Genomic DNA, 57,671 nt, shown 5'->3' with positions numbered 1-57,671 from the left:
AGGAACGTTGTGCCCGGCCGGCGGGGCGGCGAGGCTGGCACACCGGGCGACCACCGGAACGGGGGTCGGTGCGCCCTACCCCCACTCCTGGCTTCCGGAGGCGCCGGTGAACGGTCAGCTGCAGGTCACCCCGGGGACCGTCGTCAAACTGCAGGAGAACGACTGGCGGTACGGCGGGCATCCGCTGTCGCTGCGTGTCGAGCAGTTGCGGCACGACCTCTCCCGGTACTACGAGAACCGCTGGATCTGGGTGATCGGCCAGTCGCTCGATCGGGATGGCGCGCCGGTACGGCGGGTCAAGGTTCTGGTCCGGGTCGACGCGCTGACCCAACCGGGCTGACCGGCGGCGGGTACGACGCTCCAGGTCTCCGGCGAGGCGGTTAAGCGGGGGCCCTTGCTATACAAAAAGCGATAACAAGGTGCCCTTCCTTTCAGCGCAGGGCGCCGGGGTTGGCACGGTCCGGTTGTGGACAGGCCGTACGGCCGGCCGCGCTCCGACACTGGAGGCGGGCCGGCAGGTTGCCGTGGCCCCGACGCCCGCTCTCCCGGACGCCGCTTCCGCACCGGAGGTGGCCGATGCCGCATCCCATCCCGTTCCGCCCCGCCACCGGCGGGCCGACCTCGCCTGGTCGGCCGATCCACCGCGACCGCCCTGGGCGCACTGGGCGCCCCGATCGGCCGGTCCGGTCCGCCGGCCTGGCCGTCCTGTTGATCCTGCTCGCCGTGCTGGTCCGGCCGGCCCCGGCCGCCGCGGCGGCCGACCCGGCCCAGCGGCTCGCGACGCTCGCCAGCTTCACCCAGACCGACGCGGCCAGCTACCTCGCCTGGGACACCGCTCGACGCAGCCCCGAGGACTGGCAGGAGTACGACTTCGACTGGTCCACCGACTACTGCTCGGCGAGCCCGGACCGCCCGCTCGGCTTCGACTTCTCGCTCGGTTGTTACCGCCACGACTTCGGGTACCGCAACTACAAGGCCGCCGGCCTCTTCCCGGTCACCAAGCACCGGCTGGACGACGCCTTCTACGCCGATCTGCGGCGGGTCTGCGCGACGTACAGCCGGTGGGTCCGGCCGGCCTGTTACGCGCTGGCCTGGACCTACTACCAGGCCGTCCGGGATTTCGGCCGGGTCGTCGTCCGGGGCCGGGACATCGACGCGGTTCGCGAGGAGCGATCCGGCGCCCTGACCGGTGGCCGGCCGAGCGTCGGACCGGCCCATCGGGAGTGATCAGGCGGGTCAGCCCAGCGCGGTCCACATCCGGCCCAGCGGCGCGGGCGGGTCAGCGGCGCGGGCGGGTCAGCCCGGCGTGGTCCGGGTCCGGCCCAGCGGCGCGGGCGCGGATGACAGGTGGGTGGTGAACCAGTCGGCCGCCTGCCGGGCAACCTCCGCCAGCGTGCCCGGCTCCTCGAACAGGTGGCTGGCCCCGGGCACGACCCGCAACTCGACCACGCCGGACAATGCCCGGGCCGCCTGCTCGTTGAGCCCGAGCACCTCCTCGTCCAGCTCACCGACCAGCAGCAGCGTCGCCGCGCGTACCCGGTCGAGGTCCGGGCCGGCCAGGTCGGGCCGGCCGCCTCGGGAGACAACGGCCGGCACCAGTTCGGGCCGGCGGGCGGCGGCGACCAACGCGGCCGCGGCGCCCGTGCTGGCGCCGAACAGACCGATCGGCAGCGGCGAGCCCGCGCCGCCGTCCGCGAGCCAGTCCACGACCCCGGCCAGCCGGTCCGCCAGCAGGGGGATGTCGAAGCGCAGTTCGGCGGTACGCGCGTCGACCGACTCCTCGGCCGGCGTGAGTAGATCCACCAGCACGGTTCCGAGACCCGCGCCGGCCAGCGCCCGCGCCACGGACACGTTGCGGGGGCTACGTCGGGAACTGCCGCTGCCGTGCGCGAACAGCACGATGCCGGTGGCGCTCGGCGAGGTGAACAGGTCGGCGGTCAGCCGTACCCCCGCCGTGGGAATGGCGGTCTCGGTCGTACGCGCGTCCATCGGGCACCTCCGGGCGGCGGTCGGTCGCGCGGTCGCGACCCTCCCCGTTCCGACATACCCGCCCGTACGGCCGCCAGTCACCCGCGTCGTTGGCCAGCCACCGGGTATCGCGCGGAACCGCGTTTAGCCGTATCCGCCCCGGGAAGCCGCCGGTCGACGGTGCGCGAGCCCGCCGGTCGGCGGGATCATCGGCGCGCACCGACGACCCGTGAGGAGCGCCATGAGTCGCCAAGATCCGGCCGATTCCGAACCCATCACCGGTGGGTCACGCCGCGACCCGGGTACCGACGAGCCGGCGGACCGGGAGGACTGGGCCGACCGGGCGGCCCGGGCGCGCACCGCGGACGACCCGCGCAGGACGGCCCCGCACGACTCGACCGGGGTTCCGTCGACCGGTGACGAGCGCTGAGCGGACGGAGACTCACCTATCACGTAACGTGAGAGGATTCCTGGGCAAATTTTCCAGTTCATGCCGCTCTGCCGGCCACAAGACTGGGTGATCCATCCGCTATTCTGACCGTCGGTCACTCTCCGTAAATACGGACAGCGGCCGATGGGAGGACAGCGCATGTCATCTCCAACCGCTCGGGCCCGACTCGTCGTGGTCGTGCTGCTCAGCGCGCTCGCCCCGGCCCCGACCGCGTCGCCGGTCCGGGCGGAACCCGATGGCCCACCGACCGTCTCGGCGCTGGGCCCGGCGGTCGACTCGACCGACGAGCAGGACCCTGAGGACGAGGGCGCGCCACCGATGCTGCGTGAGGTCCTCGACGCGACGGGCCGCCGGTACGTCGAGGCGCGGACCGCCGTGGCGAACTCGCGGCACGAGCAGGCCCGGCTGGCCGGCGAGCTGCGCGCGGCAGACGACCGGCTGGCCGGACTGACCTCCCAGGTGGCCGAGCTGGCCGCCGGGTCGTACGAGATGGGCCGGCTCGGTCCGGCGACCCTGTTGCTGAACAGCGCCGACCCGGATGAGTTCCTGACCCGCGCCCAGGGTCTGGAACTACTCAACCAGCACAACGAAGCCCGGATCGGAGCGCTGCTCGCCGCCCGGCACCGGGTTGCGCTCGCGAAGGCGTACATCGACACCGAACTGGAGACGGAACGGCGGCAACTCGCGATCATGACGGCCCAGAAGCAGGCGGCCGAGCGGGCCCTGGCCCTGGTCGGTGCGGTGAACACCGAGGGCTTCGTCAGTGTCACCTCACCGGTGGCCCGGCAATCGCCCCGGAACAGCGACGGATCCTGGCCCCGCCAGTCCTGCGACGTCCCCGACCCCACCACCGCCGGCTGCGTCACCCCACGCCTGTTGTTCGCGCTCGACGAGGCCCGCCGGGTCGGCTTCACCCGCTACGTCTCGTGCTTCCGCCCGGCCGGGCCGTACGAGCATCCGAAGGGGCGGGCCTGCGACTTCTCGCCGCTGGGCCACGGGTTCGGCGGCGCGGCGACGGGGCCGGAAAAGCTGTACGGCAACAACCTCACCGCGTTCCTCGTCCGGAACGCCGACCGGCTCGGTGTTCTCTACGTCATCTGGTACCGGCAGGTGTGGTTCCCGGCCACCGGCTGGAAGTCGTACGGCGGGGCGCACGGCGACCCGTCGAGCGACCACACCAACCACGTCCACCTGTCCGTGCTCTGACCGGACGGCTGCTCGGGGGTTGACAGCGTGTGCTGGATCATTCGTAGACTGCGCCCGACGGTCGACGGGGTCCCGGTGGCCCGCTCGACGCGCGAGTTGACGGGAGTGGTCCGCCAGCATGGTGTCCGTGGTGGTGGCGGCGGCCGTGGGGTTCGCCTTCGCGCTGCTGGCCACGCCGTTCGCGATCCGGAGCCTGGTGCGGCTCAGGGCCGGCCAGCCGATCCGGGACATCAATCCCGAGGCGCATCAGGTGAAGCGGGGCACGCCCACGATGGGTGGCCTGGTCTTCATCGTCGGAACCCTGCTGGCCTACATGGTCGGGCACTTCGTCATGAACACCCTGCCGGACGAGCAGATCGTCCCGCCCGGACCGACGATGACCGGATTCGTCCTCCTCGGGTTGCTGGTGTTCTGCGGGGCGATCGGGTTCGTCGACGACTTTCTCAAGGTGGCCCTGAAGAACAGCGCCGGCCTGAGTGGACGGTGGAAGCTGGCCCTCCAGTTGGCCATCGGCGCCGGTTTCGGCACGGTGGCTCTCGGATACGCGAGTACGGCCGGGTTCACCGTCGGCAGCACGCACCTCTCGTTCGTGCGTGACATCAGCTGGCTGGATGTCGGCAAGGTCGGTGCCGTGCTGGTCTTCATCCTCGCCGTCATGGCCACCACGAACGCCGTCAACCTCACCGACGGGTTGGACGGCCTGGCCACCGGCACCTCCGTCATCGTGCTGATCGCGTATGCGCTGATCTCCTTCTGGCAGTACCAGCACTGGTGCGCGGACCCGTCCGTGGGCAGTGCCTACTGCTACCAGGCGAGGGACCCGCTGGAGACCGCGCTGGTGGCGAGCGCCACCGCCGGCGCCTGCCTCGGATTCCTCTGGTGGAACACCTCTCCGGCCCGGATCATCATGGGCGACACCGGCTCCATGGCGCTCGGTGGCCTGGTTGCCGGCGAAGCCGTGGCGACCCGCACGGTCATGCTGCTGCCCGTCATCGCCGCGCTCTTCGTCATCATCACGATGTCGAGAATCATCCAGTACGTGTCGTTCAAGACGACGGGCAAGCGGGTCTTCCGCATGTCCCCGCTGCACCACCACTTCGAACTGGTCGGCTGGAGCGAGGTCAACATCGTGATCAGATTCTGGATCATCGCCGTCGCAGGCGTCGTCCTCGGTCTGACGATCTTCTACGCCGACTTCCTGCGCCACCTCGACTGACCCCGACCAGCGGGAAGGGGTCCCCCGCCGCACCGGGAGCTACGGCAGGGGGCCCCTTCCTCGTTTCTCAGGTCTGGGCGGTACGCCGCACCGGAGCCCGGCCGGCCGGCTGCTGCGGGGCCGGACCGGGCGGCTTCATCTCGGGAGTCGACCGGGTCACCGGCTTGCCACAGCCGACCCGGAGCGTCTCCCCGTGGTGCAGCAGTTCGAGCATCGCGTCGCCCTCGCCGTTGCGCAGCGAGTACGTGGTCTCGTGCTTGCGCACGTCGACCCGCAGCCGCATCCCCCGCCACATCAGCGAGAACTCCAACCGGTCCAACCGGCTGGGCAACCGAGGCGCGAACGACAGGACGCCCTCGTGGTCGCGCATCCCACCGAAACCGGCCACCAGCGCGATCCAGGCGCCGGCCAGGGACGCCACGTGTACGCCGTCCCGGGTGTTCTGGTTCAGGTCGTGCAGGTCCATCAGGGCGGCCTCGCCCAGATAGTCGTGCGCCAGCTCCAGGTGCCCCACCTCGGCCGCCATCACCGACTGGGTACACGCGGACAGCGAGGAGTCCCGGACCGTACGTCGCTCGTAGTAGGCGAAGTTGCGGGCCTTCTGCTCGGGCGTGAAGTAGTCGCCGCGCCAGTGCATGGCCAGCACCAGGTCGGCCTGCTTGATCACCTGCTTGCGGTAGAGATCGAAGTACGGGAAGTTGAGCAGCAGGGGGTACTGCTCGGGCGCGGTGCCGGCGAAGTCCCACTCCTGATAGCGGGTGAACCCCTCGACCTGCGGGTGGACGCCCAGCTCATCGTCGTACGGGATGTGCATGTCGTTGGCGGCCTCCCGCCAGGCGGCGGTCTCCTCGTCGTCCACCCCGAGCTTCCACGCCCGGTCGCCGTGCCGGCTCACCGCCTCGGCGGCGGCCAGCAGGTTCCGCTGCGCCATCAGGTTGGTGTAGACGTTGTCGTTCTTGACCGAGGTGTACTCGTCCGGTCCGGTGACGCCGTCCAGGTGGAACCGGCCCCGCCGGTCGTGGTGACCCAGCGACCGCCACAGCCGGGCGGTCTCCACCAGCAGCTCCAGCCCGACCTCGCGCTCGAAGTCGTCGTCGCCGGTGGCCTGCACGTACCGGCGGACCGCGTCGGCGATGTCGGCGCAGATGTGGAACGCCGCGGTGCCGGCCGGCCAGTACGCCGAGCACTCCTGGCCACGGATGGTCCGCCACGGGAACGCCGCACCGCGCAGGCCCAGCGTGCGGGCCCGGTCCTGGGCCAGGTCGAGGGTGGAATGCCGCCAGCGCAGGGCCGAGGCCACCGCGTCGGGCTGGGTGTACGTCAACACCGGCAGTACGAAGGTCTCGGTGTCCCAGAACGTGTGCCCGTCGTATCCGGGGCCGGTCAGGCCCTTGGCTGCGATCGGCCGCAACTCGGCCCGAGCACCGGCCTGGAGCACGTGGAACAGCCCGAACCGGACCGCCTGCTGCACCTCCGGATCACCCTCGACCCGGACGTCCGAGGCGTCCCAGAAGGTGTCCAGGAATTCCCGCTGCTCCTCCAGCAGACCGTCCCAGCCCGAGTACCGGGCTCCGGACAGCGCCGCCGCGACCTGATCCCGCAGCCCCGGCAGCGAACGCTGGCTCGACCAGCCGTACGCGAGGTACTTGACCAGGCGCAGCTTCTGACCCGGCTTGAGGTTGCAGGTCACGGTGGTCCGGGCCCAGTCCTCGAACGCCTCGGTGCTGATCTTGGTGCGCGGCGGGCCCTCGATGTCGTGGCTCATCGCGGCCACCACCCGCAGGCCGCTGGCCTTGGTGCGGTGGATCAGCAGACCGCCCGCCTCCTGACACAACCGCTCCTCGGCCTGGAGCGGCTTGTCCAGCACGGCGGCGACGCGCGGGTCCTTGCTCTGCGCCGGCAACTCCTCGTTGGCCACCAGCTCTGACTGGAGGATCAACCGCACCTCCGCGTCGACCGCCTCCACCTCGTACTCGATGGCGGCGATGGCGCGTTGGGTGAACGAGACGAGCCGGGTGCTGCGGACCCGGATGGTCCGGCCGGCGGGCGAGCACCACTCCACCGACCGGTGCAGGGTGCCGGCCCGCAGGTCGAGGATCCGCTCGTGGGCGAGGAGGTTGCCGTACCTGACGTCGAACGGCTCGTCGTCGACGAGCAACCGGATGGGCTTGCCGTTGGTCACGTTCACCACGGTCTGGCCCGACTCCGGGAACCCGTAGCCCGCCTCGGCGTACGGCAGCGGGCGCAGTTCGAAGAACGAGTTCAGGTACGTTCCCGGCAGACCGTGCGGCTCACCCTCGTCCAGGTTGCCCCGCAACCCGACGTGCCCGTTGGCGAGCGCGAACACCGACTCCGACTGGGCCAGCACATCAAGGTCCAGCCGAGTCTCCCGGACGTGCCAGGGTTCGACCGGATAGGCGCGTTCCCGGATCATGCTGACACACCTTTCGTTCGCGACTGCGGGGCTCGCAAACCCGGCTCACTCCTCGCGCTCACCGGCCACACCTTTCGTTCGCGACTGCGGGGCTCGCAAACCCGGCTCACTCCTCGCGCTCACCGGCTGCCCCCTTCGGGTTGGTGAGCAGCTCGGCCAGGTCCCGGACCACCACGTCCGCGCCGTGCTCCCGCAACTCGTCCGCCTGGCCCACCCGGTCGACGCCGACCACGTAGCCGAACTGCCCGGCCCGGCCGGCCTCGACGCCGGCCAGCGCGTCCTCGAACACGACAGCGTCACCGGGTCGCACGCCGAGCATCCGGGCCGCTTCGAGGAAGGTGTCCGGCTGCGGCTTGCCGCGCAGCGACCGCTCCCGGGCCACCACGCCGTCCACCCGGACCTCCAGGTAGTCGGCGAGGCCGGCGGCCTCCACCACGTCCCGGCAGTTGGCGCTGGCTGAGACCACCGCCCGGCGCAGGCCGGCGTCGGCCGCGGCCTTGAGGTAGGCCACCGACCCCTCGTACGGCTGCACCCCGTCACGGTGGATGCGTTCGAGCAGGACGACGTTCTTGCGATTGCCGAGTCCGTTGATCGTCTCGGCCTCCGGCGGATCGTCCGGGGTGCCCTCGGGCAGGGTGATGCCGCGGGACGCGAGGAATGTCCGTACGCCGTCGGCGCGTGGCCGACCATCGACGTAGCGGTTGTAGTCCGGTCCCGGGTCGTACGGTTTGAACCGCTCGTGGTTCGAGGCGGCCCACTGCCGCAGGTAATCGTTGAAGGTCTGCTCCCAGGCGGCGTTGTGCACCTTCGCGGTCTGGGTCAGCACGCCGTCGAGATCGAAGAGACACGTCGTAACGTGATCGGGTAAGCCCAACACCGAACCAACTTAACCGTGTTACCGACCTGTGAAACGCAAGCGTCCGGCGCGGCGTGAAGCGCAAATTGCACGTCCCCGCCGGACCTGCGGTTTTGCCTGGAAACACGGTTCCCGATCCGTGGCGTCGGCGGGTGCGGATCGCTGGCGTTCAGTTCGATTCAGCCGGCCGCGCCCGCCGTTCAGCCGGACGTTTCAGTCGATCACGTGGTTGAACGGCGAGCCGCGTACCCGCGTTCAGTCCCGAACAGGCCCGCAGGGTCGGCCGCCGGCGCCCGACCGACGGGCGCCGCGCCCGGACCGGCCGGCCGGTGCGGTGAACCTGAGCGACGGGCCGGTGACGGTACGGATACGGACACTCGTTCCCGCCGGGATGTGGCCGCCGAGTGGGGCCGGATTCGAACTGCCGACCGATGCGGCGGGATGGTTCGAACCGCCCTTCGTGGGCCCGCTGTTCAGCGGGTTGCCGGCGCGTTCAGCGGCCACCGGACCGGAGTTCAGCGATGATCGCCAATAACCGTCGAAATGTTCAGCGGTCGGCATCCGATATTCAGCGAGGGCCGTCCCGGGTTCAGTTCGGCCGCAGCGTCCAGCGCACGGTCAGCTCGGCCCGCACGGTCCCGTCCGCGGTGGCGAGTCGCACCGGTACGTCGAACTCGGGCCGCCGACCGGCGGCCAGTTCGGCCTCGACCTCCGCGACGGACCGGTCCAGCCGGGCGGTGGCGGTGACCGGACCGAGTGCGAGTTTCAAGTACTCGATGTCCGCCCGGACCGCCAGCGGGACCGCCCGGTCGAGCAGGTGACCGAAGGCGGCCATCACCACGGCACCGGAGGCGGTCTCGCCCAGCGTGAACAGGGCCCCGGCATGCGGACCGGCCACGTGGTTGTGGGTGGCCGACGAATCCGGCAGCCGGACCACCGCGCGCACCCCGGCGGCGTCGCGCTCGACGGTCAGGAACTCCAGTCCGAGGGTACGGACGAACGGCACCGCAGCGAGCATTCCGGCGGCGACCTGCCGCCCGTCAATCGTCATGACCTCATATTACTTGCCGGTAACACCGAACCACGCCGCCCGGCCCAGCGCCACGCGGGTTCAGCGCCGCCGAACCGCCTGACCGCCGAACCGCCTGACCGCCGCGCCGCCCGGGGTCAGCGCCGCCCGGGGTCAGCGCCACCCGGCGTCAGCGCCACCCGGCGTCGATCCGGGCACCCCGTTCGTCGAAGAAGTGCAGCGCGTCCACCCGTACCGACACCGCGAGCGACTGGCCGGCCGAGACCGCCGGGTACGGCGCCAGCCGTACCGCCAGTTCGGCTGGTCGCCGCTGGTGTCGTCCGTCGGCGAGCACGCTGGTCGGCGGCTCGGCGACCGGCGGCATGGTGGCGGTGACCCGGCCGGACAACCGTTGCACGAACTGGCCGAGCCGGCCGCGGCGCCGGCCCGGGTCGTCCTCCGAGTCGAGCGTCCCGGAGCCCATCTCGTCGACCGGCACCGCCGTGGCGCCGATGTCCAGGAAGGCGAGCGACTCGTGACCGTGGTGCTCCAGGTAGCGGATCCGGCCCCGCAGCACGTCACTCGCGTGGTCCGGCGGAACCGGGGTGAGCGACTCCGCCCGGATGCCCACCACGATCCGCTCTCCGTGGTAATGCGCGATCACCCTGGACCGGATGTCGTCCCAGGGCAGGTAGAGGGTCTGGGCGCCGAGGTCGAGCGCCACATGCCGGTCCAGGTGGGCGTAGACCGACGCCTCCAGCAGGTTCATCCGTGGGCTGCCGAGGAACGCCGCGACGTACAGCGTGGCCGGCCGGCCGTAGACCTGGGTGGGGGTGCCCACGTCCTGCAGGACGCCCTTGCGCATGATCGCCACCCGGTCCGCCATGGTCAGCGCCTCGGCCTGGTCGTGGGTGACGTAGATGGTGCTCACCCCCAGCTCACGGGTCAGCCCGGAGATCTCGGCCCGCAACTCGGCCCGCAGCCCGCTGTCCAGGTTGGACAATGGCTCGTCCATCAGGAAGAGTCCCGGTCGACGGACGATCGCCCGGCCCATCGCCACCCGCTGGCGCTGCCCACCGGAGAGCTGACCAGGGCGGCGGGCGAGGACCTCGGAGATGCCCAACGCACCCGCCACGTCCGACACCCGCTCGCCGCGACGTTCCGGCTCGACGCCCGCCAGCTTCAGCGGGAAGCCGATGTTGTCACCGACGGTCATGTGCGGGTAGAGCGCGAAGTCCTGGAAAACCATGGCGATGCCGCGCTCCCGCGGCGGCAGCTCGTTGGCGAGTTGACCGTCGAGCAGGACCGAACCGCTGGTCGGGTCCTCCAACCCGGCGACGATCCGCAGCACGGTCGACTTGCCGCAGCCGGACGGCCCCAGCAGCACCATGAACTCGCCGTCGGCGACATCCAGGCTCACCGCGTCGACGGCCACTGTGCCGTCCGGAAAAACCTTTGTCACGTCCTGTAGCGCGACGGTGGTCACCGTCACCTCCCCGTAGCTCGACGTCGAGTCCGGGAATGAGAGTGACGAGCATCATGCTTTTAGCCCATCGGGTAAACGTGCCATGTTGACCGTGTGACAGGGGGATGACCTGGGGTCCGTTCCGTGGGGAAAAAAACCGTACGGCGGGTCAGCCCGATTCGCTGACCCGCCGCATGGTCACAGCCGGTTATCCGTCATTCGCCGGTCACACCGGCCGAGCCGCCGGCACACCGGCCGAGCTGGCCGACACACCGGGCGAACCCGCTCGACCGTCCGCTCAGCCCGCCTGATCCAGGAAGACCCGCCGGACCACCCGCTCGGCCGCGTGGCCATCCTCCAGCGAGCTGAACCGCGCCCGGAACTGGCTGCGTGCCTTGGCCGCCGCGTCGTCGTCGACGGCGTCGGTCCGGAACACGTGCAGCAGGTCCGGGAAGGAGGTCGTCACCGCGCCCGGCGGTTCGGCGGTGACGTCGAAGTAGACACCCCGGACCAGCCGGTACGCCTGCCAGTCCGGCGCGTAGATCACGATCGGCCGGTCCAGCACGGAGTAGTCGAACATCAGCGACGAGTAGTCCGTCACCAGCACGTCGGCGACCAGGTACAGATCCTCGACCGACGGGTACTCGGAGACGTCCCGGACCCGCTCGACCTCCCGCTGCGTCACCGGCGCCTTGGCCCGGTCGTGGAAGTAGTGGCTACGCATCAGCAGCAGCCCGTTCGGCCCGATGGCGTCGACGAAGGCCGCCGCGTCGAACGGCGGGTGGTAGCCGGGGTGGTGCTCGCGGTGGGTGGGCGCGTACAGCACCACCCGGTCCGTGGGGGCGATGCCGAGGGCGGCCCGCACCCGGGCCACCTCATCCGACGTCGCCAACGCCAGCCGGTCGTTGCGCGGGTAACCCGTCTCCAGCGTCTTGTAGCGGCACGGGTAGGCCCGGTCCCACATCTGGCTGGTGAAGGCGTTGGCCGTGATGCTGTAGTCCCAGCGGTCCGCCCGGCGCATCTGGGCGCCGAAGTCCGGGTCGCCCACGCCGCCCGGGTACGCCTGCTGGTCGATGCCCATGACCTTCAGCGGCGTGCCGTGGTGGGTCATCACGTGTACCGAACCCGGGCGCTTGACCACCATGTCGGGCCAGTTGACATTGTTGATCATCCAGTGCGCGCGGGCCAACGCGCGATAATACCGGGCCGAACCGGCCACCACGTGGTCCACGCCGGGCGGCATGGTCTCCACCTTGTCCCGTCGGACCACGAAGACACCGTGTACGTCCGGCGCCAACTCCCGGGCCTTCGCGTAGATGGCCGCCGGGTTGCAGGAGTAACCGCGGTACCAGTACGCGCCGTACAGGGCCAGCTTCGGGTCCATCGGCAGCCGTAGCTGGAGCTTGTAGTACCCGCGCATCAGCCCGTCCCGGCCGAACTTCAGGGTGCTCCGGGCGGCACCACCGAGCTTGCGCTTGTACTTGCGGGCCTTGCGCTTCAGGTAGGCGGTGGTCCGGAAGGCCACCCGCAGCGCCTGGAAGGTGTGGTGGGCGTTGCGGGCCACCAGCCGGTGCTTGAGCCCTTCCGCCCCACCCGGCATCGGGTAGCCACCCGGTGGCAGGTACCGCCGGTAGTGGTCGTTCATCTCGGTGAAGAACCGCTTGCGCAGGTGCTTCGGCATCCTGTCGTCGTTGCCGCGCACCATCAGGAAGTGCCAGATCATCCGGCGGAACAGCCGGCCGCGCAGGTCGGCCGCGGCCGGCCGGCTGTCGTCGAAGGTGTCGAAGACCTGGGCCCAGTTCGGGAAGATCGCGAAGTGTCCGTCGCCCACGGTCCGGGTGGCCGCCCCGGAGCGCCGCCGCCGGTAGTAGACGCAGGTGCGGTCCAGCAGGCTGATCCGGTCGGTGGTCAGCAGCAGCCGGTAGGTGAACGGAACGTCCTCGTACCAGCCGGACCGGAACTGGAACTGGATCCGCTCCAGCAGCTCCCGCTTGATCACCTTGTTCCACGGCACGTGGAGGACGTCGAGCACCTCGGGCCAGTCCCGGGCCGCGAAGACCGGCGGCGCGAGGTGGAACCGCTGCCCCGGCAGGCTCCGGTCGATCCGGCCGGTCCAGTACGCCCGGGCCCAGTCGACGATCAGCACCTCGGCGTCGGTCTCCCGCAACCGGTCCACGACCGCCTGCAGGGCACCCTCGGCCAGCCAGTCGTCGCTGTCGAGGAACCAGACGTACTCACCGGTGGCCATCGCGGCACCCCGGTTACGCGCCGGTCCCTGGCCCTCGTTGTGATCCAGCGAGACGACCCGCAGTCGCGGGTCGCGCGCCGCGTACTCGGCGAGGATCTCGCCACTGTGGTCGGGTGAGTTGTCGTCGATCGCGATGACCTCGACGTCGGTGAACGACTGGTCGAGGATCGAGTCGAGGCACTCCCGGAGGTAGCCCTGGACCTCATAGACCGGTACGACGAAGCTGATCAGGGTCATCGGTTCCGTTCCTCGGCCATCCCGGTGGGCGGCCCGTCAATGGTGTCTGCCGACTGGACGCACTGGAGTTCACCACAACAATATCGTCCGGTTCTCAACCGGCCACCTGCCGTCCAGACCGGGCCACGACGATCCAACCGGACATCGCGCCCAACACCGAGGTGACGAACAGATAACCCGCGACCACTGCGAAGCCGGCAGTCGCCGCACCGGCGGCAACAACGGCGGCGAGCAGGATAATACGCCCGTCCCAGCCCAAACCGAACGGGTGCCACCGAGGCCGGGCCGCCCGCTTCTCCAGCCGGGCGGTGAGGTCGTAGTGGTGCAACGCCAGCACCAGCAACAGGGTGAAGACGAGCCACCCGGGCACCGCGCCCAGGACGCCCGCCGCGATCACGAACAGCAACTCGGTCATCCGCAGCGCCGCCGGTACCAGCCAGTCGAGCGCACCGGTGTGTGGCCGGCCGGCCGGCACGGCGGCGACCAGCGCCAGCAGGGCGGCCGGCAGGGCCCACCAGGATGAACCACCACCTGGCGAGGCAGTCAGGGTCGCCGCGAGCAGGCCGGCGGCGGCCAGCGCCGCGACCGTCGCGAGCGGCAGCGGTCCGGGCGGGCGGCCCAGCCGCGAGACCGCCGCACCGAGCCACCGGGCCGGGACGCCATCGTCCCGGTACAGCGTCGTGTCCACGGTGGACATCACCGGCACCCGCATGGCCCGGGACCGCAGCGTGCGCAGGGCGAGCGTGTACGCCGCCGCCAGCGCACCCCAGACCAGGACCGAGACCAGGCTGACCAGCGGGTTGAACAGCGCGACCGTCACCGCGATCAGCGCCCACCGCTCACCGATGGGGAAGACGACGGTCCGTTTCAGCCAGTAACCCGGCGAACCGGTGTCCGCCTGCACCCGGGTGGACGCCTGGCTGAGCCGGGCGCCGATGCCCCCGGTGCCGACCGACACCGGCCGACGGGCCGCCTCGTCGTGGAGCACGCCGTACCAGGTGTCGGTCATGTGCCGCACGGTCTGCAGGCTGATCGCCGCGATGGCCAGGGCCCAGCCCGGCCCCAGCCCGGCCCGTTCCACCCCGACGGCGAGCCCGCCGTACACGACGTACTCCTTGGCCCGGTCGGCCATCGTGTCGAGCCAGCCACCCCACGGGCTGAACCTGCGGGTGTAGCGGGCCAGTTGACCGTCCACACAGTCCAGCACGAAGCCCAGGTAGAGCAGCACCGCGCCGAGGACCAGCGCCGGCCGGCCACCGAGACCGAACAGCACCGCCGCCACGACGGCGAGCAGCACCGACAGCACGGTGACGCCGGTCGGTCCCAGGCCGACCCGGGCCGCCAGCCGGGTCACCCAGGGGGACCAGGTGCTGACGAAGTACGTCGTGAAGAAGTCGTCCCGTTCCTTGACCGCGAGCCGCAGCTGCGCCGGTTCGGACCGTACGGCGGCCACCGCCGCCTCGGCCTCGCGCAGTTCGGCACCGGTGCTCACCCGACGCGCCACGAGCAGCCGTACCCGCTGACTGTGGATCAGGGTGCCGGCGCCGACCAGCGCCGCGAAGAGCCGGTCGGGCAGGGTGGCCGGCGCCGGGTGGGTCGCGACGGAGCCGGCGGCTGGACCGTCGGCGGCGACCGACCGGGCGGCGGCGGCCAGTGCCGGCAGATCGGCCGGCCCGACCCGGAACGCGCCGCCGAACGTCGCCCCGGCGGTCTCGCCGGTCGACCCGGCCGGTGCGGCGCCCACCACCTGACCCCGGTCCTCGCGGACCCCGATGCGGCCCGGGCCGGGAGACTCGGGCAGCACGAGGGCAACGGTCGGACCGGCCGGGCTGGTGGCCAGATGCCAGAGCAGCGCCGAGTGCGCCACCAGATCGTCGGCGCAGAGCAGCACCGGCTCGGCGGACTCCTCGACCAGTCGGGCCAGCTCGGTCGGGTCACCGGTGACGGCAACCCGGTCGCAGCCGGCCCGGCGTAGCTGGTCGGTCAACCGGTCCGCCAGGAGCTGCCCGTCGGACCGGGCGGGGAGTTCAGCGGACGTCGCGGAGGTGAGCAGTATTCCCCGCGTCACGTCCGAACCACGTTGTTGTAGGCGTCCAGCGCCTCCTGCATGGTGCCGTCCACCTTCAGCTCGCCCCGGTTGAGGTAGAGGCCACGCTTGCAGAACCGGGTGAGGTCCGGCTCGTTGTGCGAGACCAGGACGAGGGTGCGGCCCTCACCCAGCAGCCGCTCGATGGTGGCGTAGCACTTGGCCCGGAACTCGGCGTCGCCGACCGCCATTACCTCGTCCACCAGCAGCACCGGATGCTGCAGCTGGGAGATGACCGAGAAGCCCAGCCGCACCTTCATCCCGGAGGAGTAGTGCCGGACCGGGGTGTCGATCGCCTTCTGCACCTGCTCGCCGGCGAAGTCGATGATCTCGTCGAACTTGGCCCGCAGGAACGCCGGGCTGAGGCCGTGCAGCGAACCGACCAGGTGGACGTTCTCCCGGCCGGTCAGGTCGTTCGAGAAGCCGGCGGACAGCTCCAGCAGCGGCGCGACCTTGCCCCGGACGGTGATCGAGCCCTCGTCCGGGATGAGCACGCCCGCGATCAACCGCAGCGTGGTGCTCTTGCCGGTACCGTTCTTGCCGATGATCCCGACGGCCTCACCCGGCTGGATGTCGAAGGTGAGGTGCCGAAGCGGCCAGAACTCCTCGGAACTCGGCTGCCGCCGGTTTCGGTGGATGAACATCTCCCGCAGCCGCAGTTGCCGGCGGCGGTTGCGGACGAAGCGGATGCCGAGGTCGCGTGCCTCGATGATGGGCTGGCTCACTACAGCTCCTTCAACACCGCGGGCTCGAGCCGGCGGAACACCCAGTTGCCGATGAGCAGGACCAGCAGGCTGCCGATCACCGAGCTGACCAGCAGGCTGGCCTCGGGGAACTGGTCGGGGTACCACACCGCACGGAACAGCTGGAGGATGCCGACCAGCGGGTTCGCCTCGTAGACGACCTTGGCCCAGCCGGGCATGTGCGACTCTCGGACGAAGGACAGCGGATAGATGATCGGCGTCGCGTAGAACAGCACCCGGGTGACCAGCCGCATGAACCGGTCGATGTCCCGCAGCAGCACGTTGAGCGAGGACAGCAGCAGCGCCAGGCCGGTCAGGAAGACGAACGACAGGACCACGGCCAGCGGCAGCGCCAGCAGATGCCAGCCGAAGGAGAGCTGGTCGAACCAGAACGCCAGCAGGACCAGCACCGGCAGGCCGGCGGCGTACTCGGCGAACCGGCCGATGATCCGACCGAACGGGAAGACCTGCCGGGGCACCTTCATGGTGGTGATCAGCCGGGCCTGGCCGGTCAGCGCCGTGGTGGCCTCGCCGATCCCGGAGTTGATCCACTGCCAGGCGAAGATCCCGCTGATCAGGAACAACGGGTACGCGTGGATGTGCTTGTTGGTGTGGTAGAGCACACCGAAGACGAACCAGTAGATGGCGCCGATGGCCAACGGTTCGATCAACGACCAGACGTAACCCAGCACCGACTGCTGGTACTTGACCGCGAGGTCCCGGCGCACCAGCAGTACCAGGGCGTTCCGGTGGGCCCACACATCAGCCACTGCTGACGTCATCGCTGCCCTCCTCCACCCGGCGCGGCTGCCGCGCGGTCCTCCCGCGACGGCGCGCTGATCCGTCCTCGGCTCACCTGTGACTCCTCCCGGCCGCGAAGCGGCCGCCTGGACAGAACCCATTGTGCCTGCCGAGCCAGCACCGGACGAAAACGATGCGGTGTGACCACCGCACGATCATGGGGGTGCCGCGTCGACACGCCGAAGGCTGGCGGCCACCGCACTCGGGCGGGGCAACCGCTGGGCGCGCCATAGGTTAGCAGCCGGAAATCACCCCGGGTAGCGGGTGGCGGCCGGGGTGAGTACCGGTCCGACGGGGATTTCAGCATTCGATGACATTGACCGCCAACCCGCCTCGTGCCGTCTCCTTGTACTTCACCTTCATGTCAGCGCCGGTTTCCCGCATCGTCTTGATCACCTTGTCCAGTGACACGTGGTGCACCCCGTCGCCACGCAGCGCCAGCCGGGTCGCGGTGATCGCCTTGATGCTGGCCACGGCGTTGCGCTCGATGCACGGGATCTGCACCAGACCGCCCACCGGGTCACAGGTGAGCCCGAGATTGTGCTCCATCCCGATCTCGGCGGCGTTCTCCACCTGCTCCGGCGTGCCCCCGAGCGCCTCGGCCAGGCCGGCGGCGGCCATCGAGCAGGCGGAACCCACCTCGCCCTGACAGCCGACCTCGGCCCCGGAGATCGAGGCGTTCTCCTTGAACAACACGCCGATCGCCCCGGCCGCGAGCAGGAACCGGACCACCCCGTCCGGCGAGGCCCCCGGCACGAACCGCTGGTAGTAGTGCAGGACCGCGGGGATGATCCCGGCCGCGCCGTTGGTGGGGGCGGTCACCACCCGACCGCCGGCCGCGTTCTCCTCGTTCACCGCGAGCGCGAACAGGGTCACCCAGTCCATCGCCCGCAACGGATCCTGCTCGGCGGACCCGCCCGACGGGTCCCCGCCGGCCTCGGCCGACAGGCTGCGCCACAGCTCGGCGGCGCGGCGGCGGACCCGCAGGCCGCCCGGGAGGGTGCCGTCGCGCTCACAGCCGCGCTCGACGCACTCCCGCATCACCCGCCAGATCTCCATCAGGCCGGCCCGCACCTCGCCCTCGGAGCGCCGGGCACACTCGTTGGCCAGCATCACCTGACCGATCGACAGGCCGGTCCGACGGGTGATCGCCAACAGTTCCGCGCCGGTCAGGAACGGGTGGGGCACGGGCGTGTCGTCCGGCTTGATCCGGTCGGCGCCGGTCGCGTCCTCGTCCACCACGAAGCCGCCGCCCACCGAGTAGTACGTCCGGTTCCGCAGCTCGACCCCGGACCGGTCGTACGCGGTGAAGGTCATCCCGTTCGGGTGGAACGGCAACGACCGACGGCGGTGCAGCACCAGGTCCTGGTCGGTGTCGAAGGCGATCTCGTGCACACCCAGCAGGTCGAGCCGGCCGGCGGCGCGTACCTCGGCCAGCCAGCCGTCCGCCCGGTCGGTGTCGACCGTCTCCGGCGCCTCACCGGCCAGTCCCAGCAGCACCGCCCGGTCGCTGCCGTGGCCGTGCCCGGTGGCGCCGAGCGAGCCGAACAGCTCGGCCCGCACCCGGACGGTCTCGGCGAGCAGACCGTCGGCCTTCAGCCCGAACACGAACGTACGGGCCGCCCGCATCGGGCCGACGGTGTGCGAGCTGGACGGCCCGATCCCGATCGAGAACAGGTCGAACACGCTGATCATGGCCCTACTCCCCTCCCCGTCACCACACCGTGCCGGGCACCGGTCCGCGAGCCTATCTCGGTGCCCGCGACCCGCCCGCCGACCTGCGGGAACCGGCCCTCCGTGCGGGACATTCCGGACAACCGACCCCGGAGCCAAAAGATCATCGGAATCGAACGGACGCCGGCTGGCGCCGCGGTGATCGAGCCGGCGGCGCGGGTGATCGAGCCGGCGGCGCGGGTGATCGAGCCGGCGGCGCGGGTGATCGAGCCGGCGGCGCGGGTGATCGAGTCGCCGTCGCGGGTGATCGGGCCGGCGCAGGCGTTCCCGACCCGGGCGCGGGGTAACACCTACGGGTACGGCCGCTCCGGATCGTCCCCTGGGACGACGGCGGACTGGCCGGGCGGACCTACTGTCGAAAACAGATGTGGCCGCGCGGGCCGCGAGTTGGGGAGAGAGAACCCATGAACCGCAAGCTGGTACGCCCCCGGGACAACCGCATGATCGCCGGCGTCTGCGCCGGACTGGCACGCCGGTTCGGCATGTCAGCCGGTCTGATCCGGTTGCTGTTCGTGCTGTCGCTGCTGCTTCCGGGCACCCAGGTGATCATCTACCTGGTGCTCTGGATCCTGATGCCGAACGAGGACCGGCACCTGGCCGCCCGGTGACCGGGCCCGGGGCGACGCCGAACCGATCGCGCCCGGGTGACCCCGACGATGATCGTGTCCGGCCGGGCGGTGGACCCGCCGACCGGCCGGACCGGGCGATCACGGGGTGACGTACGTGATGGTGATCTTCTCGTAGCCCAGCGAGCGCAACAGGCCCTCCAGCATCTTCTGGGTGTTCTCCCGGGCCCGGTCGGCCAGCCCGCTGTCCCGGGCGGCCGCCGTGATCCGTTCCTCGGCGGTCTGATAGACCATCTTCTGCCGGTTCGGGTCGTTGGCGAAGACGTCACCGAGCCGGTTGAGCAGGCCGCGCTTCTCGGCGAAGACGTAGCTCTTCTCCAGGTCGAGATGGGCCGAGTCGAGCTGCGGGGCCGGTAGCTTCAGCTCGACCGTCTTGCGGTCCGCCGACTCGGTCACCGCGCCCTCACCGATCTTCGAGAAGTCGACGTACGCCTCGACCGAGCCGGCCCCGACGAACAGCGTACGGTCGTTGAGCAGGAAGTCGGGCACGTACTTCCGGTCGTTCTGCAGGTCGACGACCACCTGGAAGTTGCCCTCGGCGGCGACGTACCGGCTGAGGTCCTGGATCGAGGTGAGCAGCGGCGGCTGGCTGCGGTCGGTCTGCTCCTTGCCGAACGGATTGCGCAGGTGTGGCCAGAGGCCCGCGCCCTGGAGGCCGAGCACCAGCACGACCGCCACGCCGATGACGGCGACGAGGGTGAACAACCCACAGCCCAGCAGCCGGGAGCGGGGAGCGGGGGGCGGGCCGGGGGTCGCACCGCCGGCGTCGGCGGGTGGCGGCTCGGCGCCGCGCGACAACTCGGCACCGTCGTACGACGGGTCGCCCTCGCCCGAGCCCGCGCCGGAATACGACTCCTCGGAATACGACGCGGCCCCGGAGTGCGGCCCGACCCCGGAGTGCGGCGGCTCGGCCCGACCCGCGGCAAACTCCGGGAACTCCCTCGTGGGTTCGTTGACACCGTCGCTCGGGGCCATCATCCTCACCGTCCTCACCAGACTGCCGTATCCAGTTACCCGGTTACGTCGCGGTACATGCCCACTCGGCAGGGACCTGGCACACCGTACAAGTCGGGTACGACACTCGCGACCCGACCGGCGCTCGTCCGGCGAGCGGGGTCAGGGTCGATCGCCGAGCGGGATCGGGGCCGGCCGGCGAGCGGGATCCGCACGGGGCGAGCGGGGTCAGCCGAAGGCGTTGAGCCCGGTCAACCGCTGCCCGATGACCAGCTGATGCACCTCGGACGTGCCCTCGTAGGTCAGCACGCTCTCCAGGTTGTTGGCGTGCCGGAGCATCGGATACTCACCGCTGATCCCGTTGGCGCCCAGGATCGTGCGGCACTCGCGGGCGATCTTCAGCGCCTCGCGGACGTTGTTCAGCTTGCCCACGCTCACCTGCTCGGGCCGCAGCGCGCCCCGGTCGGCCAGCCGGCCCAGGTGCAGCGCCAGCAGGTAGCCCTTCTGCAGTTCGAGCGCCATGTCCGCGAGCTTGGCCTGGGTGAGCTGGAAACCCGCGATGGGCCGGCCGAACTGCTCCCGCTCGCAGGCGTACCGCAGGGCCGTGTGCAGGCAGTCGCGGGCCGCGCCGAGCGCGCCCCAGGCGATCCCGTGCCGCGCCTCGGTCAGGCAGGACAGCGGGGCGCCGAGCCCGGTCGCCGCCGGCAGCACGGCGTCCGCCGGCAACCGGACGTCGTCGAGCACGATCTCGCCGGTCGCGGACGCCCGCAGCGACATCTTCCGACCGATCTCCCGGGTCGTCACCCCGGGCGAATCCATCGGTACGACCCAACCGCGCACCCGGCCGGCCGCACCGTCCTGCGCGACCTCCCGGGCCCAGATCACCGCCACGTCGGCGACCGGCGCATTCGTGATCCACATCTTGCCGCCCGTGAGCAGCCAGTCCGACCCGTCCCGCCGGGCCCGGGTGGTCATCCCGGCCGGATCCGAACCGTGGTCCGGCTCGGTCAGCCCGAAGCAGCCGATCGCCGTACCGGCCGCCATCCGTGGCAGCCAGCGTTCCTTCTGCTCAGCGTCGCCGTACCGCCAGATCGCGTACATCGCGAGCGATCCCTGCACGGACACCAGCGAACGGACCCCGGAATCACCGGCCTCCAGTTCCAGGCAGGCCAGCCCGTAGGCGACCGCCGACGAGCCGGCGCAGCCGTAGCCGGTCAGGTGCATGCCGAGCAGGCCGAGCCGACCGAACTCGGTGGCCAGTTCGCGGACCGGAACCCGGCCGTGCTCGTACCACTCGGCGATGTGCGGCCGGACCCGGTCGTCGACCACCCGACGCACGACGTCGCGGATCTCGCGCTCCTCGACGGTCAGCGAGGCGTCCAGGTCGAGCAGTTCCTCCGGGGTGGTCCAGGCACCGGCGGTCCGTCGCGCAGTCATGCCCGCCACCTTAACGTTCACTCAGCACCGGAACGTCCACCCGGCCGGGCGCGGCGTTCAGCCACCCGCGGGGGGCAGCACCAGCACCCGGGCGTGGATCTGGTTCCGTTGCTGGAGCGCGGCCCGCAACGCGCGGTGCAACCCGTCCTCGAGGTAGAGGCCACCGTTCCACTGCACCACGTGCGGGAACAGGTCCCCGTAGAAGGTCGAATCCTCGGCGAGCAGCTTGTCCAGGGCAAGCTCCCGCTTGGTCGTGATCAGCTGGTCGAGCCGCAGCGGGCGGGGCGGGATCTCGGACCACTGTTTCAGGGTCAGCCCGTGCTCCGGATACGGACGCCCGTCCCGGACCGCTTTGAAGATCACGGCGGTACGCTCCCCTCCCCCACCGGCAGAGCCGGACGCCCCGGCATTGTCGGTCAGCCTAGCCACCCGCTACCAGCTCGCAGTTTGTTACAGGATGTCAGTTTCGTTACGGCTGTCTCGTCACTCAACCCGAAGTCCGGATCCGCCCGGATGTTCGGGACCGGCCGGTCTTCGGGCGTCGTCACGACGCGACTGCCGGCCCGCTCCACCGGCCGCGGTGTACCACCTCGGTCACCGGCCGCCGCCCCCGGCGCAGCGAGGGAGACCGGTGGTCCGGCGCGCGGTAGCCGATGGTGATCGCGCCGATCGGCAGGTACCGGTCGGGCACCTCGAACGCGGCACGGTACCCGTCGACCCGCTCCGGCGGGATGCCGAAGAAGCACGCGCCCAGTCCCTCGTCGACGGCCGTGAGCAGGATCAGCAGGCTCGCGAACCCGGTGTCGATCTGCCAGTACGGCACCGGCCAGCGGGCCTCGTCCCGGTCGGTCCAGCCCTTGTCCGGCTCGGCGTACCGATCCAGGTACGCCGACTTGTTCGCGTGCGGTACGACGATCAGCGGCGCCCGGCGCATGCCCGCCAACCACCGGTTGCCCGGCTGCGCTCCTGAGGGAAGCTCTGGCCGGTGCTCACCTCCGCCAGACTTCGGCTCCGGCTGCGCTCCTGAGGGAAGCTCTGGCCGGTGCTCACCTCCGCCAGACTTCGGCTCCGGCTGCGCTCCTGAGGTGGGTGTGGTGGCCGCCCAGAACCGGTCCCGGTCGGCGGCGGACTCCAGCACCAGGAATCCCCAACCCTGGGAGAAGCCGGCCGAGGGCGCCCGCACCGCCTGGTCCAGGAGTCGGTCCACCAGCTCCGGCGGCACCGGCCGGTCCGGGTCGTAGTTACGCACCATCCGGCGGCGCCGCACCACCTCGGAGAACTCCACGTCCACGCCCGCTTCACTCAAACCTTGGGCCGGATGCCCCAGGTGCCGCGCCAGTCCTGCCCGGGGGCCAGCTCGATGACGTCCTTGCCGGACCGGAAGGCGTCCGGCGGGCAGGTCATCGGCTCCACCGCCACCGACCGCCGGTGCCGCGCGCCGGTCAGGCTGTCACCGGTGAACACCTGCCACCAGCCGAATTCCCCGTCGGCCCAGATCTGGACCGCCGCCGAGCCGTCCGGAGCGGTCAGGCTGACCGCCGAGCCACCGTCGTCGTCCCGGATCACCTCACCGAAGGCGAGGTCGAGCTGCGCGTCGCCGATCGGCCGCGCGCTGGTCCAGTCGTATTCGGTGCCAGCGACCCGGGCGGCGCCGATCGGCAGCAGCCGCCCGTCCACCAGCACCCGGGTCCGGGTCGGCAGCCGCATCACGAGATCGTCCACCGCCACGCCGGGCAGCTGGAGGTACGGGTGGACCGAGAACCCGAACGGAGCCACGTCGGAGCCGACGTTCGTCACCTCGTGCTCGGCCCGCAGCCCGTCCGCCCCGACGCTCCAGTGACTGCGCAGGCGCAACGCCCACGGATAGCCGGGGGTCGGCGGTAGGTCGTACTCGACCACGATCGCGTCCTCGGCCTGCTCCACCAGCCGCCACGGCACCCAGTTGACCAGGCCGTGGATCGCGACGTTCCGCTCCGGCTCGCTGAGGTCCAGCTGGAGGGTCCGCCCCGCGAAGCTGTACTGACCATCCCGGATCCGGTTCGGCCACGGCGCCAGCACCTGACCGGCACCGCCCGGACAGATCTCGTCGACCCCGTACCCGTCGAGGTAGTCGACATCTCCATGGCGGTACGACCGCAGCCCGCCGCCCACCTCGACCACGACGGCCTCGTGGCCGTTGGCCGCGATCGTCCACTGTGCGCCTGAGGGTGGCCGTCCGTCCGGTTCGACGTTGTTCATGCCGGCGACGATATCGGTTCGCCGCCGGTCCCGCCCCCGTCGTCCGCAGTCCGGTAACGGCGCAGTGCCGGAAACGCCATCGCCAGCGCCAACGCCAGCAGGGCCGCGGCCACCCCACCGCCGACCCAGGCCACGCCGACGCCCAGCACCGCGGCGCTGCTCCCGGCGCGCAGGTCGCCGAGCCGGGGACCGCCGGTCACCACCACCGTGTTCACCCCCTGCAACCGACCGCGCAGCCGGTCCGCCACGTACGTCTGGAGCATGGACTGCCGAAGGACGGCGCTGACCAGGTCGGCGACCCCGGCCAGGGCGAGCAGGGCGACCATCAGCCAGAGCTGGCGGGCCAGTCCCGCGGCGGCGACCGCCACACCCCAGCCCACGACGGCGGTCACCAGGGCGGCGCCCTGCCGGCGCGCCCGGCCGATCCAGCCCGAGGTGAGCCCGCCGAACACCGACCCGATGGCGATGGCGCTGTACAGCCAGCCGACCGCCGCACCACCGCCGAACCGGTCGGCCGCCACCTCGGGAAAGAGCGACCGGGGCAGGGCCAGCACCATGGCGATGATGTCGATGGCGAACGACAGCAGCACGACCGGCGTACCGGCCAGGTAGCGGAAGCCCTCGGCGACGCTGCGCAGGCCGGCGGCGCGGACCCCACCCGACGCCGCGCCCTCCGGCGGGATCGCCGGGAGCCGCAGGGTGGCCCACAGCGAGACCGTGAACAGCGCCGCGTCCACGGCGTACGCCATCGGCAGCGCCACCGGTTCGGACCAGGTCGCGAAGATCAGACCGGCCGTGAGTGGGCCCAGCACCGAACTGGCCTGGAAGGTCGTGTGCCGCAGCGTGTTGGCCGCCGGCAGCAGATCGCGGGGCACCAGCCGGGGAATCACCGTCTGCCGCGCCGGAGAGGCGACCGCGAATCCCGTGGCCTGCACGGCGACCAGTACCAGCAGCAGCACCGGACTGGCCACCCCCAACACCGTCTGCGCCAGCAGGCCGAGCGTACCGGCCCAGGCCAGCAGCGAACTGACCAGCAACAGCCGCCGCCGGTCGACCGCGTCGGCCACCGCGCCACCCCACAGGCCGAAGACCAGCAACGGAACCAATCCGGCCATACCGAGCAGACCCACCCAGAGCGAGTCGCGGGTCAGCGTGAACATCTGCACCGGTACGGCCACCGCGGTGAACTGGTAGCCGTACGACGAGACGGCCGTGCCCAGCCAGAGCCGGCGATAGTCGGGGGTCCGCAGCGGCCGTACGTCGATGGCCCAGCGGGCCCGCCCGGCGGGCGTGTCCGGTCCGGCTGGCCTGGGCCGGTCGGCGGGGCTGCGCTGGCCGGCGAGGCCGTCCTGCCCGGTGGGTCTGGGCTGGTCGGCGGAGCTGTCGTGGCCCGTCTCGACCCGGCTCACGGAGCCAACCGCTCGATGATCCAGTCGCCGGCCGCCAGCCGCCGGTACCGCAGCCGGTCGTGCAGCCGGCTGCCCCGCCCCTGCCAGAACTCCACCGTCTCCGGCACCACCCGGAGGCCACCCCAGTGCGGCGGCGCGGGAATCGACCGGTCCCGACCGAACCGGGCCGCCACCTCCCGGTACGCCTCATCCAGCGCGGCCCGGTCGGGCAGCACCCGGGACTGGGTACTGGCCCAGGCACCGAGCTGCGCACCGCGTGGCCGGGTGGCGAAGTACGCCTCGGTCTCGGCCCGGTCGACCCGCTCCACCGAGCCGCGGACCACCACCTGCCGCCGGATGGGGAACCACGGGAACAGCAGGCTGCCGTACGGGTTGACCCGTACCTCCTCGCCCTTGCGCGACCCGTAGTTGGTGAACAGCACCAGCCCACGGTCGTCGTACTCCTTGAGCAGCACGGTCCGGGTGCTGGGCCGACCGGCGGCGTCAGCCGTGGCGAAGATCATCGCGTTCGGCTCCGGCAGCCCGGCGGCCACCGCGTCGGCGAACCAGCGGGTGAACTGGGTGCGCCAGTCGGCCGCCAGATCCGCGCGCCGCAGCCCGCGCTCGGTGTCGTACTCGCGGCGCATGTCAGCCGGGGAAGGAGGCTCGTTCACCCCCTCATCCTGGTACAACCCAGCAGGCCAGGCCCGGCGCGGGCCCCCGGACCAGCCCGGCCCGGGCCCGCGACCGAGGCGGGAAACGGGCTCCCGTCGGGTCGGCGCGGGCCCCGGGGCCGGGCCGACTGTCGTGCGTCGCACACCCGGGGAGGCTCGCGTCACCGCGCCGGACGGGGGCAAGATGTTCCGAACACATCCAAGTCCGAACACATCCAAGGAGGTCGGGACGGCCACGCCCGGAAACGTCGGGGCGCCGCCCCGGCGCGCGGACGACCGAACCCGGGAGAGCACATGTCCGACTTCAAGCCGGGCCTGGAGGGCGTGACAGCCTTCGAGACCGAGATCGCCGAACCCGACAAGGAGGGCGGCTCGCTGCGCTACCGGGGGGTGGACATCGAGGACCTGATCGGTCAGGTTTCCTTCGGCAATGTCTGGGCGCTACTGGTGGACGGACGGTTCGGTCCCGGTCTGCCGCCCGCCGAACCGTTCCCGGTCCCGGTTCACTCCGGCGACATCCGGGTGGACGTGCAGTCCGCCGTGGCGATGCTCGCGCCGTACTGGGGACTGGACCAGTTGCTGGACATCGCCGACGCGCGGGCCCGGGAGGACCTGGCCCGGGTCTCGGTGACCGCGCTGTCCTTCGTCGCGCAGTCCGCGCGCGGCCTCGGCCTGCCGGCCGTACCGCAGAAGGAGATCGACAAGGCGCAGACGATCGTCGAGCGGTTCATGAAGCGCTGGCGCGGCGAACCGGATCCCCGGCACGTCAAGGCCGTCGACGCCTACTTCATCTCGGCCGCCGAGCACGGCATGAACGCCTCCACGTTCACCGCCCGGATCGTGGCTTCGACCGGGGCGGACGCGGCGGCCTGCATCTCCTCGGGCATCGGCGCGCTGTCCGGTCCGCTGCACGGCGGGGCGCCGTCCCGGGTGCTCGGCATGATCGAGGCCGTCGAGCGCAGCGGCGACGCCGAAGGGTACGTCAAGGGCGTGCTCGACCGGGGCGAGCGGTTGATGGGCTTCGGGCACCGGGTCTACCGGGCCGAGGACCCGCGCGCCCGGGTACTCCGGCGCACGGCGAAGGAGCTCGGCGCCCCCCGGTTCGAGGTGGCCGAGGCGCTGGAGAAGGCGGCGCTGGCCGAGTTGCAGGCCCGGCGCCCCGACCGGGTGCTCGCCACCAACGTCGAGTTCTGGTCGGCGGTCGTGCTCGACTTCGCCGAGGTGCCGGCGCACATGTTCACCTCGATGTTCACCTGTGCCCGGATGGGCGGGTGGAGCGCGCACATCCTGGAGCAGAAGCGGCTCAAGCGGCTGGTCCGGCCGTCCGCGAAGTACGTCGGCCCCGCTCCCCGCAAGCCCAGCGACGTCGAAGGCTGGGACGCCGTCCCCCACGACGCCTGACCGGCAAGGAAGGGCCCCCTGTTATCGCTTCGCGTATAGCAGGGGGCCCTTGTTAACGCCCGGGGCGGCACTGTGTTGGACACCTCACGGCACCCGCCCAACCGCTGGCCAGGGCCGGTGTGGTGGACACCTCACCGGCCCAGGCCCGAACCGCTGGCCGGGAGCCGGGCAGCGGGTGCGAGGATGGGGACACGGCAACGTCGCCGGTCCGCACCCGCCGTCGGCCGGGTGACGCGCCACGTGGCGCGGACTCGTCGGCGGGGGTACACCCGCCGTGGACCGCCGACCAGGCGGTCCCGTTCGGAAGGATCTCCGATCACCGTGGCTGACGTCTCCACCATCCGGATCCCCGACGACCTGAAGCCCGCCGACGGCCGGTTCGGCTGCGGACCGTCCAAGGTCCGCCCGGCGGCCGTCTCGGCGCTGGCCGACGTGGCGACGAGCTACCTCGGGACCTCCCACCGGCAGAAGCCGGTCCGCGACCAGGTCGCCCGGCTGCGGCGCGGCATCGCCCAGTTCTTCGACCTGCCGGACGGCTACGAGGTGGTGCTCGGCAACGGCGGCACCACGGCGTTCTGGGAGGTGGCGGCGTTCGGGCTGGTCCGCGAGCGGGCCCAGCTGGCCAGCTTCGGCGAGTTCGGCAGCAAGTTCGCCAAGTCCGTGGCCGACGCGCCGTTCCTGGCCGAGCCGACCATCCGCAAGGCGGCCCCGGGCTCGGCTCCGGCGCTGACCGCCGAGGCCGGCATCGACACCTACGCCACCCCGCACAACGAGACCTCGACCGGCGTGGCCGTCCCGATCCGCCGGGTCACCGGCGCGGACGACGACGCGCTGCTGCTGGTCGACGCCACCTCCGGGGCGGGCGGCCTGGAGGTCGACGTGCGGGAGACGGACGTCTACTACTTCGCCCCGCAGAAGTGCTTCGGCTCGGACGGCGGGATCTGGATCGCGCTCATGTCGCCGGCCGCGCTGGAGCGGGCCGCCGAGGTCCGGGCCTCGCGGTACGTTCCGGCCTTCCTCGACCTGGTCACCGCGATCGACAACTCGCGGCTGGAGCAGACGTACAACACCCCGGCACTGGCCACCATCTTCCTGGCCGCCGAGCAGACCGACTGGATGAACGGCCAGGGTGGCCTGTCCTGGGCCGCCAAGCGGACCGCAGAGAGCGCGGGCATCGTGTACGGCTGGGCCGAGCGCTCCGCCGTGGCCAGCCCGTTCGTGCTCGACCCGGCGCTGCGTTCGAACGTCGTCGCGACGATCGACTTCGCCGACGGGGTGGACGCCGCCGCGATCGCCAAGGTGCTGCGCGCGAATGGCATTGTGGACACCGAGCCGTACCGTAAGCTCGGCCGCAACCAGCTGCGGATCGCGCTGTTCCCCGCGATCGACCCCGCCGATGTGGAGGCGCTGACCCGCTGCGTCGACTACGTGCTCGACCAGCTCTGACCTGGCTCTGCGGGCCGCCGGGCCGGGCCGGAACGCTTCCGGCCGACCCGGCGGCACCCGCAAAATGCGGGCGTGGCTCCCCCCATCGGTATCCTGACCGGCGTACCGTGTCGAGGTAAGCCCGGGTGGCCACCCGGGCGGCGATGGCCAGCGAAGCGGGACGGAGGCAACGCGATGCGCCCAGTACGCTTCGTCGCCCTCTCCGAGGACGGCCAGGCCTTGGTGCTCTCCGATGAGGTGGGCCGGCTGCTCGCGCTGCCCATCGACGAGCGGATCGCGACAGTGCTGCACAACGAGCCGGGCTCACCCCCGCTCGCGATCGCCCCGTCGGCCGGTGACCCGGTGCCCTCGCTGTCGCCACGGGACATCCAGGCACGGATTCGGGCCGGTGAGTCGGCGGAGGACGTGGCCCGGATCGCGGGTGTCCCGGTCGACCGCGTGCTGCGGTACGCCGGCCCGGTGCTCCAGGAGCGCGCGATGCTCGCTCAGCATGCCCGCCGCACCCGACTCAAGTCCGCCGAGAAGCCGACGCCGCTGGCCGAGGTGGTGGATGGTCGGCTCGCTCAGCATGGCATCGACACCGAGAAGATCTCCTGGGACGCGTACCGGCGGGACGACGGCACCTGGCGGATCGTCGCCACCTGGCCCTCGGGCAAGGCCACCGCGCAGGCCATCTGGGACCTCGACAAGAGCCGCCAGACGGTGACCCCGCACGACGACATGGCGCAGTACCTGTGCGCCGAGCGGCCGACGCCGATCCTCGGCCAGGAGCCGGCCCCGGAACGAAGCGGTCACGCGCTGCCGGGTCCCTCCCGGGTCGAGCCCGGCCGTGGTGGCCATGGGCTGCCCGCGGCTGCGGACACCAGCCGCCCGGCCCGCGACCCGATCCGTGCCGGACGGGACGCCCTGCTCGCCTCGCTGGACCGTCCGCTGGGATCGTCGGCCGGTCGCGGCCTCGATCCGGCCGCGCTTGGCAGCACCGAGCCGCCGCGCCAGCGTCCGGTGGGCGGCGGAGCGGCCGCGCTGCTCGGGGGCGGCCAGGGTTCCGCGTTCGACGACGACGCCGACCTGCCCAAGGAGGTGCCGGCGGTGCCCTCGCTCGCGGTTCTCCGGCCCCGGCGGACCGCTGGTCAGTCCGGCGGCAGCGAGTCCACGGAGACCAGCGGCAAGCCTCGCAAGCGGCTGCCCAGCTGGGACGACGTCCTCTTCGGCTCCGGCCCGGCCGCTCGCGAAAGCTCCTGACCTGCCCGCACCACCGGGTGCGGGCAGGTCCGCACCCGGGCACCCGACCCGTATGGTTGCTCGGCTCTTGATGCACTTGATGCCTGCTCGACTTACAGGGCACTCGAAGTGCCCGCGTGACAGGGTTGAGGCATGGATTACACAAACCTTGGCCGCACCGGCCTGTCTGTGAGCCGTCTCTGCCTGGGCACGATGAACTTCGGCCAGCAGACCAGTGAGCCGGACAGCTTCGCCATCATGGATCGCGCGCTGGAGCACGGCATCAACTTCTTCGACACCGCCAACGTCTATGGCCAGAAGCTCGGAGACGGCCTCTGCGAACAGATCATCGGTCGCTGGTTCGGCCAGGGTGGTGGGCGCCGCGACAAGGTCGTGCTGGCCACGAAGGCGTACGGCCGGATGAGCGAGTGGCCCAACGATCGTGGACTGAGCGCCCGGCACATCATCCGGGCCTGCGAAGAGTCGCTGCGTCGCATGCAGACCGACACCATCGACCTTTACCAGATGCACCATGTCTCCCGGACCACGCCGTGGGAGGAGATCTGGCAGGCGATGGAGACGCTGGTCGCGCAGGGCAAGGTGCTGTACGTCGGTTCGTCGAACTTCGCCGGCTGGCACATCGGACAGGCACAGGCCGTGGCCGACCGGCGTAACTTCTTCGGCCTCGTCTCCGAGCAGTGCATCTACAACCTGATGACCCGGCACGTCGAGCTGGAGGTCATCCCGGCCGCGCAGCACTACGGGTTGGGCATCATCCCGTGGTCACCGCTGCACGGCGGCCTGCTGGCCGGGGTGCTACGCAAGATCGAGCAGGGCGGTGCGGCGCGGAGCGCCAGCGGGCGCGCGGCCGCAGGACTGGCCGAGAACCGGGCTGTCATCGAGGCGTACGAGAAGTTCTGCGCCGAACTTGGCCATGACCCGGCGGATGTGGGGCTTGGCTGGCTGCTGTCCCGGCCGGGCGTGACGGCGCCGATCGTTGGTCCACGCACGGCCGAGCAGCTCGACGCGTCCCTCGGCGCCCTCGACGTGCGACTCGACGAGGCGGCGCTGGGTCGGCTGGACGAACTGTTCCCGCCGGTCGGCAACGGTGGACCGGGCCCCGAGGCGTGGGCCTGGTAGTTCCGTCCTGCCGAAACAGGGCCCGCTACCGAACGTGACCTCGACACCGAACCATGCCCCGGTGATGTCCATACCTGAAAGTCATAGTTATGCCTCTCAGGTATGGACTCACGGGAGGTGCCGCCGTCCTGAGATCGAAAGGTCCCGGCCTCGTCGTCGGGACCGACATCCCGGCCGTCATCCCGGGACGGCCGCCATCCTGGACCGAAGGTCTGTCCGTCATATCAGGACCGTTGGCCACCATGCCGGGACCGAAGATCCTGGCCGTCATCCCGGGATCCAGAAGGCCAGGGCCGGGACCCGTAGTCAGGCCAAGGCCGGGACCCGTAGTCAGGCCAAGGCCGGGACCCGTAGTCAGGCCACGGCCGGGACCATGGTCGGATCGGGTCAGATCAGCGGCCAGCGGGCCAGCCGCTGATGCTCCGACCGTGGGCCCAGATGACTGCGAACCAGCACCATCTCGGCGGCCGACCAGCTCGGTCCGGCGTACCCGTTCAACTCGGCGTGATCGGCCGTCACGTCCGCAGCCGGGATCCGGTCACCGGGTCGGGCCACCGTCAGATGTGGCCGGTAGGGTCGCCGGTCGTGTGGGATCCGCGACCGACGCAGCTCCCGGCGGATGATCGCGGCCAGTCGGCGGAGCGGATCAACATCGCCGTCCAGCCCCACCCAGAGGATGCTGAACCGACCCCGACCGAAGCGTCCGCCACCGCCCAGCCGTAACCGTGCTCCGTTGGCGAATTGCGCCCGCCAGGCCGCGGCGGCGCGACCGAGTGCCGCCTCCACGTCGGGCAACCGCTCGTCCTCGACGTCACCGAGGAAGGCCAGGGTGACGTGTACGGTGTCCCGGGCCGGCCGGCGGACGTTGATCCCCTGCGCCGTGGCCGCGCCGATCCGCAGGCCGGCGAGCCGTGCGTCAAGGTCGTCCAGTGCGGCTGGTGGCGGGTAGAGCGCCACGAAGAGTCGCACCGCGGACGCCGTCGTTCAGGAACGGCCGCGCTGCTCGACGACCGTCGGCACCCGTAATCCGGCGGCCTGGAGCTCGCCTTCGACGCGTACCCGCTCGATGTCGAGGTCGACACCCGCAAGCCCGTGGAGGTGCTCGGTGACCCCCAGCAAGCGGCTGGCCAACCGCAGGCGCTCGTCGTACGCCTCCTGGACCGTGTGCCGCAGCGCCTGGGAGGACCGATCGCCGACGTTGAGCCGTTGCCGACCCAACGTGCGCAGGTCCGCGGCGACCTCCTCGATGGAGGGTTGCTGGATCCGGTCGAGTGCGGTGAGGTCCACGGCCTGCGGCGGTCGCCCCACGGTCATCGTCCGTTCCATCCCGAGGATGACGCGGCGCTCCCGGCGCCGGTCACGCCATTCGCCGAATCCACACACGATCCGGTCGATCAACTCGTCGGCGCAGACCACCCCCGCCACGACGACCGGCAGGCATGCGACACCGAGCACTGCCAGCGCCAGCACCAACCCGTCGGCCACGATATCGACGCTATGCCCTGTCATGGGTGGCTGCCAGCGAATTCGGATACCAGAACCGTTCCGTTACACTCCGCGAACCCACCGGACGGCTGCACGGAACGCCTACTGTGTCACGAGTTCCAGCGCGGCACGCAGCTGCCGTACCAGGCCCTCGTCTCCGTCGATCCGCACGGCGGCGTCGCCGCCACGCTGCCACGCCCAGCTCAGCAGGTCGGCGGGCGCTGCCGTGACCTGGGCCGAGGTGGCATCCACCGGAACGGACGCCGGGGAGCCACCCGCCGGATCCGTGCCGACCGTGGCCGCGCCCGCCTGATCCGTGCCCGCCTGATCCGTGCCGACCAGCGCCTCGCCCAGCGGATCGGTTCCGGTGGCCGGATCGGTTCCGGCCGCCTGATCGGTTCCGGCCGCCTGATCGGTTCCGGTGGCCGGAACCGGGCCGACCAGGCGATCCGGGCCGACCACCGGCTCGACGCTGATCCTGGTCGGCCCGAGCCGGACCAGCCACCCGGTGCCGTCGGTGGTGATCAGCACCCGGCGCTCGGTCTCGGGCAGCCGGCCGACGAACTCGTCCGGCCACTTCCGCGACGCGTACGACAGGAAGCCCAGCACCTCGTCGACCCCGTCAACGGCCAGGTCGGGGGGTAATTCGGTGATCTTCGCCCCGGCGGCGAGTTCGGCGTCGAGCCGGTGGACGACCGTCTCCTGCGCCATCCGACGCACCCAGAACCCGACCGTCTGATCCGGCTCGTACCACGTCTCGCTGGCCTCTTCATCGGGCCGGTGGGCGAATTCGGCCGTCAGCTCAACGTAGGCCCGGTCCAGCAGGGCGACCGGCTCGCTCTCCGGGACCGGCGGTGGCCAGTCCCGGGGCTGACCGTGCCGCATGCTCGCCACCTTGTGCAGGTAGACCATCGCGACGTGCTCGACCAGGTCACCCAGCGTCCAGTCCGGACACGTCGGCACCCGGACGGTCAGATCACCGGTCGCCAGCTCCCGCAGGCGCCGCTCGTCCGCGGCCAGACACTCCAGATAACGCGCTCGATCCATGCCGACAGCAAACCACCGGGGTACGACACTCACGGTCAGCCTCGTTGCCACCGTTGCCGGGCCCTGATGAACCCCGTCAAGAAGGGGCCCTTCCTATACCGAAAACGATAAGAAGGGGCCCTTCCTTACAGCTCGACCACGTAGAGCCGGGGTGACGGCAGCATCCGGAGCCGGACCTTGGCTCCGCTGCGGCGCAACTGCCAGAGCAGCGCGATGACGGCGGCGGCCGTGGAGAGCAGGCCGCCGATCCAGATGCTGGCGCCCGCGCCGACGTGCTCGGCGGTCCAGCCGATGATCGGGGCGCCGACCGGGTTGGTGCCCAGGAAGACCAGCACCCACAGCGCCATCACCCGGCCCCGGAACGCCGCGTCGACGCCGAGCTGCACCCGCTGGTTGGCCGCCTGCGCGAAGAAGACCATGCTGAAACCGGTGGGCAGCAGCAGGGCCACCACGAGCCAGTACGTCGGGGCCAGCCCCACCAGGGTGCCGAAGACCGAGGTGGTCAGGGCGGCGCCCAGCACCAGCCAGACCGAGGGGCGGCCCCGCCGGTTGCTGCCGGCGAAGGCGCCGCACAGCGCGCCCGCGGCGAGCGCCGTGGTGAACAGCCCGAAGGTGGCGGCCGAGGTGTGGAAGACGGTCTTGGCCAGGGCCGCCAGGGTGAGCTGGAAGTTGAACAGGGTCATCCCGATGACTCCCATGAGCGCCATCGGCAGCATCAGGTCGGACCGCTGTCCCACGTACCGCAGGCCGTCGATCACCCGCGCCGGCTCGCGGTCACCGCGCGCCGGCAGCGCCTCGCGGTGCAGTTCCGAGCCGCGCATCTTGAGTACGCAGATCAGCGGGGCGACCGAGCTGATCGCCGAGATCAGGAAGACCGGCCCCACGTCGAACGCGGCGATCGCCACGCCGGCGACGGCCGGGCCGAGGATCCGGGCCGAGTTGAAGGTCGCCGCGTTCAGGGACAGCGCGTTGGGCAGCAGCGGGGTGCCGACCAGTTCGGAGACGAAGGACTGCCGGACCGGCGTCTCCACCGCGTTCGCCACCCCGAGCAGGGCCGCGAAGACGAAGACATGCCAGAGCTGGACCAGGCCGGTGAGCACCAGCAGGCTCATCCCGCCGGCCAGCACCATCCAGAAGGCGTTCGCGACCAACAGCAACGCCCGTTTGTCGTACCGGTCGGCCAACCGCCCGGAAAGCAGGGTGAGCAGCAGCACCGGGGTGAACTGACACGCGGTGACGATGCCCAGGGCGGTGGGCGCGGACAGCCGGAGCACCAGCCAGTCCTGGGCGACGAACATCATCCAGGTACCGATCAGTTTGATGAGCTGACCGGTCGAGAACAGACGGTAGTTACGGACCTGCAGGGACTGGAACGTCTTGCTGAGCTTCGCCCGCACTCGCGGTGCGCCTCCTTCGGGTCGTACGCGTCATCCACACGGTGGACGAAGCGGACCCGGCAAGGCGCCGGTCAGGCGCGGGCCACCCGGTGCAGGATCTCCGCGGCCCGGGCCAGGGTGTCCCGGTCGGCGTCGCTCAGCTCGGCGAGCCGCTGCGCCAACCACTCGTTGCGGGCCCGTTCGAACCGCGCGAAGACCTCCCGGCCGGCGTCCGTCGTGGTGAGCAGGACCTGCCGGCCGTCGGTCGGGTGCGGCGAGCGCCGCACGAGGCCCTGTTCCTCCAGCTTGGCCACGGTCCTGGTCATCGTCGGCGGCTGGACCCGTTCGGCGTCGGCGAGCTCACGGGGAGTCAGCGCGCCCGCCAGCTCGATGCTGGTCAGGGCGGAGAGCTGAGTCATCGTCAGGTCGCCGACCGGCCGGGTCTGCCGTACCCGGCGGTTGAGTCGGGTGATCGCGTCACGCAGTCTGGGTGCGAGCTGCGCCGGTGGAACGTCCACCGCCATCACCGTCCGCTCCGTCACATCGTTAGCCTAACTAATAAGCTTGGCTAACGACCACCGATATGATCAGGGTCACCACCTGCGGGCCGACCGCGCAGAAGCCAGAGAGTAGACCACGGACAGCCCGGCCCACCCGTACGGCGGGGAGCCGCCGCGGACCCGCGTATCCTTTGCTGGTGCCAGCTCAACCACCCGACCAGCCCGAACCGGTCGATCCGCCGATGGTGCCGTTCGCGCTCGCCGGGATGGCGATCTGGGCGGTGGTGGGTCTGGTGCTGCTGGTCTTCTTCCGGGGCTGGCTGGCCGCCCACGGGCACGAGAACTGGCTCTGGATCTGCCTGGCCGGCGTCCTGATCGGCCTGCCGGGCCTGGCCGTCATGCGGCGGTACGACGCCAACCGGGCCCGTCGCCGCGCGAACCGCTGACTGTCAGCACGAACCACTGACCGTCGGGGAGCGAACCACTGACCGTCGACGCGCGAACCACTGACCGTCGGGGAGCGAATCGCTGACCCGACCGGTCAGCTGTGTCCGTACTGCTCCGCCGGCTCCCCCGACTCGACCGAACCGGCGGCCCGGCTGACCGAGACGGCCTCCACCGCGCTGTCGTCGTAGACGGTCGGTGCCTCGTCCACCGGCGTCTCGACGGACTCGACAAGCGTCTCGGAGTGGGCACCGCAGCCGTGGTCCGCGCTCACCGCGCGACCGTCGTCCGGGGCGTAGAAGTTGCCACACACGCCGAACGCTTGCCGCAGCGCTCCGGCGAGGGGGAGATAGAAGCCGCAGGTGCCGCACCGGGCGGCGGCCGGCGCGGCGGCCGAGATGGGCGCGGCGGGCCCGTGGTCGCCGTCGTACCACCGTTGGGCGGTCTCCATCCGGCCCTCCCTGGACATCACCCGGGGGCGGCCGAAGCCGAGTTCCCAGGCGGTCTCCTCGACCGCGGGATCGTCCGAGAGCAGGTAACCGGGAACCAGTCGGTCGTCATCCGACGGCGCCGGGAGCAGATCGCCCACGCCGAGGTCACCCGGCTGGAGGCGTTCCTGCCAGGGCAGCCAACCCGGGGCGAGCAGCGCGTCGTCACCGGGAAGCAGAACGGTCTCACAGACCGTCACCATCTTGCTGCGCGGCACCCGGGTGACCGTGACGGCCCACCGCCAGCCGCGATATCCGGCGAGGTGACACTCGAAGAAGTGCGTGACCAGCCGGTCTCCCTCGGCGACGACCGAGAGATGGGCGCCGACATCCGTCGGATCCACCTCGGTGACACCGGCCCGCGCCACCTCGACGGCAGCGGCGCACACCTGGTCGAGACGGGGGGCGCGGGTGGTGGGAGGCCTGCTCACCCGTTCATTGTTCCCTATCCACCCGGCCGACCGTCACGCACTCCCCGGTTGTCTTCTCCTGACAGACCCGACACGGCGAGCACCGATCGGCCAGGATGGTCACATGCCGCTGTTTTCCCGATCCGCCCGGCCACGCCGGTCCGTCGCCGGCTACACCGCCGGTACGACGGTCCGGGGCATCCGGCTGCTGCTGCGCGGCGGACTGCGTAGCAGCCGATGGGTGACCCGGGGCGTCGGCCGGGTCCGCGCCCGAGGTGCGGGTGGCGAGACCGGAATGACCCGGATGTTCGACCTGCACGCCGCCTCCTGCGCCGGGGACACCCTGATCGCGATCGGGCTCGCCGGCACCATCTTCTTCAACGTCCCGCTCGGTGAGGCGCGGACCCGGGTCGGCCTCTACCTGCTGGTCACCATGGTTCCGTTCGCCCTGTTGGCCCCGGTTGTGGGCCCGCTGCTGGACCACTTCCGGCACGGTCGCCGATACGCGATGGCCGCCACCATGCTGGGTCGGGCCTTCCTGGCCTGGCTGATCTCCGACTACATCCACGGGATCGGGCTCTATCCGGCGGCGTTCGGTGTGCTGGCGCTGTCCCGCGCCTACGGGGTGGCCCGGTCGGCGGCGGTGCCCCGGCTGCTGCCGGCCGGACTCGGCCTGTCGCAGGTGGGCGCGCGGGCCAGCGTGTACGGCACGGTGGCCGGCGCCCTCGTCGCGCCGCTCGGGCTGGCCGCGTTCTGGTTCGGACCACAGTGGCCGCTGCGGGTCTCCTCGCTGATCTTCCTGGCCGGCATGGTGATCGCGTTGCGGCTACCGGCCCGCGCCGACTCGGACCCACCCGAGCGGCTCGACACCCCCGTCGACCCGTGGGCCGCCGCCGACCCGGGAACCGCGCCACCCGGGGCCGCGCCGACGAGAGCCACACCACCTGCCACCCCACCGACAAGAGCCGCGCCACCCGGGGCCGCGCGAAGCGGAGCCGCACCGACCGGTACGACCGGATCGGGCCGGCGGCGCGGACGGGTGCTCACCGGAGCGCTCGTCGTCACCACCCTGCTGGGCAGCGCCATGCTCCGCGCCGGCTACGGCTTCCTGCTGCTCTTCCTGGCCTTCGCGGTCCGGTCCGGCGACCTGACCACCGTCGTACTCGGTCGGGACATCGGCGCCCAGGGCGCGCTCGGGTTGGTGGGCGCGGCGCTGGCCACCGGGACCTTCCTGGCCACCGCCGCCGGGACCCGGCTGCGGATCCACCGCCCGGCCCCGCTGCAGGCCGGCGGGCTGGTGCTGGTCGCCGCCGTCGCCGTGCTGGCCGTGCTGCGTTTCTCGCTGCCGATGGTCACCCTGCTCTGCCTGGTCCTGGCCATCGTGAGCGGCATCGCCAAGCTGGCCGTGGACGCCACCATCCAGGAACGGGTCGCCGAACGCCTGCGGGCCAGCGCCTTCGCGCACTCGGAGACCGTGCTCATGCTCGCCTTCGTCGTCGGCGGCGCGCTGGGCCTCGTTCCGCTGTCCGGCCGGATCGGCCTGGGGGTGGTCACCGGGCTGACCGCCCTGGCAGCGGTGATCGCCGTCTGGCGTGCCTACCGGCTGCGCGCCGATCGGCTCTACGGCCGGGCCAACGAGGAGCGCCCGGTTCCGGCGCCCGTGCCCGGAGCATCCCGCGTGCCGCCCGGCGCCTCGCCCTCCGTACCGCCTGGCATGCCGGCCCCTGGTCCGGACCCCGTGCCGCCGGGGCCGGTCGCACCGGTACCGTCCCGGAGCGTGAACGCGGAACCGCCCCGGCCCGGTCCCCGTACCGCACCGCCGGCCGGACCGGCCCCCAGCCAGCCACTCGCGCCGCAGACCGGCGACCAGGACCGCACCGCCGCGCCACCCGGCTTCCACATCTACCGACCCTCGTCGATCAACGGCGACGAGCGGCCCCGAGAGACCGAGGGACGGGCCGGATGACCCGCCGGCTCCTCGCCGCCACCGCCGTCGAGGCGGAGGCGGCGGCCCTACGCGCCGGGCTGACGGGAGCGAACGTCACGGTGGCGGCCGTGGGGGTGGGACCGGCCGCCGCTGCCGCCGGCACCGCGCGGCTGCTCACCGCCGCCGAAGCGGCCGGTACGCCGTACACCGCGGTGTTGAGCGCCGGGATCGGCGGTGGCTTCCCGGACCGGGCGGCGGTGGGTGGGGTCGTGCTGGCCACCCGCAGCGTGGCGGCGGACCTGGGCGCGGAGTCACCCGCCGGGTTTCTCCCCCTCGACGAACTGGGCTTCGGCGACCCGGTGGGCCGGGTCGACCCGGCGTTGCTCGCCGCGTTGCGCGCCGCGCTGCCCACCGCCGGGCTCGGTACGGTGCTCACGCTGAGCACCGTGACCGGAACCGAGACCACGGCGCGGGCGCTGGCCGCCCGCTTCCCGGACGCGGTGGCCGAGGCGATGGAGGGGTACGGGGTGGCCGTCGCGGCCGGCCAGGCCGAAGTGCCGTTCGCCGAACTCCGGACCATCTCGAACCTTGTCGGACCCCGCGACCGGTCCGCCTGGCGGATCGCGGACGCCCTCGCGGCCCTCACCGCCACCGCGCCGGCCCTGGACACCCTGGCCAGGTAAGGAAGGGCCCCCTGTTATCGGATTTCGATGTGAAAGGGACCCTTCCCAACAGCGCGTCGGTCCGGCGATACGGTGGAGACGTGGCGCTCTCCCTCGCGATCTCCCCCTGCCCCAACGACACCTTCGTCTTCCACGCCCTGGTGCATGGTCTGGTGCCGGGAGCCCCGGCCATGGACGTGACCTTCGCCGACGTGGACGTGACGAACACGGCCGCCGAGCGGGGCGCGTTCGATCTGGTGAAGGTGAGCTACGCCGCGCTGCCCTGGCTGCTCGACGACTACCACCTGCTGCCCTGCGGCGGCGCCCTCGGCCGGGGCTGCGGGCCGCTGGTGCTCACCCGGGGTGACCGGACCGACCTGTCCGGTGCCACGGTCGCGGTGCCCGGCGACCGGACCACCGCGTACCTGCTGTTCCGGCTCTGGTCGGCGGGCCGGCCGCCCGCGCGGATCGAGGTGGTGCCGTTCCACGAGATCATGCCGGGCGTCGCCGCCGGCCGGTACGACGCGGGCCTGGTGATCCACGAAGCCCGGTTCACCTACCCCCGGCACGGGCTCACCGCCCTGGTCGACCTCGGCGAGTGGTGGGAGGGCGACACCGGGCTCCCGATTCCACTCGGTGCCATCCTGGCTCGGCGCGGGGTGGTCGATCCGGCCGAGGCCGCCGGTTGGATCCGCGAATCCGTCCGGTTGGCCTGGGCCGACCCGGCGGCCAGTCGTGGGTACGTGCTCGCGCACGCTCAGGAGATGGAACCGGACGTGGTCGAACGGCACATCGCGCTCTATGTGAACGAATTCACAGCGGAGCTTGGTGAGGCCGGCCAGGCCGCGGTCGACGCCCTGCTCGGGCGCGCCGCGGCAGCCGACCTCATCCCTCAGACCTCCAGCTCCCGCGCGACGGCGTGGACCAGCTGAGCGATCTTCTGGGCGGTCCGCTTGTCCGGGAACCGGCCCCGGCGCAGGTCCGGCTGCACCTTCGCTTCGAGCACCTTGATCATGTCCTCGACAAGGCCGTGCAGTTCCTCCGCCGGCCGGCGGCGCAGCTCGGCCACCGACGGCGGTGCGTCCAGCAGCTTCACGCCCAGCGCCTGGGCACCGCGCCGGCTGTCCACCACGCCGAACTCGATCCGTTGACCGCCCTTGAGCTCGGTGACCCCAGCGGGTAGCGCGCCCTTCGGCAGGAACACGTCGCCACCCTCGTCACTGGTGACGAACCCGTATCCCTTGGTCGCGTCGTACCACTTCACTCGACCGGTCGGCACCTGTCATCCCCTGCTTCGCTCGAACTGCTGATCTATGCGCCCCTCAAGGCTAGCCGGCCCGACCGTACCCGCGCCGCTGGGAATCGGGTGAAGATCCGGCGGTTCCGTCGAGCCGCCCGGATCACACCCGGATCGGGGATCCGGAGCACGCGGGTCGGATCGCCCGGCCCGGATCGTGGACCCGGATCGCGCTCGGATCGCGCTCGGATCGTGGATCCGGATCGCGCTCCGACCTTGGTCGGATCTTGGTCGGAGCGCGCGGTTGGATCGCCTGGTCCGATCGCGGGTCCGGATCTCGCGCGGCTGGATCACGTAGCCGGCCACGGCGTCGAGAGGCGGGAAACCACTTCGGCCGGCTAGCGTGGAACGACGATGAGCACCTCACTCGCCGACCGCCTGCGGTCGATCCCGGACGACGCGCTGGCCACGCTCCTGCAGCTGCGGCCTGACCTTGTCGTGCCGGTGCCGGCCGACCTGACCGCCCTGGCCCTGCGAGCGCAGTCGCGGGTGTCGGTCGCCCGCGCGCTGGACGGAATCGACCAGTTCACCCTGCAGATCCTCGACGCCGCTCGGCTGACCCGGCATCCGGTGACCGGCCTCACCTCGACCGAGGCGGTGCTGGCCCTGGCCACGACACCGCCCAGCGGGGTCGACCGAGCCACCGTGCGCGGGGCAGTGGACCGGCTGCGCAACCTCTTCCTGCTGTACGGGCCGGAAGACGAACTGACCGTGGTGAGTGCGGTGGACGAGATCTGTCCTCCGTACCCGGCCGGGCTCGGACGGCCCGCCGCGGAGCTGGACGATCGCGCGGCGCAGCTGTGCGCCGAACCCGCCCGGTTGCGCCGGACGGTGCTCGCGGCGCCACCCGCGGCGCGCAAGATCCTCGACCGGCTGGCGGCCGGTCCACCGGTGGGCACCCTGCCCGCGGACGCCCTCTGGTCCGGCACCAGGACCGGGACCACGCCCGCCGGAACCGGGGCCGGGACCACCGGCGTTGCCGCCCGGGCCGGGACCGGGACCACGCCCGCCGCAACCGGGGCCACCGGCATTGCCGCCCGGGCCGGGACCGGGACCACGCCCGCCGCAACCGGGGCCGCTGGAACCACGACCACCGAGGCCGGGACCGCTGGAACCGGGACCGCCGGCGGTGACGCTGGACCCGGAACCACCGGGGCCGGGGGCGGAACCACCGGGGTTGGACGCGGAACCACCGGAACCGCCGGAACCGTTGGGACGGACGCCGACGGCACCGGCGACGCCGGGGCGACCCCCGAGGGCGTTTCCCCGGTGCGCTGGCTGGTGGACCACGCCCTGCTGGTACCCGTGCCCGACCCGGGCACCTCGCCCGGCGACACCGCCGTGGAACTGCCCCGCGAGGTGGGGCTGTTGCTGCGCCGGGACACCGGACCGCTGGGCCCGTTGCGTGCCACTCCACCCGAGCCGACCACCGCGCCCCGGGAGCCCAAGGCGGTCGACTCGGCCGGCGCCGGCCAGACGATGGAGGCGGTCCGCCACGTCGAGGCACTGCTGGAAGGGCTGGCGGCCGAGCCGGCCCCGGTACTGCGTTCCGGCGGCATCGGGGTCCGGGACCTGCGCCGGCTGGCCCGCACCACCAATCTGGACGAGCCGGTCGCCGCGCTGCTGCTGGAGGTGGCCTACGCGGCCGGTCTGGCCGGTGAGGTCGACCTGGCCGGTGCCACCACCATCCGGGCCGGGGCCGACCAGCAGATCCTGCCGAGCAGCGGGTACGAGCTGTGGCGGAACGGATCGCTGGCGCACCGCTGGGAAGCACTGGCCCGAGCCTGGCTGACGATGAGCCGACAGGCCGGCATGATCGGCCAGCGCGACGACCGGGACCGGCCGATCACGCCGCTGTCCGGCGAGGTCGAGCGGGCCGGCGTGCCGATCGCCCGGCGGGCCGTGCTGGGTGTGCTCGCCGCGCTCGACCCCGGGGTCGCGCCGGACGTGGACGAAACCCTGGAGCTGGTGGCCTGGCACGCGCCGCGGCGCAGCAAGGGCCGCGAGCGGGCGTACCGGGAGGTGCTGACCGAGGCAGCGGTACTCGGGATCACCGGCCTGGGCGCGCTCACCTCGTACGGCCGGTTGCTGCTCGCCGATCCGGCCGGCCAACCCGACACGACGGCCGACGACCCGCTCGGGGTACGCGCCGAGAACAGCTCACTGTCCGGGGACTCGTCGCCGGCGGTCCGGGCCCTGGACGCCCTGCTGCCGTCCCCGGTGGATCACTTTCTGGTGCAGGCCGACCTGACGGTTGTCGTACCCGGACCTCCCGAGCCGGCGCTGTCCGCCGAACTCGACACCGTGGCCGAGCACGAATCGGCCGGCGGGGCCAGCGTGTACCGGGTCACCCCGGCCAGCCTCCGCCGGGCGTTGGACACCGGGTACGCCGCCGACGACCTGCACACCCTGTTCCGGCGCCGGTCCCGGACACCGGTGCCGCAGACGCTGACGTACCTGATCGACGACGTGACCCGCAAGCACGGCGGGTTGCGGGTCGGCTCGGCCGGGTCGTACCTGCGCAGCGACGACGAGGCGCTGCTGGCCGAGGCGCTGGCGGACCGCCGGCTGGCGGCGCTCTCGCTGCGCCGGCTGGCACCGACGGTGCTGGTCACGCCGTACCAGGTGGCTCGGCTGCTGACCGCGCTGCGTGGCGCCGGCTACGCGCCCGTGCCCGAGGACGCCTCCGGGGCAGCCGTGCTGACCCGGCCGAAACCACCCCGCGCGCCACTGCGGGTGCTACCGGGTCGGGCGACGGACCCGCTGGCCACGCCCCGGCTGAGCCGTCCGCGCGTACTCGGGATCATCGAGCAGATCCGGCGCGGCGAGGCCATCGCGCGCGCCGCCCGGCGGGCTCCCGCCACGGTGCGCAACGGTCGGGCCGACGCCCGCCCGGCGGCCTCGCACACCCACACCCAGGCACTGGCCGTGCTACAGCAGGCGGTCCGCGACAAGTCGCTGGTCTGGGTCGGGTACGTCGACGCGCACGGCGGCACCGCCTCCCGGCTGGTCCGACCGGTGTCCATCGGTGCCGGCTACCTGCGGGCCGAGGACGAACGGACGGACATGCTGCACACCTTCGCCCTGCACCGGATCACCGCCGCCGAATTCCACTCCCCCTCGGTCTAGCCCCCGGCCCCGCGCCGCCCCCGCGCCCGGCCGGCCGGCCCCGCGCCGTCCCTGCCCGCCCGACCGGCCCGACTCGGCCCGACCGGCAGCTCAAGTGTGGCGATGTAGGGGTGTCCGGGTGGCTTGGACCCCCCTACATCGCCGAACTTGAGTTGATCATTCGCCGTGGCCCCTGCCCGGTCGACCCTTTCGGGGCGGCTCTGCCCGCCGACTGCCTCGGGAACCTGCCCTGCCTGGCCAGCCTCCAGGGGGTCATGCCTGCTCGATCGACGAGGTCAGCGACGGCTGCGGCGAAGGGTACCGATGATCGAGACGAGCAGCAGCAGCGCGAACCCCGCGCCGGCGGACTCGCCCACCGAGTCGATGAAGCCCTGGCGCAGCCCCAGCCAGCCCCACAGGAACCAGCCGACCAGGAAGATCGCCACCAGCACGTAGCCGGCGAGCATGACGCGCGAGACCGGCTCGACGCCCGGGTAGGAGGTCTCCCCGTCGGGTTCGGCGCGCGGCGCGTTCCGTTCGGTCCCGCTCCCGAGGGCGAGCCCGCCCGACCCGCCAGCACGCTGCCCGCCACCGCCCGACCCGCCAGCACGCTGCCGGCTACCGCTGAACGGGGCCCGGCCCGATCCACCGGTCACGTGCTCGGCCCCGTCGAGGACGACCTGCCCCGACCCGTCGGAGCCCGGTGGCGTCTCGTACGGCTGTGGGTCGCCTGGCTGGTCACCAGCTGAGCGGTTAAGAAGGGCCCCTTCCTCTACCGAAGGCGATAACAGGGGTCCCTTCCTTGCGTCCTCCATGCGCGCCTCCCACCATGGCGGTGTCCGGCCCACCGGGGCGGTGTCCGGCCTCCAGCCTCGCACCTGAAGGCCACCCGGTGACAGGTTCCACACCCCGGGCGGTCCCGGAAAAGCTCATGGGGGTTCACCCGGAAGCGAGCGGGTCAGGTGCCGGGGCGACGGCCGAACAGCCGCACGTGCGTGCCGACCGAGCCGAGCTGCCACATCCGCTGCGCGTCGACGGGTAGCAGGTTGACGCAGCCGTGTGAGCCGATCGACGTGTTGTGCAGGTACGTCGTGGTCTGGTGGAAGCCCATCCCGCCGTGGAAGTGCTGCCACATCGGCATCCACACCTCGTACGGGTTGGACCACTCCCGCAGGTTGCGGTAGTCAACCGTGTACGAGCCGGAGACCGTGGCGTAGCCAGCCATCCCGGTCCGGGTGACCGTCGGCGCCATCACCACCCGGCCGTCCCGGATCACCCACACGGTCTGCCGGGTCAGGTCCACGCAGAATGTTGTGCCCTTGCCGGCCCGGCAGGCGCTGGTGTCCGTGTCGGCCAGTCGGCGGGCCACGTCGGCGGTGGTCGATCCGGCGCGGCCCTTGGCCGGGCTGATCCCGTACCGCCGCTGGAACCGTTTGATGGCCGCGCAGTCGGCGGCCGACTGCCGGCCGTCCACCGACACCTGGCCGAATCCACCGAGCCGGGCGAGGTACGTCTCGACGTCGCGCTGCCGCTCCCCCTGCGGGCAGCCGGTCGGCACGGCCGGGGAGCGCGACGGGGAGGGGGCGGGCGGGCCGCTCCGGGTGGGTCGCGGCGACGTCGGCCGCGGCGACCCGCCCGGAGCGGTACCACCAGGCTGGACCGGGCCGGGCGAACCGCTCACCCCCGTTGTGCCGCTCGCAGCGCTCACCGGAGCGGACTGAGATCCGCCCGCCCGGTGCTCCTGCGGCCCGAACGTGCACGCGCCGGCGCCGACCAGCGTGACCGCCACCGCCGCCGTCAGACGGATCATGAAGCGTTTCCGAGCCATCGGGCCTCCCCAGGGCGGTCACCAGCTAGACGCGACACGGCCGGCATCCGTTGCGCCGACCGCGTGACCGTGTCCGACCCGTTATCCGCGTGCAAGACTGGAGGGTCCGAGCCCAGTTGAGAGGGATGATCGTGTGACCGGTGGCCCGTTGATCGTGCAGTCGGACAAGACCCTGCTGCTGGAGGTCGATCATCCCGACGCGCTGGCCTGCCGGATGGCCATCGCACCCTTCGCCGAGCTGGAACGCTCGCCCGAGCACGTCCACACGTACCGGCTGACCCCGCTGGGGTTGTGGAATGCCCGGGCCGCCGGGCACGACGCCGAGGGCGTGGTCGACGCGCTGATCAAGTACTCGCGGTACCCGGTGCCGCACGCGTTGCTGGTGGACGTGGCCGAGACGATGGACCGGTACGGCCGGCTCCAGCTCGCCAACGACCCGGTCCACGGGCTGGTGCTGCGGGCGCTGGACCGGATGGTGCTGATCGAGGTGGCCAAGAGCAAGAAGCTGGCCGGGATGCTGGGCGCGAAGGTCGACGACGACACCATCGCCGTCCACCCGTCGGAGCGCGGCCGGCTCAAGCAGGCCCTGCTCAAGCTGGGCTGGCCGGCGGAGGACCTGGCCGGGTACGTCGACGGTGAGGCGCACCCGATCGAGCTGGCCGAGGCCGGCAAGGACGGCGGCAAGCCGTGGACGCTGCGGTCGTACCAGCGGGAGGCGGTGCAGCACTTCTGGGCCGGTGGCTCCGGCGTGGTGGTGCTGCCCTGCGGCGCCGGCAAGACCCTGGTCGGCGCGGCCGCGATGGCCGAGGCCAAGGCCACCACGCTGATCCTGGTCACCAACACGGTGGCGGGCCGGCAGTGGAAGCGTGAGCTGATCGCCCGCACGTCGCTGACCGAGGAGGAGATCGGCGAGTACTCGGGCGAGCGCAAGGAGATCCGGGCGGTCACCATCGCGACGTACCAGGTGCTGACCTCGCGGCGTGGCGGCGCCTTCACCCACCTGGACCTGTTCGGCGCCCGGGACTGGGGTCTGGTGATCTACGACGAGGTACACCTGCTGCCCGCGCCGATCTTCCGGTTCACCGCCGACCTCCAGGCCCGCCGCCGGCTCGGCCTGACCGCCACACTGGTCCGGGAGGACGGCCGGGAGGGCGACGTCTTCTCGCTGATCGGCCCCAAGCGGTACGACGCGCCGTGGAAGGACATCGAGTCGCAGGGCTGGATCGCCCCGGCGGACTGCACCGAGGTACGGGTCACGCTGACCGACGCCGAACGGATGGCGTACGCGACCGCCGAGCCCGAGGAGCGCTACCGGGTGGCGGCCACCGCCCGCACCAAGCTCCCGGTGGTACGTGCCCTAGTCAGCCGGCACGCGGGTGATCAGGTGCTGGTGATCGGCGGCTACATCGACCAGCTCCACCAGCTCGGCGAGTACCTGGACGCGCCGATCGTGCAGGGTTCGACCACGAACAAGGAGCGCGAGCGGCTGTTCGACGCCTTCCGTTCGGGCGAGATCCGCACCCTGGTCATCTCGAAGGTGGGCAACTTCTCCATCGACCTGCCCGAGGCGGCCGTCGCGATCCAGGTCTCCGGCACGTTCGGCTCCCGGCAGGAGGAGGCGCAGCGGCTCGGCCGGGTGCTGCGGCCCAAGGCCGACGGCCGGCAGGCCCACTTCTACACGGTGGTCGCCCGGGACACCATCGACACCGAGTACGCGGCGCACCGGCAGCGGTTCCTGGCCGAGCAGGGGTACGCGTACACGATCGTCGACGCCGACGACGTCCTCGGCCCGAAGCTACCGACCGTGGACTGACCGGACGGACGTATGCCAGATCTTGGAATCCCGCCACCCCTCCAGGGGTAGCGGGATTCCAAGATCTCAACGGACCGGCGGACCGGTGGAACGGCGGACCGGTGGGCCGGTGGGCCGGTGGGCCGGTGGGCCGGTGGGCCGGTGGGCCGGTGGTTGGTTAGAGGATGGGGCTGCCGTAGACGTAGTGCGGCCCGAAGGCGAAGAGGCCGTCGTTGTTCTCGTCCCAGTTCAGGAAGCCGTCGACGCTGATGTCACCGCTGGCCCGGGCAGCCGAGAACGAGCAGCCCCGCACGCCGGACGCCGCGGCGTTGATGTCACCGCCGACCCAGCACTCCCATTCCTTGGTGGTGCTGTTGTTGACCTGTAGCTGCGGATGGATTCCGAAACCGTCGAACTTGGTGCCGACGGTGACGGTGCTGTCGTCGTCGGTGCCCGAGTAGGGCCGCCAGCTGATGGCGATCCAGCCGACCACGCTGTCCGAGCCCAGCGTGGTGATGCAGCTGGAGTAGCTCATCTCGACGTTGCGGTAGCCGGTGAGCCGGAACACCGGCAGCTCCCGGTTGTTGCAGGCCGTACCCGACATTCCGGCGTCGGGCACCTCCGTCCCGGCGGCCTGGTTGAACACGTTCTTGTACTTGTACGCCTGCATGTTGGAGAACTCCGACAGCGCGGCCTCGCGGTGGTTCATGTCGGCCGCCGTGCTCGCCTGTTCGAAGATCCACACCCGGGTGTGGTCGGAGTTGGCCCACTTCTCGAAGAGCACCGCGTGCCCCGAGGTCCCCGAACCGTCCCACATCATCATGTCGCCCTCCTGCATGCTCGACTTGGAGATGGCGGTGGAGACGGTGTCAAGGTCGTCGGTGGTGCGGCTCTTGGACAGTCGCCACGCCATCGAGATGAAGCCGGAGCAGTCGGACCGGTACTGGTGGCCCTCGACGTCGGTCGCGGTGGCCCCCTGACCGTACGGGACCCGGCGTTCCCACCAGTCGTACGCGCGGACGATGATCTCGGCGCGGCTGATCTTGGTGTCCCGGGGCTCTTCCGCCTGCGCCGGTGCGGTCACGAACAGCGTCGCGCCGATCGAGGCCACGACGAGCAGCGCTGTCACGGCAGCCCGCCGTGCCAGCCCCCGTCGCGACCTGCTGTAGCCAGTTGTCGACATTCTTCCGCCTCTCTGAGGGATGTGCCGAGAGGACGGTGCGGGAGCGCTGTTGCGGTTCTGTGCGACGGATTGTTGAGATCTTGGCGGAGTTCGGTCCCGGTCCGGCTCGCCGACCTGGTTGCTGAGACATTGCTGTGCGACGATTTTGAAGTGAAGTTTCGGGTTCTCGGCCCGGTGGAGGCGTGGAACGACAGCGCTCCGCTCCCACTTCCTGGTACGAAGCCCAGGACGGTGCTGGCCACCCTGGTGCTGCACGCGAACCGTCCCGTGGCCGCCAGCCGGCTGATCGACCTGACCTGGGGTGCCGACCCGCAGCCCTCGGCCCGACGGGTGCTGCACCAGTACCTCTCGCTGCTGCGGCGGGCGCTTCCGGCCGACGTCATCGTGCGGCAGCCCGCCGGCTACCTCCTACGGGTGCCCGGGGAGACGATCGACTCGGTGCGGTTCACCGGACTGATCGCCGCCGGACGGGCCGCCCTGGCCGACGGGGACGCCGCGACCGCGGTGGCCCGGCTCGACGAGGGACTCGGCCTCTGGCAGGGGCCAGCGCTGTCCGGCGTGACGGAGGAACTGACCGCGGCCGAGGGACCCGCGCTGGAGGAGCAGCGCGCGGCGGCCCAGGGCCACCGGATCGAGGCCCAGCTGGTGCTCGGCCGACACGCCGACCTGCTGCCCGAACTCAATCGACTGCTCGCCGAACGGCCACTCGACGAAGGGTTGCAGGCGCAGCTCGTGCTCGCCCTGTACCGGTCGGACCGGCGGGCCGAGGCCCTCGACGTGTTCGCCCGGGTGCGCCGGATGCTGCGTACCGAACTCGGCATCGAGCCGGGCCCGGCCCTGCGGCAGCTGCACCAGCGCGTCCTGGCCGCCGATCCGGACCTGATCCCACCGGCGCCACCCATCCGCGCCGACGGGCCGTCGGGAAGCGGTACCGCCCTGCCGCGTCCCCGGCAACTGCCGTCGACCGGTCAGCACTTCGTCGGCCGGCGACGGGAACTCGACGAGCTGGATCGGGCTCTGGCCGACCCGGCGGGCGGCGCGGCGGCGCTGGTGATCGCCGGGATGGGCGGCAGCGGCAAGACGTCCCTGGCCGTCCACTGGGCTCAGGCCACGGCGGAGGCCTTTCCGGACGGTCAGCTCTTCGTCGACCTGCACGGGTACGGCGCCGAGCCCGAACTCACCACCCTGGAGGCGCTCACCCACCTGCTCGGCGGGGTGGGGGTCCAGCCCCGGCAGGTGCCGCCCGACGTGCAGCAGGCGGCGGCGCTGTTCCGGTCCGTGACGGCGGACCTGCGGCTGCTCGTACTCCTCGACAACGCCCGCTCGGCCGATCAGGTCCGCCCGCTGCTGCCGGCCGGACCCGGGAACCGGGTGATCGTGACGAGCCGGGAACGGCTGCTCGGCCTGATCGCCCGGGACGGTGCGGAGATCCTCGACATCGGCGCGCTCGACGAGACCGACGCGGTGGCCCTGATCGCCCGGATGGTCGGAGCCGAACGGCTGTCGGCGGAGCCGGGCGCCGCCGAGGCGTTGGCCCGGCGCTGCGGGTTGCTGCCCCTCGCCCTCCGGATGGCCGCCGTCGACCTGCCGACGGGGACGGCCCAGCCGATCGCGGACCGGGCCGAACAGCTGGCCAGCCGGGCCAGGTTGCCGCTGTTGCGCACCAGGGACGACGGTGACGGCGGGGTGGCCGCGGTGTTCCACCACTCCTACCGCCGGTTGGCCGAGCCCGCCCGCCGGGTGTTCCGGCTGCTCGGTCTCCTGCCGGTGACGGAATTCGAGCTGTCCCTCGTCGCTGCGCTGACCGCGCTGCCAACCGCCGCCGTCGAGCCGCTGCTGCTGCGCCTGGTCGACGCCCACCTGCTCAGCGCCCGCGCCGTGGACCGGTTCGGCATGCACGACCTGCTTCAGGAGTACGCCGCCGGTCTCGCCGCCGACACCGACCCCGAGCCGGAACGGCGAGCCGCGCTCCGCCGGCTGCACGAGTGGTATCTGGACCGGGCCCGCTCGGCGGCGCTGATCCGGGGCCCGCACCAGATCCCGGACGACGAGGATCCGCCGGCGATCTTCGCCACCCCCGCCGAGGCGGGGGCCTGGATGGACCGTGAGTACGACCACCTGCGCTCGCTCGCCCTGCTGGCCACCGAACGAGGGCTGCCCGACCTGGCCTGGCGGTTGGCCGTCGCCCTGCGCGCCGAGTTCATCGCCCGACGGGACATCCCGGGCTGTCTGGCCGTGGCCACCACCGGGGTACGGGCCGCCGAGGCCGAGGGTCAGGTCCGGGGTGCCGCCGCGTTGCGCCTCAGCCTCGCCATCGCCTCCCTGCTCGAGGGCCGGCCCGACCGGGCGATCGAGCAGGCCACCCGGGCCCGCCAGCTCAGTCAGCGGGCGGGCTGGACCCCCGGCATCCTGTCAGCACGCGGGCTGATCGCGGTCCAACTCACCCGGGCGGGGCGGACCCGGGCCGCCGAGCGACACCTGTCCGCCGTGCTCCGGGCACACCGCGACGCCGGTACCGACGCCGCGACCGGCCTGGTGCTCAACAACCTCGGTGTCCTCCAACTGCTGACCGGCCGGTTGGCCGCCGCGCAGACCAATCTCGAGGAGGCCCTGGTACGACACAGAGCCAGCGGGGTGAAGCGCGGGATGGCCTCCGCGATGATCAACCTGGGTGTGCTGGACATCTACCGGGGGCGGCTCGCCGCCGGACAGGCTCACCTGGACCGGGCCACGGAACTCTACGCGGAGATCGGCGACGTCGAGGGACGGGCGGCGGCGGCCGGCCATCTCGCCACGATCTGGATGTTCCGCGGCGAGCTGGCCGAGGCGTCGCGGGTCGCCATCCGCGCCGTCGCGGCGCTGCGAACGGTCACCGATCCACTGGCCCAGAGCCTGGTCCGGTACAGCCTCGGGCTGATCCGGGTGGAGTTGCGCCAGTACCGTCTCGCGGCCAGTCATTTCGGGGCGACGCTGCGACTCGCGGAGGAGGCCGGCGCGCCGCAGGGACGTACCCTCGCGCTTCTCGGTCTCGCCCGGTCCCACCTGGCCGGCGGTGACCCCGAGCGGGTCCGGCGCAGGGCGACTGAGGCGATCGCGGCGGCGATGGCCTGTGGTTACCGGCCCTACCACGGGATGGCCCTCACCGTGCTCGCCGAGGCCGCCCTGGGCGAGGGCGACCGGGTCGAGGCGGCGGCCCGGGCCACCACCGCCGCAGGCCTGCTGCGGCAGCTCGGCTGCGACCTGGAGCACGGTCGGGCCCTGGTGGTGCTGCGCGCGGCGACCGGCGACGACCGGCTCACCCCGAGGATCGAATCCCTGCTCGGTGAGCTGGCGCCCCGGTTTCGGGAATGGCCTCCGTCCCGGCCCTGACCAGCTGATCGCCGCCGGGCCCGCCGAGCGGCCCAAACATTTCCTCGCACCAACCCCAAACCGGTCCGGCCTGTACTCGGCACATGACCAACAGGAAGCTCATCAGCAGGTTCGGTGCCGTGCTGCTCATCGGAATGCTGGCGGTGGCCCAGCCCGGCGGTCCGGCGTCCGCCGCTCCAACCACGAGCAGCGGTGCGGCCGGGCTCAACAGTTCGACCGGGCTCGGTGCCGCGGCCGGCGGCGGTGGGTCGGCCGCGGTGGCCGCCGCTCCGACGGACTACGAGGTCGACTTCGCCACTGCGGGCACCCTCCCGGAGGGCCTGGCGTGTACGGACTTCGACTGGACCAACCGCGCCCGCGCCTGCTGGGAGGCGAACGGCGACGTCGTCTGGGTGCTCAACTACAGCGGCAGTCAGGCCGTCGGATGGTGGTGGAACTACCGCAACGGCACGCTCTACCGGCAGGGCAAGTGCATCAACAACGGCCGGGACTGGGGCTACTGCAACAAGAACATGTACGAGAAGACCCAGCTCCAGCTTCGGGCCTGCACCACGGCCGACCAGTCCGACCGGGAGTGCTCGGCGATCATCAAGACCACGACCTGACCGGCGCGGTCCCCGTTGGTCCGCCCAGCCGCACCACCGGGCACCGCCAACCCCGAGCGGTGCCGGTTACCCGGCGCCGCCGGCCCGGAAGGCCAGCCAGGCGTCGCTCATCCGGTCAGCCTGTCCCGGCGTGAACATGTTCATGCAGGAGTCCTGGGTGTAGTCCATGAAGTTGTGGATCGGGTCCAGCCCGGGTGCGGTGCAGGTGTCCGCACCCACCGGGCAGTCGAACTGCGGCGCGGCCTCTCGCGGAGTGTCCGCGACGAAGTCACCGGAGGCGGAGCAGCCGTGCGCGAAGGTGTGCTCCAGCATCAGCCAGTGCCCCACCTCGTGGGTCAGCGTGTCACCGAGGGCGTACTTGCCCGCGGTGCCGCCCGGCATCGACTCGTCGAGCATCACCACGCCGTCGATGTAGTCCCGGCCGTTGTTGTAACCCTTCGGGAAGTACGCCCAGCCGAGCAGCCCGCCACCGATGTTCGCCGCGTACACGTTGAGGGTCTCGGAGTTCCCGGTGTGGAGCGCCTGCTTCATGTCCCGCTCGTTCTTGCCCGGCACGACGGTGTACCAGGCGCTGTTCACCGTCCACGTCGTGTCGACCAGCGAGAACCGGAACGGGGTGTCGGCGGCGTCCGGGGCCGTCCGGCCCGCGTACGAGTCGTTGAGCACCTTCATCTGGGCCGCGACGAGGGTGTTCCACCGGGCCGTCTCGGCAGCGCTGAACGGGTGGTCGGAGACCATGTGGAAGACCGTGGGGATGGTGACGCTGCCGTCGGGCAGCCGTGGCGAGTCCTTGATCACGCCGTAGGCGTTCGCCTCGTTCCTGGGGTACAGCTCGGGCTCCTGAGCGGTGGCGCCCTCGGCCACCCGGGCCGCGCTGGACACCTGCGTCCCGTTCGCGCACGTCGCGACGCCGGCCGCGCTCCCGGCGGGGGTCGCGGGCGCCGCGATGGCTGCCGTTCCGGCACCACCACCGCCGGTCAGGAACGCCGACGCGATGGCGGTGAGGACCGCCGCTGACTGAAACCGTGTTCTCCGCATCGTGGCCTCTTCCGGGCATGGGGATGTGAACGACGAGGAGACACGGCATGGAAGTGGGGGTCAGTCACATCGTCCCCGGTATGAGACCACGCCATCGGCCGCTCCCGACAGGCCCCGCCCGACCCGAACGGCCGGGGACCGCGACTCGCGACCGGCGAGCGCCGGTGGCCAGTCGGACCTGCGTGGCTCAGCCCAACGACACCGCCCGGTCGCGTACCGGCGGGAGGCAGCTCGTCGGACTGCACGCCCCGTACGTCAGAACCGCCTGGAACGGACCGCTGCCGATCCGGCGCACTGGCAACGTCACGCTGACGGGACCATCCGGATAGACCGGCAGATCTACGTCAATCTCCTCGATGCGCAGCGTGTGGACCGGCCGGTCGGCGCTGGCCGGGCCGGTTGCGATCAGACCGCCCCGGACGGTGACCACGGTCGGGATACCGAGACCGTCCACCCCGCCAGGCGGCAGGTCCAGGCTGTAGAGGTGGAAGCCGGGCCGCTGCGGGCTGAAGGTGACCCGGATCTGCCCGCCGGTCAACTCGGCCCGGACTCTCACCCCGCCTTCATCCAACCGGCCGGTCAGAGCGGCGGAGGCGCTCGACCCGGGGGTAGCTAACGGCGCCGAGACGGTCGGGTCCGGTGTGGCGGTCGTGGGTCCGCGGGACGGCGCCGGCGCGAAGGCCGTGGGCGGGGCACCAGGTGTGAAGGCCCGGCCACAGCCTGCGAGCAGCAGTAGGCCGGTGAGCGCCGACAGCAGCGCACCAGGCCGACCCCTCATCGCTTCGGTGCCCATTTCTTCAGGAAGGCGTTGACCTGCGGGCTACGCATGCTGCGGGCATTGGCGAAGGACCCGTCGTTGGTCGCTACCCGAACCTTGCCCTCAGGCGTCAGGACGACGAGCGCCGGAATACCGCTGCGTTCCAGGTCGACGTACTTCGCGGCGAACTTCAGGTTGTGGTCGAACTGGCCGATGTCCACCGCCAGCAGGTGATAGTCGCGGTCGAGGTGTGACCGGGTGGCGGTGGACTGGAGCAGTTTGTGCAGCACCTGGCAGTCCGGGCACCAGTCGGCGCCGAAGTCGAGGAGAACCTCCCTGCCATCGCGCTTCGCCAGCACCAGGGCGGTGGCCAGATCCTTGGCCGGGTCGCGGTCGGGGTCGTACCCCTCTGGGAGATCGGCCCGGGGTGAGCCGGACGTTCCACTGGACGCAGCCGGTGTGCCGGCGGAGGCCGATTGCTCGGCGGCTGGCGTCTCCTGGGCCGCACACGCCGTCAGAAGCAGCATCAACACCGCCACGATCCCAGCACCGGCACCGGCACCGGCACCGGCACCGGCACCGGCACCGGCACGATTTGACATCGACACAGGCCACCCCCGCCAATCGACAAATGTGCCGGAAGAATAACGTGATCCACGTCCTGGGTTCCGACGCCATGGATGTGTCGCCGCTCGGACCGTCACGGTCGCCATTCGCCGCCGACGAGCCCGACCCGCGGGCGGTGGCCGGAGGTGGCGGGCAGCCGATGGCGACCGGCCTGAGCCGGTGACCGACCGGGCCGGGGGCGCGGTCAGGTGGCGGGGACCTCCGGGCCGCCGTCCAGCAGATCGGCCATCAGGTCGCCGTACCCGTCGATCCGGTCCAGCACCTCGGCGGCGGTGAAGGGCCGCACGGCCGGGCGTCGCCCGCGCGGGCCGGCCTCGACCTCCGTCCAGGTCAGCGGCGTCGACACGGTGGGCCGGTCCTGGGCCCGCAGCGAGTACGGGCTGACCGTGGTCTTCGCCGCGTTGTTCTGGCTCCAGTCGATGAACACCTTGCCGGGACGAAGCTTCTTCGCCATCTTCGCGGTGACGGTCTTCGGGTCGGCCCGCTCCAACTCGCTGGCGATCCGGCGCGCGTACGCCGAAACGTCGTCGGCGGGCTGCGAGCCGGCGATCGGGCAGCACAGCTGCATGCCCTTCTTGCCGGAGGTCTTCGGATAGCTGGCGATCCCGTCATGCGCCAGCCGGTCGCGCATCCGCACGGCGACCGCGCAGCACTCGGCCAGCCCGGCCGGCGCGCCCGGGTCGAGGTCCACGACCAGCATGTCCGGGTGGTGACCGACCCTCCACTGCGGCGTGTGCAGTTCCAGCGCCGCCAGGTTGGCCAGCCAGACCAGGGTGGGCAGGTCGTCCGCGACCACGTAGTCGATGGTTTCCCGGCCCTTCGACGAGCCGGGCGCGGGCAGGGTCTCCACCCGTACCCAGTCGGGGGTCGCGGCCGGCCGGTTCTTCTCGAAGAACGACTTGTCGGCCACCCCGTTGGGGTAGCGGATCCGGGTCAGTGGCCGGTCCCGCAGGTGCGGCAGCAGCACCGGGGCGACCCGGCTGTAGTAGTCGATGATCTCACCCTTGGTGAACCCGACCTCCGGATAGAGCACCTTGTCCAGATTGGACAGCTCCAGATCGCGGCCGTCGACCTTCACCTTGATCCGATCAGCAGGCATCGTCCACCGTCACCCTGACCCGGTCAGCCGACATCGTCCACCTCGTCCACGGTCTTGTCCGGGCGCAACCGGAGCAGGCGCGGAAACCGCAGCCGGCCGTCCGGGGTGCGCTGGCCGTACTTCACCTCGACCACGATCCGGGGAGTTACCCAGCTCGCGCCCCGGGCATCCTCCCTGGGTACCGAACCTCGTCCGGGGGCCGGCACGAACGGCGGCCGCGGCACCCGCAGCGGCTCCAGCACCCGCAGCAGCTCTCGTTCCATGGCCGCGCCGATCCCGCCGCCGACCCGGCCCCGGAAGTCGAGCCGGCCGTCCGGGCGGGGCACGCCGACCAGCAGCCCGCCGATCCGGCGTACCCCCGGACGCCAGCCGCCGACCACGAAGTCGGCGGTGACCTCCAACTTCGCCTTCACCCAGTCCGGCGAGCGCAGGCCCGGCTGGTACGCCGAGTCCAGCCGTTTGGCCACCACCCCCTCCAGGCCGTGTTCGCCGGCCGCCGCCCAGGTCGCCGGGCCGTCCACGAACACCGGCGGTACGGTCCAGCGCGGCCCGTCGAGGCCCAACTCGTCCAGGGACCGCCGCCGCTGCCGGTACGACCACCGGTACAGCTCCGCACCCCGCAGCCGGAGCACGTCGAAGATCATGTACGTCACGGGCATGCTGGCCGCCAGCCGGGCGGCCCGGCCGGCCTCCCGCACGTGCATCCGCTCGGCCAGGGCGGTGAACGACGGCACGCCGCTCTCGCCCAGCACCACCACCTCGCCGTCCAGCAGCGCGTCGTCGAGCTGCCGGGCCAGGCCGGACAGTTCGGGATAGGCGGCGGTGATCTCCACGCCGGATCGGGCCCACATGCTGAGCCGACCGCCCGACACCTCGGCGAGCGCCCGTACCCCGTCCCACTTGAACTCGTAGCCCCACCCGGCGGCGGTGGGCAGGTCCCCGGGCACCGCCAGCATCGGCTTGACTGGCGCGCCTGGCACGTCACCAGCGTAGATCCGCCCGGAAAGGCTCGCGCCCGGTTGCCATGGATGGAATCCTGGTCAATGGTTCTCGAAGGAGGACCGGCAACGGGGCAAGGGGTGCGAGGATGCGGGCAATCTGGAAGGGCGCCGTCTCGTTCGGCCTCGTCTCGATCGGGGTACGGGTCTACTCGGCCACCGAGGAGAAGGACATCCGGTTTCATCAGGTACACCGCTCCGACGGCGGCCGGATCCGCTACAAGCGCACCTGCTCGGTCTGCGGCGAGGAGGTGAGCTACGACGACATCGCCAAGGGGTACGACCTCGGCGGCGGGGAGATGGTCATCCTCACCGACGAGGACTTCGCCGAGTTGCCGCTGACCACCTCGCACGCGATCGACGTGCTGGAGTTCGTCCCCGCCGAGCAGGTCGACCCGATCCTGTACAACAAGGCGTACTTCCTGGAGCCGGAGGGGACCGCCACCAAACCGTACGTGCTGCTGCGGGACGCGCTCGCCGACGCCGACCGGGTGGCGATCGTCAAGGTGGCGCTGCGCCAACGCGAACAGTTGGCCACCCTCCGGGTCCGCGAGGGCGTGTTGCTGCTCAACACCATGCTGTGGCCCGACGAGATCCGTACCCCGGACTTCGGGTTCCTGGACGAGGACATCAGCCCGCGCGCCCCGGAGCT

The 57,671-nt window shown here is 71.7% G+C and carries 52 protein-coding genes (1 of these 52 running past the window's edge); 19 read left to right on the top strand and 33 right to left on the bottom strand.

Annotation, left to right across the window (positions count from 1 at the left end):
* The first annotated feature begins 106 nt into the window (after positions 1–106).
* Positions 107–340: a hypothetical protein gene (locus tag ACXN5W_RS02650; protein WP_473156498.1), complete on the top strand. Its 234-nt coding sequence runs from the start codon at positions 107–109 to the stop codon at positions 338–340.
* Between the two features lie 236 nt (positions 341–576).
* Entirely contained in the window at positions 577–1,227 is a 651-nt protein-coding gene (locus ACXN5W_RS02645; RefSeq protein ID WP_473156497.1) for a phospholipase, read from the top strand.
* A gap of 69 nt (positions 1,228–1,296) precedes the next feature.
* Here ACXN5W_RS02645 and ACXN5W_RS02640 read toward each other — a convergent pair whose 3' ends face one another.
* Positions 1,297–1,989: a dienelactone hydrolase family protein gene (locus tag ACXN5W_RS02640; protein ID WP_473156496.1), complete on the bottom strand. Its 693-nt coding sequence runs from the start codon at positions 1,987–1,989 to the stop codon at positions 1,297–1,299.
* Between the two features lie 220 nt (positions 1,990–2,209).
* Between ACXN5W_RS02640 and ACXN5W_RS02635 the strand changes: the two genes are divergently transcribed.
* The 3 genes from ACXN5W_RS02635 to mraY all read left to right on the top strand — a co-directional run bounded on the left by ACXN5W_RS02635 (position 2,210) and on the right by mraY (position 4,841).
* Entirely contained in the window at positions 2,210–2,398 is a 189-nt protein-coding gene (locus tag ACXN5W_RS02635; protein ID WP_473156495.1) for a hypothetical protein, read from the top strand.
* A 159-nt stretch (positions 2,399–2,557) separates the two neighbouring features.
* Positions 2,558–3,625, top strand: a complete 1,068-nt coding sequence (locus ACXN5W_RS02630) for a coiled-coil domain-containing protein (RefSeq protein ID WP_473156494.1) — start codon at positions 2,558–2,560, stop codon at positions 3,623–3,625.
* Positions 3,626–3,743: 118 nt separating this feature from the next.
* Positions 3,744–4,841 carry a phospho-N-acetylmuramoyl-pentapeptide-transferase gene (mraY, locus tag ACXN5W_RS02625; protein WP_473156493.1) on the top strand — a complete coding sequence of 366 codons (1,098 nt, stop codon included), beginning with the start codon at positions 3,744–3,746 and terminating at the stop codon, positions 4,839–4,841.
* Between the two features lie 67 nt (positions 4,842–4,908).
* Here mraY and ACXN5W_RS02620 read toward each other — a convergent pair whose 3' ends face one another.
* From ACXN5W_RS02620 to ACXN5W_RS02575, 10 genes are all read right to left on the bottom strand, one after another.
* Complete coding sequence (locus ACXN5W_RS02620) at positions 4,909–7,275, bottom strand: glycoside hydrolase family 65 protein (protein ID WP_473156492.1); 2,367 nt, start codon at positions 7,273–7,275, stop codon at positions 4,909–4,911.
* Between the two features lie 106 nt (positions 7,276–7,381).
* Complete coding sequence (locus ACXN5W_RS02615; protein ID WP_473156491.1) at positions 7,382–8,152, bottom strand: HAD family hydrolase; 771 nt, start codon at positions 8,150–8,152, stop codon at positions 7,382–7,384.
* Positions 8,153–8,720: 568 nt separating this feature from the next.
* A complete protein-coding gene (locus ACXN5W_RS02610; protein ID WP_473156490.1) occupies positions 8,721–9,182 on the bottom strand; it encodes a DUF4442 domain-containing protein in 462 nt (153 codons plus the stop codon).
* A 148-nt stretch (positions 9,183–9,330) separates the two neighbouring features.
* Positions 9,331–10,626 carry an ABC transporter ATP-binding protein gene (locus tag ACXN5W_RS02605; protein ID WP_473156489.1) on the bottom strand — a complete coding sequence of 432 codons (1,296 nt, stop codon included), beginning with the start codon at positions 10,624–10,626 and terminating at the stop codon, positions 9,331–9,333.
* 277 nt (positions 10,627–10,903) lie between these two features.
* Positions 10,904–13,090 (bottom strand): bifunctional glycosyltransferase/CDP-glycerol:glycerophosphate glycerophosphotransferase, encoded by a 2,187-nt coding sequence (locus ACXN5W_RS02600; RefSeq protein WP_473156488.1) that lies wholly within the window; start codon positions 13,088–13,090, stop codon positions 10,904–10,906.
* A 94-nt stretch (positions 13,091–13,184) separates the two neighbouring features.
* A complete protein-coding gene (locus ACXN5W_RS02595) occupies positions 13,185–15,158 on the bottom strand; it encodes a DUF5941 domain-containing protein (RefSeq protein ID WP_473156487.1) in 1,974 nt (657 codons plus the stop codon).
* On the bottom strand, positions 15,155–15,901 hold the full coding sequence (locus ACXN5W_RS02590; RefSeq protein WP_473156486.1) for an ABC transporter ATP-binding protein: 747 nt from the start codon (positions 15,899–15,901) through the stop codon (positions 15,155–15,157). Before ACXN5W_RS02590 ends, ACXN5W_RS02595 begins: the two co-directional genes overlap by 4 nt.
* Complete coding sequence (locus ACXN5W_RS02585; RefSeq protein WP_473156485.1) at positions 15,901–16,701, bottom strand: ABC transporter permease; 801 nt, start codon at positions 16,699–16,701, stop codon at positions 15,901–15,903. Before ACXN5W_RS02585 ends, ACXN5W_RS02590 begins: the two co-directional genes overlap by 1 nt.
* Before the next feature lie 319 nt (positions 16,702–17,020).
* Positions 17,021–18,415 carry an L-serine ammonia-lyase gene (locus ACXN5W_RS02580; RefSeq protein WP_473156484.1) on the bottom strand — a complete coding sequence of 465 codons (1,395 nt, stop codon included), beginning with the start codon at positions 18,413–18,415 and terminating at the stop codon, positions 17,021–17,023.
* Positions 18,412–18,744, bottom strand: coding sequence for a hypothetical protein (locus tag ACXN5W_RS02575; RefSeq protein WP_473156483.1), 333 nt, complete (start codon positions 18,742–18,744; stop codon positions 18,412–18,414). The genes ACXN5W_RS02580 and ACXN5W_RS02575 overlap by 4 nt, the downstream gene beginning before the upstream one ends.
* A 114-nt stretch (positions 18,745–18,858) precedes the next feature.
* Here ACXN5W_RS02575 and ACXN5W_RS02570 point away from each other — a divergent pair, with 114 nt between their 5' ends.
* Positions 18,859–19,062 carry a PspC domain-containing protein gene (locus tag ACXN5W_RS02570; protein ID WP_473156482.1) on the top strand — a complete coding sequence of 68 codons (204 nt, stop codon included), beginning with the start codon at positions 18,859–18,861 and terminating at the stop codon, positions 19,060–19,062.
* Between the two features lie 99 nt (positions 19,063–19,161).
* Here the strand turns inward: ACXN5W_RS02570 and ACXN5W_RS02565 are convergent, their stop codons facing one another.
* The 7 genes from ACXN5W_RS02565 to pdxH all read right to left on the bottom strand — a co-directional run bounded on the left by ACXN5W_RS02565 (position 19,162) and on the right by pdxH (position 25,744).
* Positions 19,162–20,055, bottom strand: a complete 894-nt coding sequence (locus ACXN5W_RS02565; protein ID WP_473156481.1) for a DUF4230 domain-containing protein — start codon at positions 20,053–20,055, stop codon at positions 19,162–19,164.
* 207 nt (positions 20,056–20,262) lie between these two features.
* Positions 20,263–21,471, bottom strand: coding sequence for an acyl-CoA dehydrogenase family protein (locus tag ACXN5W_RS02560; RefSeq protein ID WP_473156480.1), 1,209 nt, complete (start codon positions 21,469–21,471; stop codon positions 20,263–20,265).
* A 57-nt stretch (positions 21,472–21,528) separates the two neighbouring features.
* Entirely contained in the window at positions 21,529–21,834 is a 306-nt protein-coding gene (locus ACXN5W_RS02555; RefSeq protein ID WP_473156479.1) for a type II toxin-antitoxin system VapB family antitoxin, read from the bottom strand.
* Positions 21,835–22,015: 181 nt separating this feature from the next.
* Positions 22,016–22,756 (bottom strand): nitroreductase family protein, encoded by a 741-nt coding sequence (locus tag ACXN5W_RS02550; RefSeq protein WP_473156513.1) that lies wholly within the window; start codon positions 22,754–22,756, stop codon positions 22,016–22,018.
* 17 nt (positions 22,757–22,773) lie between these two features.
* Positions 22,774–23,709 carry an aldose 1-epimerase family protein gene (locus tag ACXN5W_RS02545; protein ID WP_473156478.1) on the bottom strand — a complete coding sequence of 312 codons (936 nt, stop codon included), beginning with the start codon at positions 23,707–23,709 and terminating at the stop codon, positions 22,774–22,776.
* Positions 23,706–24,974, bottom strand: a complete 1,269-nt coding sequence (locus ACXN5W_RS02540; protein WP_473156512.1) for an MFS transporter — start codon at positions 24,972–24,974, stop codon at positions 23,706–23,708. The genes ACXN5W_RS02545 and ACXN5W_RS02540 overlap by 4 nt, the downstream gene beginning before the upstream one ends.
* A gap of 140 nt (positions 24,975–25,114) precedes the next feature.
* Positions 25,115–25,744 carry a pyridoxamine 5'-phosphate oxidase gene (gene pdxH / locus ACXN5W_RS02535; protein WP_473156511.1) on the bottom strand — a complete coding sequence of 210 codons (630 nt, stop codon included), beginning with the start codon at positions 25,742–25,744 and terminating at the stop codon, positions 25,115–25,117.
* A gap of 321 nt (positions 25,745–26,065) precedes the next feature.
* On the opposite strand from pdxH, the gene ACXN5W_RS02530 reads away from it, so the two are divergent.
* From ACXN5W_RS02530 to ACXN5W_RS02515, 4 genes are all read left to right on the top strand, one after another.
* Positions 26,066–27,172: a citrate synthase 2 gene (locus ACXN5W_RS02530; RefSeq protein WP_473156477.1), complete on the top strand. Its 1,107-nt coding sequence runs from the start codon at positions 26,066–26,068 to the stop codon at positions 27,170–27,172.
* A gap of 321 nt (positions 27,173–27,493) precedes the next feature.
* Entirely contained in the window at positions 27,494–28,618 is a 1,125-nt protein-coding gene (gene serC, locus ACXN5W_RS02525) for a phosphoserine transaminase (protein WP_473156476.1), read from the top strand.
* A 174-nt stretch (positions 28,619–28,792) separates the two neighbouring features.
* On the top strand, positions 28,793–29,860 hold the full coding sequence (gene sepH, locus ACXN5W_RS02520; RefSeq protein WP_473156475.1) for a septation protein SepH: 1,068 nt from the start codon (positions 28,793–28,795) through the stop codon (positions 29,858–29,860).
* Between the two features lie 132 nt (positions 29,861–29,992).
* Entirely contained in the window at positions 29,993–30,979 is a 987-nt protein-coding gene (locus tag ACXN5W_RS02515) for an aldo/keto reductase (RefSeq protein WP_473156474.1), read from the top strand.
* A gap of 387 nt (positions 30,980–31,366) precedes the next feature.
* Here ACXN5W_RS02515 and thpR read toward each other — a convergent pair whose 3' ends face one another.
* The 5 genes from thpR to ACXN5W_RS02490 form a co-directional block, all read right to left on the bottom strand.
* Positions 31,367–31,948, bottom strand: a complete 582-nt coding sequence (thpR, locus tag ACXN5W_RS02510) for an RNA 2',3'-cyclic phosphodiesterase (RefSeq protein ID WP_473156473.1) — start codon at positions 31,946–31,948, stop codon at positions 31,367–31,369.
* Between the two features lie 15 nt (positions 31,949–31,963).
* The gene (locus tag ACXN5W_RS02505; protein ID WP_473156472.1) at positions 31,964–32,464 is read right to left on the bottom strand and encodes a hypothetical protein; all 501 of its coding nucleotides are present in this window, start codon (positions 32,462–32,464) and stop codon (positions 31,964–31,966) included.
* 102 nt (positions 32,465–32,566) lie between these two features.
* On the bottom strand, positions 32,567–33,511 hold the full coding sequence (locus ACXN5W_RS02500) for a maleylpyruvate isomerase family mycothiol-dependent enzyme (RefSeq protein ID WP_473156471.1): 945 nt from the start codon (positions 33,509–33,511) through the stop codon (positions 32,567–32,569).
* Between the two features lie 125 nt (positions 33,512–33,636).
* On the bottom strand, positions 33,637–34,908 hold the full coding sequence (locus ACXN5W_RS02495; RefSeq protein WP_473156470.1) for an MFS transporter: 1,272 nt from the start codon (positions 34,906–34,908) through the stop codon (positions 33,637–33,639).
* 71 nt (positions 34,909–34,979) lie between these two features.
* Positions 34,980–35,429, bottom strand: a complete 450-nt coding sequence (locus ACXN5W_RS02490) for a MarR family transcriptional regulator (RefSeq protein WP_473156469.1) — start codon at positions 35,427–35,429, stop codon at positions 34,980–34,982.
* A 200-nt stretch (positions 35,430–35,629) separates the two neighbouring features.
* On the opposite strand from ACXN5W_RS02490, the gene ACXN5W_RS02485 reads away from it, so the two are divergent.
* A complete protein-coding gene (locus ACXN5W_RS02485; RefSeq protein ID WP_473156510.1) occupies positions 35,630–35,833 on the top strand; it encodes a DUF2530 domain-containing protein in 204 nt (67 codons plus the stop codon).
* 95 nt (positions 35,834–35,928) lie between these two features.
* On the opposite strand, the gene ACXN5W_RS02480 is transcribed toward ACXN5W_RS02485, so the two are convergent.
* Positions 35,929–36,768: a DUF3027 domain-containing protein gene (locus ACXN5W_RS02480; RefSeq protein WP_473156509.1), complete on the bottom strand. Its 840-nt coding sequence runs from the start codon at positions 36,766–36,768 to the stop codon at positions 35,929–35,931.
* A gap of 85 nt (positions 36,769–36,853) precedes the next feature.
* On the opposite strand from ACXN5W_RS02480, the gene ACXN5W_RS02475 reads away from it, so the two are divergent.
* From ACXN5W_RS02475 to ACXN5W_RS02465, 3 genes are all read left to right on the top strand, one after another.
* Positions 36,854–38,695: an MFS transporter gene (locus ACXN5W_RS02475; RefSeq protein WP_473156468.1), complete on the top strand. Its 1,842-nt coding sequence runs from the start codon at positions 36,854–36,856 to the stop codon at positions 38,693–38,695.
* On the top strand, positions 38,692–39,339 hold the full coding sequence (locus ACXN5W_RS02470) for a futalosine hydrolase (RefSeq protein WP_473156467.1): 648 nt from the start codon (positions 38,692–38,694) through the stop codon (positions 39,337–39,339). Before ACXN5W_RS02475 ends, ACXN5W_RS02470 begins: the two co-directional genes overlap by 4 nt.
* A gap of 80 nt (positions 39,340–39,419) precedes the next feature.
* Entirely contained in the window at positions 39,420–40,250 is an 831-nt protein-coding gene (locus ACXN5W_RS02465; protein ID WP_473156466.1) for a 1,4-dihydroxy-6-naphthoate synthase, read from the top strand.
* On the opposite strand, the gene ACXN5W_RS02460 is transcribed toward ACXN5W_RS02465, so the two are convergent.
* Entirely contained in the window at positions 40,211–40,597 is a 387-nt protein-coding gene (locus ACXN5W_RS02460; RefSeq protein WP_473156465.1) for a cold-shock protein, read from the bottom strand. The genes ACXN5W_RS02465 and ACXN5W_RS02460 overlap by 40 nt on opposite strands.
* Before the next feature lie 372 nt (positions 40,598–40,969).
* Between ACXN5W_RS02460 and ACXN5W_RS02455 the strand changes: the two genes are divergently transcribed.
* Positions 40,970–43,744, top strand: coding sequence for a helicase-associated domain-containing protein (locus ACXN5W_RS02455; protein WP_473156464.1), 2,775 nt, complete (start codon positions 40,970–40,972; stop codon positions 43,742–43,744).
* A gap of 275 nt (positions 43,745–44,019) precedes the next feature.
* Here ACXN5W_RS02455 and ACXN5W_RS02450 read toward each other — a convergent pair whose 3' ends face one another.
* Positions 44,020–44,379: a hypothetical protein gene (locus ACXN5W_RS02450; protein WP_473156514.1), complete on the bottom strand. Its 360-nt coding sequence runs from the start codon at positions 44,377–44,379 to the stop codon at positions 44,020–44,022.
* Between the two features lie 302 nt (positions 44,380–44,681).
* Positions 44,682–45,281, bottom strand: a complete 600-nt coding sequence (locus tag ACXN5W_RS02445; RefSeq protein WP_473156463.1) for a L,D-transpeptidase family protein — start codon at positions 45,279–45,281, stop codon at positions 44,682–44,684.
* A gap of 403 nt (positions 45,282–45,684) precedes the next feature.
* Here ACXN5W_RS02445 and ACXN5W_RS02440 point away from each other — a divergent pair, with 403 nt between their 5' ends.
* Positions 45,685–47,364 carry a DNA repair helicase XPB gene (locus ACXN5W_RS02440; RefSeq protein ID WP_473156462.1) on the top strand — a complete coding sequence of 560 codons (1,680 nt, stop codon included), beginning with the start codon at positions 45,685–45,687 and terminating at the stop codon, positions 47,362–47,364.
* A 157-nt stretch (positions 47,365–47,521) separates the two neighbouring features.
* On the opposite strand, the gene ACXN5W_RS02435 is transcribed toward ACXN5W_RS02440, so the two are convergent.
* Positions 47,522–48,472: an NlpC/P60 family protein gene (locus ACXN5W_RS02435; protein ID WP_473156461.1), complete on the bottom strand. Its 951-nt coding sequence runs from the start codon at positions 48,470–48,472 to the stop codon at positions 47,522–47,524.
* Positions 48,473–48,676: 204 nt separating this feature from the next.
* Between ACXN5W_RS02435 and ACXN5W_RS02430 the strand changes: the two genes are divergently transcribed.
* Both ACXN5W_RS02430 and ACXN5W_RS02425 read left to right on the top strand, forming a co-directional pair.
* A complete protein-coding gene (locus ACXN5W_RS02430) occupies positions 48,677–51,895 on the top strand; it encodes an AfsR/SARP family transcriptional regulator (protein WP_473156460.1) in 3,219 nt (1,072 codons plus the stop codon).
* Between the two features lie 83 nt (positions 51,896–51,978).
* Positions 51,979–52,500 carry a hypothetical protein gene (locus ACXN5W_RS02425; RefSeq protein WP_473156459.1) on the top strand — a complete coding sequence of 174 codons (522 nt, stop codon included), beginning with the start codon at positions 51,979–51,981 and terminating at the stop codon, positions 52,498–52,500.
* A gap of 66 nt (positions 52,501–52,566) precedes the next feature.
* Here the strand turns inward: ACXN5W_RS02425 and ACXN5W_RS02420 are convergent, their stop codons facing one another.
* From ACXN5W_RS02420 to ligD (ACXN5W_RS02400), 5 genes are all read right to left on the bottom strand, one after another.
* Complete coding sequence (locus ACXN5W_RS02420) at positions 52,567–53,538, bottom strand: zinc metalloprotease (RefSeq protein ID WP_473156458.1); 972 nt, start codon at positions 53,536–53,538, stop codon at positions 52,567–52,569.
* Between the two features lie 187 nt (positions 53,539–53,725).
* Positions 53,726–54,094, bottom strand: coding sequence for a hypothetical protein (locus ACXN5W_RS02415; protein WP_473156457.1), 369 nt, complete (start codon positions 54,092–54,094; stop codon positions 53,726–53,728).
* A gap of 218 nt (positions 54,095–54,312) precedes the next feature.
* Positions 54,313–54,897: a thioredoxin family protein gene (locus ACXN5W_RS02410; protein ID WP_473156456.1), complete on the bottom strand. Its 585-nt coding sequence runs from the start codon at positions 54,895–54,897 to the stop codon at positions 54,313–54,315.
* A 209-nt stretch (positions 54,898–55,106) separates the two neighbouring features.
* The gene (gene ligD / locus ACXN5W_RS02405) at positions 55,107–56,021 is read right to left on the bottom strand and encodes a non-homologous end-joining DNA ligase (RefSeq protein ID WP_473156455.1); all 915 of its coding nucleotides are present in this window, start codon (positions 56,019–56,021) and stop codon (positions 55,107–55,109) included.
* Between the two features lie 23 nt (positions 56,022–56,044).
* Positions 56,045–57,001 carry a non-homologous end-joining DNA ligase gene (gene ligD, locus ACXN5W_RS02400; RefSeq protein WP_473156454.1) on the bottom strand — a complete coding sequence of 319 codons (957 nt, stop codon included), beginning with the start codon at positions 56,999–57,001 and terminating at the stop codon, positions 56,045–56,047.
* Positions 57,002–57,108: 107 nt separating this feature from the next.
* On the opposite strand from ligD (ACXN5W_RS02400), the gene ku reads away from it, so the two are divergent.
* On the top strand, positions 57,109–57,671 hold the 5' portion of the coding sequence (ku, locus tag ACXN5W_RS02395) for a non-homologous end joining protein Ku (protein WP_473156453.1). 541 nt of this gene lie beyond the right edge of the window; 563 of the gene's 1,104 nt are visible here — the first part of the coding sequence; it begins with the start codon at positions 57,109–57,111; its stop codon lies beyond the right edge, outside the window.

It is taken from the genome of Plantactinospora sp. A48, from assembly GCF_055793945.1.
Note: the sequence above shows the minus strand (reverse complement) of the source record. Positions and strands in the feature narration are given on the sequence as shown.

What these genes read in the sequence shown, in the direction of transcription:
- ACXN5W_RS02610 (WP_473156490.1), bottom strand. Translation starts at nt 9,182, where the DNA reads ATGACGATTGACGGGCGGCAGGTCGCCGCCGGAATGCTCGCTGCGGTG.
- sepH (WP_473156475.1), top strand. Translation starts at nt 28,793, where the DNA reads ATGCGCCCAGTACGCTTCGTCGCCCTCTCCGAGGACGGCCAGGCCTTG.
- ACXN5W_RS02620 (WP_473156492.1), bottom strand. Translation starts at nt 7,275, where the DNA reads ATGATCCGGGAACGCGCCTATCCGGTCGAACCCTGGCACGTCCGGGAG.
- ACXN5W_RS02560 (WP_473156480.1), bottom strand. Translation starts at nt 21,471, where the DNA reads ATGACTGCGCGACGGACCGCCGGTGCCTGGACCACCCCGGAGGAACTG.
- ACXN5W_RS02635 (WP_473156495.1), top strand. Translation starts at nt 2,210, where the DNA reads ATGAGTCGCCAAGATCCGGCCGATTCCGAACCCATCACCGGTGGGTCA.
- pdxH (WP_473156511.1), bottom strand. Translation starts at nt 25,744, where the DNA reads ATGCGCCGCGAGTACGACACCGAGCGCGGGCTGCGGCGCGCGGATCTG.
- ACXN5W_RS02410 (WP_473156456.1), bottom strand. Translation starts at nt 54,897, where the DNA reads ATGTCAAATCGTGCCGGTGCCGGTGCCGGTGCCGGTGCCGGTGCCGGT.
- ACXN5W_RS02630 (WP_473156494.1), top strand. Translation starts at nt 2,558, where the DNA reads ATGTCATCTCCAACCGCTCGGGCCCGACTCGTCGTGGTCGTGCTGCTC.
- ACXN5W_RS02500 (WP_473156471.1), bottom strand. Translation starts at nt 33,511, where the DNA reads ATGGATCGAGCGCGTTATCTGGAGTGTCTGGCCGCGGACGAGCGGCGC.
- ACXN5W_RS02530 (WP_473156477.1), top strand. Translation starts at nt 26,066, where the DNA reads ATGTCCGACTTCAAGCCGGGCCTGGAGGGCGTGACAGCCTTCGAGACC.
- ACXN5W_RS02580 (WP_473156484.1), bottom strand. Translation starts at nt 18,415, where the DNA reads ATGATCAGCGTGTTCGACCTGTTCTCGATCGGGATCGGGCCGTCCAGC.
- ACXN5W_RS02475 (WP_473156468.1), top strand. Translation starts at nt 36,854, where the DNA reads ATGCCGCTGTTTTCCCGATCCGCCCGGCCACGCCGGTCCGTCGCCGGC.
- mraY (WP_473156493.1), top strand. Translation starts at nt 3,744, where the DNA reads ATGGTGTCCGTGGTGGTGGCGGCGGCCGTGGGGTTCGCCTTCGCGCTG.
- ACXN5W_RS02645 (WP_473156497.1), top strand. Translation starts at nt 577, where the DNA reads ATGCCGCATCCCATCCCGTTCCGCCCCGCCACCGGCGGGCCGACCTCG.
- ACXN5W_RS02470 (WP_473156467.1), top strand. Translation starts at nt 38,692, where the DNA reads ATGACCCGCCGGCTCCTCGCCGCCACCGCCGTCGAGGCGGAGGCGGCG.
- ACXN5W_RS02425 (WP_473156459.1), top strand. Translation starts at nt 51,979, where the DNA reads ATGACCAACAGGAAGCTCATCAGCAGGTTCGGTGCCGTGCTGCTCATC.
- ACXN5W_RS02485 (WP_473156510.1), top strand. Translation starts at nt 35,630, where the DNA reads ATGGTGCCGTTCGCGCTCGCCGGGATGGCGATCTGGGCGGTGGTGGGT.
- ACXN5W_RS02565 (WP_473156481.1), bottom strand. Translation starts at nt 20,055, where the DNA reads ATGGCCCCGAGCGACGGTGTCAACGAACCCACGAGGGAGTTCCCGGAG.
- ACXN5W_RS02640 (WP_473156496.1), bottom strand. Translation starts at nt 1,989, where the DNA reads ATGGACGCGCGTACGACCGAGACCGCCATTCCCACGGCGGGGGTACGG.
- ligD (WP_473156455.1), bottom strand. Translation starts at nt 56,021, where the DNA reads ATGCCTGCTGATCGGATCAAGGTGAAGGTCGACGGCCGCGATCTGGAG.
- ACXN5W_RS02600 (WP_473156488.1), bottom strand. Translation starts at nt 13,090, where the DNA reads ATGACCCTGATCAGCTTCGTCGTACCGGTCTATGAGGTCCAGGGCTAC.
- ACXN5W_RS02585 (WP_473156485.1), bottom strand. Translation starts at nt 16,701, where the DNA reads ATGACGTCAGCAGTGGCTGATGTGTGGGCCCACCGGAACGCCCTGGTA.
- ACXN5W_RS02420 (WP_473156458.1), bottom strand. Translation starts at nt 53,538, where the DNA reads ATGCGGAGAACACGGTTTCAGTCAGCGGCGGTCCTCACCGCCATCGCG.
- ACXN5W_RS02545 (WP_473156478.1), bottom strand. Translation starts at nt 23,709, where the DNA reads ATGAACAACGTCGAACCGGACGGACGGCCACCCTCAGGCGCACAGTGG.
- ACXN5W_RS02455 (WP_473156464.1), top strand. Translation starts at nt 40,970, where the DNA reads ATGAGCACCTCACTCGCCGACCGCCTGCGGTCGATCCCGGACGACGCG.
- ACXN5W_RS02570 (WP_473156482.1), top strand. Translation starts at nt 18,859, where the DNA reads ATGAACCGCAAGCTGGTACGCCCCCGGGACAACCGCATGATCGCCGGC.
- ACXN5W_RS02515 (WP_473156474.1), top strand. Translation starts at nt 29,993, where the DNA reads ATGGATTACACAAACCTTGGCCGCACCGGCCTGTCTGTGAGCCGTCTC.